This window comes from Burkholderia sp. Bp9004 (genome assembly GCF_003858025.1).
GTDB lineage: Bacteria > Pseudomonadota > Gammaproteobacteria > Burkholderiales > Burkholderiaceae > Burkholderia > Burkholderia diffusa.
On record NZ_QTQD01000002.1, the window covers coordinates 336604 to 392806 of the forward strand.

At 68.5% G+C, this 56203-nt stretch carries 49 protein-coding genes and 2 pseudogenes (2 of these 51 running past the window's edge); 25 read left to right on the forward strand and 26 right to left on the reverse strand.

Annotated elements, in window-relative coordinates:
* The 5 genes in view from DIE08_RS03800 to cobC are tightly spaced (at most 52 nt apart) and all read left to right on the forward strand, a layout consistent with a single transcriptional unit that may run on beyond the window.
* Nucleotides 1-280: the 3' portion of an iron ABC transporter permease gene (locus tag DIE08_RS03800; protein WP_124901039.1), read on the forward strand. Its footprint begins 719 nt before the window's first position; only the last 280 of its 999 coding nucleotides appear in the window; its start codon lies beyond the left edge, outside the window; its stop codon occupies nt 278-280.
* Nucleotides 277-1089: an ABC transporter ATP-binding protein gene (locus DIE08_RS03805; protein WP_059603794.1), complete on the forward strand. Its 813-nt coding sequence runs from the start codon at nt 277-279 to the stop codon at nt 1087-1089. The genes DIE08_RS03800 and DIE08_RS03805 overlap by 4 nt, the downstream gene beginning before the upstream one ends.
* Nucleotides 1090-1141: 52 nt before the next feature.
* The gene (gene cobT, locus DIE08_RS03810; protein ID WP_124901040.1) at nt 1142-2197 is read left to right on the forward strand and encodes a nicotinate-nucleotide--dimethylbenzimidazole phosphoribosyltransferase; all 1056 of its coding nucleotides are present in this window, start codon (nt 1142-1144) and stop codon (nt 2195-2197) included.
* On the forward strand, nt 2187-2963 hold the full coding sequence (locus DIE08_RS03815; protein WP_124901041.1) for an adenosylcobinamide-GDP ribazoletransferase: 777 nt from the start codon (nt 2187-2189) through the stop codon (nt 2961-2963). The genes cobT and DIE08_RS03815 overlap by 11 nt, the downstream gene beginning before the upstream one ends.
* The gene (gene cobC / locus DIE08_RS03820) at nt 2948-3532 is read left to right on the forward strand and encodes an alpha-ribazole phosphatase (protein ID WP_124621607.1); all 585 of its coding nucleotides are present in this window, start codon (nt 2948-2950) and stop codon (nt 3530-3532) included. Before DIE08_RS03815 ends, cobC begins: the two co-directional genes overlap by 16 nt.
* A gap of 47 nt (nt 3533-3579) precedes the next feature.
* Here cobC and DIE08_RS03825 read toward each other — a convergent pair whose 3' ends face one another.
* Genes DIE08_RS03825 through cobU form a run of 4 tightly spaced genes read right to left on the reverse strand, consistent with a single transcriptional unit; the run spans nt 3580 to nt 7004 of the window.
* Nucleotides 3580-4497, reverse strand: a complete 918-nt coding sequence (locus tag DIE08_RS03825; protein ID WP_124901042.1) for a cobalamin-binding protein — start codon at nt 4495-4497, stop codon at nt 3580-3582.
* A complete protein-coding gene (cobD, locus tag DIE08_RS03830; RefSeq protein WP_124901043.1) occupies nt 4494-5513 on the reverse strand; it encodes a threonine-phosphate decarboxylase CobD in 1020 nt (339 codons plus the stop codon). The genes DIE08_RS03825 and cobD overlap by 4 nt, the downstream gene beginning before the upstream one ends.
* Nucleotides 5506-6450, reverse strand: coding sequence for an adenosylcobinamide-phosphate synthase CbiB (gene cbiB, locus DIE08_RS03835; RefSeq protein ID WP_124621612.1), 945 nt, complete (start codon nt 6448-6450; stop codon nt 5506-5508). The genes cobD and cbiB overlap by 8 nt, the downstream gene beginning before the upstream one ends.
* Nucleotides 6444-7004, reverse strand: coding sequence for a bifunctional adenosylcobinamide kinase/adenosylcobinamide-phosphate guanylyltransferase (gene cobU, locus DIE08_RS03840; RefSeq protein WP_124901044.1), 561 nt, complete (start codon nt 7002-7004; stop codon nt 6444-6446). Before cobU ends, cbiB begins: the two co-directional genes overlap by 7 nt.
* A 75-nt stretch (nt 7005-7079) precedes the next feature.
* Here cobU and DIE08_RS03845 point away from each other — a divergent pair, with 75 nt between their 5' ends.
* The 4 genes from DIE08_RS03845 to DIE08_RS03855 all read left to right on the forward strand — a co-directional run bounded on the left by DIE08_RS03845 (nt 7080) and on the right by DIE08_RS03855 (nt 10171).
* Nucleotides 7080-8585 carry a cobyric acid synthase gene (locus DIE08_RS03845; RefSeq protein WP_124901045.1) on the forward strand — a complete coding sequence of 502 codons (1506 nt, stop codon included), beginning with the start codon at nt 7080-7082 and terminating at the stop codon, nt 8583-8585.
* 81 nt (nt 8586-8666) lie between these two features.
* Nucleotides 8667-8807, forward strand: a complete 141-nt coding sequence (locus tag DIE08_RS35485; RefSeq protein ID WP_170296487.1) for a hypothetical protein — start codon at nt 8667-8669, stop codon at nt 8805-8807.
* A 163-nt stretch (nt 8808-8970) separates the two neighbouring features.
* Nucleotides 8971-9384, forward strand: coding sequence for a DoxX family protein (locus DIE08_RS03850; RefSeq protein WP_124901046.1), 414 nt, complete (start codon nt 8971-8973; stop codon nt 9382-9384).
* A 127-nt stretch (nt 9385-9511) separates the two neighbouring features.
* A complete protein-coding gene (locus DIE08_RS03855) occupies nt 9512-10171 on the forward strand; it encodes a ParA family protein (RefSeq protein ID WP_059603772.1) in 660 nt (219 codons plus the stop codon).
* Between the two features lie 188 nt (nt 10172-10359).
* On the opposite strand, the gene panD is transcribed toward DIE08_RS03855, so the two are convergent.
* The 4 genes from panD to DIE08_RS03875 form a co-directional block, all read right to left on the reverse strand.
* Complete coding sequence (gene panD, locus DIE08_RS03860) at nt 10360-10746, reverse strand: aspartate 1-decarboxylase (protein WP_006484038.1); 387 nt, start codon at nt 10744-10746, stop codon at nt 10360-10362.
* 41 nt (nt 10747-10787) lie between these two features.
* Nucleotides 10788-11627: a pantoate--beta-alanine ligase gene (gene panC / locus DIE08_RS03865; RefSeq protein ID WP_124901047.1), complete on the reverse strand. Its 840-nt coding sequence runs from the start codon at nt 11625-11627 to the stop codon at nt 10788-10790.
* Between the two features lie 258 nt (nt 11628-11885).
* On the reverse strand, nt 11886-12758 hold the full coding sequence (locus DIE08_RS03870; protein ID WP_059527573.1) for a ScpA family protein: 873 nt from the start codon (nt 12756-12758) through the stop codon (nt 11886-11888).
* Nucleotides 12759-12762: 4 nt separating this feature from the next.
* Nucleotides 12763-12951, reverse strand: coding sequence for a DUF3460 family protein (locus DIE08_RS03875; protein WP_044849219.1), 189 nt, complete (start codon nt 12949-12951; stop codon nt 12763-12765).
* A 254-nt stretch (nt 12952-13205) separates the two neighbouring features.
* Here DIE08_RS03875 and DIE08_RS03880 point away from each other — a divergent pair, with 254 nt between their 5' ends.
* Nucleotides 13206-15032: an autotransporter assembly complex family protein gene (locus DIE08_RS03880; RefSeq protein WP_124901048.1), complete on the forward strand. Its 1827-nt coding sequence runs from the start codon at nt 13206-13208 to the stop codon at nt 15030-15032.
* A 28-nt stretch (nt 15033-15060) separates the two neighbouring features.
* A complete protein-coding gene (locus DIE08_RS03885) occupies nt 15061-19107 on the forward strand; it encodes a translocation/assembly module TamB domain-containing protein (protein WP_124901049.1) in 4047 nt (1348 codons plus the stop codon).
* A 118-nt stretch (nt 19108-19225) separates the two neighbouring features.
* Here the strand turns inward: DIE08_RS03885 and metG are convergent, their stop codons facing one another.
* Both metG and DIE08_RS03900 read right to left on the reverse strand, forming a co-directional pair.
* Nucleotides 19226-21382, reverse strand: coding sequence for a methionine--tRNA ligase (metG, locus tag DIE08_RS03890; protein ID WP_124901050.1), 2157 nt, complete (start codon nt 21380-21382; stop codon nt 19226-19228).
* 368 nt (nt 21383-21750) lie between these two features.
* Entirely contained in the window at nt 21751-22392 is a 642-nt protein-coding gene (locus DIE08_RS03900; RefSeq protein ID WP_059603759.1) for an OmpA family protein, read from the reverse strand.
* A 352-nt stretch (nt 22393-22744) separates the two neighbouring features.
* On the opposite strand from DIE08_RS03900, the gene apbC reads away from it, so the two are divergent.
* From apbC to DIE08_RS03925, 5 genes are all read left to right on the forward strand, one after another.
* Nucleotides 22745-23836 carry an iron-sulfur cluster carrier protein ApbC gene (gene apbC, locus DIE08_RS03905; RefSeq protein WP_124901051.1) on the forward strand — a complete coding sequence of 364 codons (1092 nt, stop codon included), beginning with the start codon at nt 22745-22747 and terminating at the stop codon, nt 23834-23836.
* A 133-nt stretch (nt 23837-23969) separates the two neighbouring features.
* The gene (gene sodC, locus DIE08_RS03910) at nt 23970-24506 is read left to right on the forward strand and encodes a superoxide dismutase [Cu-Zn] (protein ID WP_124621629.1); all 537 of its coding nucleotides are present in this window, start codon (nt 23970-23972) and stop codon (nt 24504-24506) included.
* A 112-nt stretch (nt 24507-24618) separates the two neighbouring features.
* Nucleotides 24619-25188 carry a dCTP deaminase gene (dcd, locus tag DIE08_RS03915; RefSeq protein ID WP_006398615.1) on the forward strand — a complete coding sequence of 190 codons (570 nt, stop codon included), beginning with the start codon at nt 24619-24621 and terminating at the stop codon, nt 25186-25188.
* Between the two features lie 81 nt (nt 25189-25269).
* A complete protein-coding gene (locus DIE08_RS03920; RefSeq protein ID WP_059603751.1) occupies nt 25270-27549 on the forward strand; it encodes an arginine/lysine/ornithine decarboxylase in 2280 nt (759 codons plus the stop codon).
* Entirely contained in the window at nt 27549-28391 is an 843-nt protein-coding gene (locus DIE08_RS03925; protein WP_124621631.1) for a lysozyme inhibitor LprI family protein, read from the forward strand. The genes DIE08_RS03920 and DIE08_RS03925 overlap by 1 nt, the downstream gene beginning before the upstream one ends.
* An 89-nt stretch (nt 28392-28480) precedes the next feature.
* Here the strand turns inward: DIE08_RS03925 and DIE08_RS03930 are convergent, their stop codons facing one another.
* The 4 genes and pseudogenes from DIE08_RS03930 to DIE08_RS03945 all read right to left on the reverse strand — a co-directional run bounded on the left by DIE08_RS03930 (nt 28481) and on the right by DIE08_RS03945 (nt 31866).
* The gene (locus DIE08_RS03930) at nt 28481-29164 is read right to left on the reverse strand and encodes an HAD family phosphatase (RefSeq protein WP_124901052.1); all 684 of its coding nucleotides are present in this window, start codon (nt 29162-29164) and stop codon (nt 28481-28483) included.
* A gap of 94 nt (nt 29165-29258) precedes the next feature.
* Nucleotides 29259-30668: an argininosuccinate lyase gene (argH, locus tag DIE08_RS03935; RefSeq protein WP_124621635.1), complete on the reverse strand. Its 1410-nt coding sequence runs from the start codon at nt 30666-30668 to the stop codon at nt 29259-29261.
* Between the two features lie 111 nt (nt 30669-30779).
* Nucleotides 30780-31013, reverse strand: a pseudogene (locus tag DIE08_RS03940) (FimD/PapC C-terminal domain-containing protein); the annotation flags it as partial.
* Nucleotides 31014-31056: 43 nt separating this feature from the next.
* Nucleotides 31057-31866, reverse strand: coding sequence for a helix-turn-helix transcriptional regulator (locus tag DIE08_RS03945; protein ID WP_124901053.1), 810 nt, complete (start codon nt 31864-31866; stop codon nt 31057-31059).
* Nucleotides 31867-32048: 182 nt separating this feature from the next.
* On the opposite strand from DIE08_RS03945, the gene DIE08_RS03955 reads away from it, so the two are divergent.
* Nucleotides 32049-32801, forward strand: coding sequence for a class I SAM-dependent methyltransferase (locus tag DIE08_RS03955; RefSeq protein WP_124901054.1), 753 nt, complete (start codon nt 32049-32051; stop codon nt 32799-32801).
* Nucleotides 32802-32949: 148 nt separating this feature from the next.
* On the opposite strand, the gene ppc is transcribed toward DIE08_RS03955, so the two are convergent.
* Nucleotides 32950-35964, reverse strand: a complete 3015-nt coding sequence (ppc, locus tag DIE08_RS03960) for a phosphoenolpyruvate carboxylase (protein ID WP_124901055.1) — start codon at nt 35962-35964, stop codon at nt 32950-32952.
* A 219-nt stretch (nt 35965-36183) separates the two neighbouring features.
* On the opposite strand from ppc, the gene hemC reads away from it, so the two are divergent.
* The 3 genes from hemC to DIE08_RS03975 are packed head-to-tail and all read left to right on the forward strand — an operon-like array spanning nt 36184 to nt 40336.
* A complete protein-coding gene (gene hemC, locus DIE08_RS03965; RefSeq protein WP_059680466.1) occupies nt 36184-37170 on the forward strand; it encodes a hydroxymethylbilane synthase in 987 nt (328 codons plus the stop codon).
* Nucleotides 37170-39146, forward strand: a complete 1977-nt coding sequence (gene hemDX / locus DIE08_RS03970) for a fused uroporphyrinogen-III synthase HemD/membrane protein HemX (protein ID WP_124901056.1) — start codon at nt 37170-37172, stop codon at nt 39144-39146. Before hemC ends, hemDX begins: the two co-directional genes overlap by 1 nt.
* 2 nt (nt 39147-39148) lie before the next feature.
* On the forward strand, nt 39149-40336 hold the full coding sequence (locus tag DIE08_RS03975; protein WP_124901057.1) for a heme biosynthesis protein HemY: 1188 nt from the start codon (nt 39149-39151) through the stop codon (nt 40334-40336).
* Between the two features lie 105 nt (nt 40337-40441).
* On the opposite strand, the gene DIE08_RS03980 is transcribed toward DIE08_RS03975, so the two are convergent.
* From DIE08_RS03980 to DIE08_RS03990, 3 genes are all read right to left on the reverse strand, one after another.
* Nucleotides 40442-41746, reverse strand: a complete 1305-nt coding sequence (locus DIE08_RS03980) for an MFS transporter (RefSeq protein WP_059603727.1) — start codon at nt 41744-41746, stop codon at nt 40442-40444.
* A gap of 128 nt (nt 41747-41874) precedes the next feature.
* Nucleotides 41875-42633: an SDR family oxidoreductase gene (locus tag DIE08_RS03985; protein ID WP_124901058.1), complete on the reverse strand. Its 759-nt coding sequence runs from the start codon at nt 42631-42633 to the stop codon at nt 41875-41877.
* A 75-nt stretch (nt 42634-42708) separates the two neighbouring features.
* Nucleotides 42709-44148, reverse strand: a complete 1440-nt coding sequence (locus tag DIE08_RS03990; RefSeq protein WP_124901059.1) for an aldehyde dehydrogenase family protein — start codon at nt 44146-44148, stop codon at nt 42709-42711.
* 408 nt (nt 44149-44556) lie between these two features.
* Between DIE08_RS03990 and ppa the strand changes: the two genes are divergently transcribed.
* On the forward strand, nt 44557-45084 hold the full coding sequence (ppa, locus tag DIE08_RS03995; protein WP_011885693.1) for an inorganic diphosphatase: 528 nt from the start codon (nt 44557-44559) through the stop codon (nt 45082-45084).
* A gap of 56 nt (nt 45085-45140) precedes the next feature.
* On the opposite strand, the gene DIE08_RS04000 is transcribed toward ppa, so the two are convergent.
* Nucleotides 45141-46025 carry a GIY-YIG nuclease family protein gene (locus tag DIE08_RS04000; RefSeq protein ID WP_124901060.1) on the reverse strand — a complete coding sequence of 295 codons (885 nt, stop codon included), beginning with the start codon at nt 46023-46025 and terminating at the stop codon, nt 45141-45143.
* An 80-nt stretch (nt 46026-46105) separates the two neighbouring features.
* On the opposite strand from DIE08_RS04000, the pseudogene DIE08_RS04005 reads away from it, so the two are divergent.
* Nucleotides 46106-46312: pseudogene (locus DIE08_RS04005) on the forward strand (fibronectin type III-like domain-contianing protein); the annotation flags it as partial.
* 39 nt (nt 46313-46351) lie between these two features.
* Here the strand turns inward: DIE08_RS04005 and DIE08_RS04010 are convergent.
* A complete protein-coding gene (locus DIE08_RS04010) occupies nt 46352-47533 on the reverse strand; it encodes a GNAT family N-acetyltransferase (protein ID WP_124621654.1) in 1182 nt (393 codons plus the stop codon).
* 109 nt (nt 47534-47642) lie between these two features.
* Here DIE08_RS04010 and DIE08_RS04015 point away from each other — a divergent pair, with 109 nt between their 5' ends.
* Entirely contained in the window at nt 47643-49364 is a 1722-nt protein-coding gene (locus DIE08_RS04015; RefSeq protein WP_124621656.1) for an NAD+ synthase, read from the forward strand.
* 83 nt (nt 49365-49447) lie between these two features.
* Nucleotides 49448-49786 carry a P-II family nitrogen regulator gene (locus DIE08_RS04020; protein ID WP_006398637.1) on the forward strand — a complete coding sequence of 113 codons (339 nt, stop codon included), beginning with the start codon at nt 49448-49450 and terminating at the stop codon, nt 49784-49786.
* A gap of 141 nt (nt 49787-49927) precedes the next feature.
* Here the strand turns inward: DIE08_RS04020 and DIE08_RS04025 are convergent, their stop codons facing one another.
* Both DIE08_RS04025 and DIE08_RS04030 read right to left on the reverse strand, forming a co-directional pair.
* Nucleotides 49928-51007: a porin gene (locus DIE08_RS04025; RefSeq protein WP_059603994.1), complete on the reverse strand. Its 1080-nt coding sequence runs from the start codon at nt 51005-51007 to the stop codon at nt 49928-49930.
* Nucleotides 51008-51581: 574 nt separating this feature from the next.
* Nucleotides 51582-52508, reverse strand: coding sequence for a LysR family transcriptional regulator (locus tag DIE08_RS04030; protein ID WP_124901061.1), 927 nt, complete (start codon nt 52506-52508; stop codon nt 51582-51584).
* A gap of 136 nt (nt 52509-52644) precedes the next feature.
* Between DIE08_RS04030 and DIE08_RS04035 the strand changes: the two genes are divergently transcribed.
* Nucleotides 52645-53142, forward strand: a complete 498-nt coding sequence (locus tag DIE08_RS04035) for a GNAT family N-acetyltransferase (protein WP_059603708.1) — start codon at nt 52645-52647, stop codon at nt 53140-53142.
* Nucleotides 53143-53196: 54 nt separating this feature from the next.
* Here the strand turns inward: DIE08_RS04035 and DIE08_RS04040 are convergent, their stop codons facing one another.
* The 4 genes from DIE08_RS04040 to DIE08_RS04055 form a co-directional block, all read right to left on the reverse strand.
* Nucleotides 53197-53976, reverse strand: a complete 780-nt coding sequence (locus DIE08_RS04040; protein ID WP_124901062.1) for an ABC transporter ATP-binding protein — start codon at nt 53974-53976, stop codon at nt 53197-53199.
* A gap of 18 nt (nt 53977-53994) precedes the next feature.
* The gene (locus tag DIE08_RS04045) at nt 53995-54708 is read right to left on the reverse strand and encodes an ABC transporter permease (RefSeq protein ID WP_124621664.1); all 714 of its coding nucleotides are present in this window, start codon (nt 54706-54708) and stop codon (nt 53995-53997) included.
* Nucleotides 54705-55394 carry an ABC transporter permease gene (locus DIE08_RS04050; RefSeq protein WP_059603702.1) on the reverse strand — a complete coding sequence of 230 codons (690 nt, stop codon included), beginning with the start codon at nt 55392-55394 and terminating at the stop codon, nt 54705-54707. Before DIE08_RS04050 ends, DIE08_RS04045 begins: the two co-directional genes overlap by 4 nt.
* Before the next feature lie 228 nt (nt 55395-55622).
* Nucleotides 55623-56203: the 3' portion of an ABC transporter substrate-binding protein gene (locus DIE08_RS04055; protein ID WP_059603989.1), read on the reverse strand. 196 nt of this gene lie beyond the right edge of the window; the window shows 581 of its 777 coding nt (coding positions 197-777); its start codon lies beyond the right edge, outside the window; its stop codon occupies nt 55623-55625.

The window sequence follows — 56203 nt, forward strand, 5'->3', positions numbered from 1 at the left end:
CTACCTCGTCGCGTCGCTGGCCGCGGCGGCCGCGGTGACGACGGCCGGCACGATCGGCTTCGTCGGCCTCGTCGTGCCGCATGGGTTGCGGCTCGCATTCGGAAACGACCAGCGCATGCTGCTGCCCGCCGCGATGCTCGCGGGCGGCGGCGGCGTGATGGCCGCCGACCTGCTCGCGCGCACGGCGATCGCACCCGCGCAATTGCCGGTCGGCGTGATGACCGCGTTGATCGGCGTGCCGGTGTTCCTGTGGATGTTGCTGAGGAGACCGATGCGATGACGCACGCCGCACCGCACACTGCCGGCGACATGACCTACGCAGCGATCGATCTCACGCTGAAGGCCGGCGAACGGACGCTGCTCGACGGCTTCACGCAGGCGTTCCGTTCCGGCGAGATCTGGTGCGTCGCGGGGCCGAACGGCGCGGGCAAGACGACGCTGCTCGCGACGCTCGCGGGCCTGCAGCGACCGGCCGGCGGCCACGTCGAGATCGACGGCCGGCCGCTCGCCGCATGGCCGCCCGAACAGCTCGCACGGCGCCGCGCACTGATGCCGCAGCAATTGCACGATGCGTTCAGCGCGACGGTATTCGACACGGTGCTGCTCAACCGCTTCCCGTATCTCGGCGGCTGGGGATGGGAGCGCGACGGCGACCGCGCGGCCGCGCGCGACGCGCTCGCGACGTTCGGGCTGACCGCACTCGCGTCGCGCGACGTGCTGTCGCTGTCGGGCGGCGAGCGGCAGCGCGTCGCGCTGGCCGCGACGCTGTGCCAGGACGCGCCGCTGATGCTGCTCGACGAACCGCTCGCCCATCTTGACCTGCATCACCAGATCGACGGCCTGACCGCGCTGAGCGCATGGCTCGACGGGGGCCCGCGCACTGTACTGTTCTCATGCCACGACCTGAATCTCGCGCGGCGTTTCGCGACGCACGCGTTGTTGCTCGACGGCCGCGGCCATGCGTGGGCGGGCCCCGTGCACGATGTACTGACGCCGGCGCGCGCGAGCGACGCGTTCGGCTACCCGCTCGTGCTGATCCGCGAGAACGGCCGCGACGCGCTGCTGCCTGCGTGGCCCGAGCGACGATGAACTTCATTCTTTCGATGCGCGGCACCGGCCGCGCCAACAAGGCAACCTTCCGATGACGAATCCGACCGACTTCCCGCCCGCAATCGCGCCGCTCGACGACACGCTGCGAAAGCGCCTGCAGCATGTGATCGATCACAAGACCAAGCCGCCCGGCAGCCTCGGCCAGCTCGAGGCTCTCGCGCTGCAGATCGGCCTGATCCAGTGCACCGAGAAGCCGCATGTACAGCGTCCGGTGACGATCGTGTTCGCCGGCGACCACGGGATCGCGGCCGAGGGCGTGAGCCCGTATCCGCAGGCGGTCACCGCGCAGATGGTCGCGAACTTCCTGGCCGGCGGCGCGGCGATCAATGCGTTCTCGGGCGTCGCGCAGAGCGTGCTCGAGATCGTCGATGCGGGCGTCGCGTCGCCGCTGCCGGTGTCCGACCGGCTCGTGTCGCTGCCCGTCGCGCACGGCACGCGCAACTTCGCGGTTGAACCGGCGATGACGCCCGACGAAGCGAAGACGGCGCTCGCCGCCGGTGCGGCGCGCGTGCGCCTGCACGCCTCGCTAGGCACGAACGTGATCGGCTTCGGCGAAATGGGGATCGCGAACACGTCGTCGGCCGCATGCCTGATGAGCCGTCTGCTCGACGTGCCGATCGACGCGTGCGTCGGGCGCGGCACGGGCCTCGACGACCAGGGGCTCGCGCACAAGCGCGCGGTGCTCGGCCGCGCGCTCGTCCGGCATTCGCACGCGATCGCGCCGCTCGATGTGCTCGCGACGTTCGGCGGTTTCGAGATCGCGATGATGACGGGCGCGTATCTCGCGGCCGCGAGCGAGCGGATGACGATCCTCGTCGACGGCTTCATCGCGACGGCCGCGCTGCTGGTCGCCGAGCGCATCGCGCCCGGCGTGCGCGACTACTGCGTGTTCTCGCATGCGTCGCACGAGGCCGGGCACCGGCGCATGCTCGAGCATTTCGGCGCGAAGCCGCTGCTCGCGCTCGACCTGCGCCTCGGCGAAGGCACGGGCGCCGCGCTCGCGCTGCCGCTGGTGCGCGCGGCGGTCGCGTTCCTCACCGAGATGGCGAGCTTCGAATCCGCGGGCGTAGACAATCGTGACGCCTGAGCGCGCGAGCGGTGTACGCGCCGAACTGCGCTATTTCTTCGTCGCGCTCGGCTATTTCACGCGCGTGCCGGTGCCGCGCGCGATCGGCTACGCAGCCGGCGATCTCGATCAGGCGGCACGTTACTTTCCGCTGGTCGGCGCGTGCGTCGGCGCGTGGGGCGCGCTCGTTTATCTCGCGACACTGCGCGTGTTGCCCGCGTCGATCGCGGTCGGCCTGTCGATGGCCGCGACGCTGCTCGCGACCGGCGCGTTCCACGAGGATGGCCTGGCCGACAGCTGCGATGCGTTCGGCGGCGGCTATGCGCGAGACGACGTGCTGCGCATCATGCACGATTCGCGCATCGGCACGTTCGGCGCGGTCGCGCTCGTGATCGCGCTCGGCCTGAAATGGCAGGCGCTCGCGACCATGCCGCCGCTGCGCGCCGCGTGGACGATGATCGCCGCGCATGCGGCGAGCCGCGCGGGGGCCGTGAGCCTGCTGATGTCGCTCGACTATGTCCGGCCGGAAGGCAAGGCGAAACCGGTCGCGCAACGCATGGGCGCACGCGCCGCCTGGATCGCGGCCGCATTCGGGCTGCCGTGGCTGTTCTGGCCGGACTGGCGCGCGGGTCTCGCGGCTCTCGTCGCGCTCGTGCTCGTGCGCGCATGGGCGGCCCGCTATTTCGTGAAGCGGATCGGCGGTTATACGGGCGACTGCCTCGGCTTCGCGCAGCAGTTGAGCGAGCTGGCGATTTATCTCGTGGTGCTCGGATGGATCTCGTACTGATTCGCCATCCGGCCGTCGATGTCGAACCGGGCGTTTGCTACGGACGCAGCGACGTGCCGCTCGCCGCATCGGCCGAGGCGGGGGCGCGGGCCGTGCGCGAGCGTCTGGCGGCGCTCGGGGCGCCGTTGCCCGAGCAGGTCTGGACGAGCCCGCTGACACGGTGCACGTCGGTCGCCGAGCGGCTCGCACAGACGTTCGACGTGCCGCTGCGGCGCGATGCCGGCTGGCAGGAAATGGACTTCGGCGCGTGGGAGCTGCGGCGCTGGGACGATATCGACCGCGCGGCGCTCGATGCATGGGCGGCCGACCTGATGCATGCGTGCGCGCATGGCGGCGAAAGCGTCGCACGGTTCGCCGCGCGCGTCGCACGGATCGCGGACGCGGTCGCGCGGACCGACGCGCAGCAATGGGCGCTCACGCATGCAGGCGTGATTCGCGCATTCGCGTCGCATGCGTTGCGCGTGCCGCTCGATACGCTGCTGTCGCGACCGGTGCCGACGGGCGGCGTCGTCTGGTTGCGGACGGAGGATGCTGCGCGCACATGGGAAGTCGTCCACTGGGACGAATAGGCGAGCGCTTGCTCGTCTGACGCGCGCAAGGGCATCGAGGCCCGAAGTCAGCGCGCCGGCCGCCGCGCCCGTGCGGCGTCGAGATCCTCGCACAGTGCGGCCGCGCCTTGCGCGATGCGCGGCGACGGGCGGGTCAGCAAATCGCCGTCGATCGCGAACAGGTTGTTGCGCGCCACGGCCGTCAGCGCAGGCCACGCACGCCAGCGCGCGAGGCTCGGCAGCGGTGCGTCCGAACGTGTCGCGCCGGCACTCGTCGTCACGATCGCTTCCGGATTCGCCGCAAGCACGGCCTCGTCGGTGACGGTCGGCGCGAGCGGCTTCAGCGCCGCGAACACGTTGCGACCACCGCACAGCGTGATGACTTCGTTGAACAGATGCGCGCCGTTGAGCGTCGTCAGCGGGCGATCCCATACCTGGAAGAACATCGTGACGGGCGGGCGTGCCGCGTAACGCGCGCGCAGCGCGGCGATATCGTACGAGAACGATGCCGCGGCCGCGTCGGCGACCGGTTCCGTGCCGAGCAGCGTGCCGAGCCGGCGCAGCGACGTGGCCACGTCGTCGAGATGTTTCGGTTCACTGAAGAACAGCGGAATGTGGAGTGCACGCAGCGCGTCGGTTTGCCGCTCGGCGTTGCCGTGTCGCCAGACGACGATCAGGTCGGGCTTCAGCGCGGCGATTCGCTCGAGGTCGAGCGCCTTGTTGTCGCCGACGCGCGGCACGGCTTGCGCGGCGGGCGGGTAGTCGCTGTACGTGACCGTGCCGACCAGTTTCGCACCGCCGCCGGCCGCGTAGACCAGCTCGGTCGCATGCGGCGCGAGGCTGATCACGCGTTGCGCCGGCGCGGGCAGCGCGACCGTATTACCGGCATCGTCGCGGGTCGTCACGTCCGCGTGAGCGAAGGGCGCGTGCGCGAGCGCGACCAGCGACGCGAGGGCCGGCAACCGGCGGAACAGGCAGGCGTTCATGCGGATGCCTGTGACACCGTCGGGACGCACTGCGAGAGTGCGTCGGCGACGCGCCGCCATTCGGCTTCGTTGCCCGGCAAGCCGACGCGCACGCTCGACGGTCGTGCAAAGTACCGCGTCCAGATCCCGTGTGCGGCGAGCGCCGCGTGCAGCGCGGCGGCGCGCGGATCGTCGGTCCAGCTGAACAGCGGCGTCGCGTGCACCGCGAAGCCGTGCGTGCGCAGTAGCGCGGCGAGGCGCTGGCCGTCGGCCGCGAGCCGCGCGCGCGCGGCGGCCTGCCATGCGCGGTCGGCGAAGGCGGCGGCGACCGCGTGACGCGCGGGGCCGCTCACGGTCCATGCGCCGAGCATGTCGCGCAGCGCGGCGACCCGCTCGGGACCGGCGAGCACGAAGCCGGCTCGAATGCCGGCGAGTCCGAAGAACTTGCCGACCGAGCGCAGCACGACGAGGCCCGGACGATCGGTGAACTGCGCGAGCGATGGCGTGGCGCCCGTATCCGCGAATGCCTCGTCGACGATCAGCGTGCCGCCGCGTGCCGACAGCTGAGCATGCCAGCCGAGCAACCGTTCGGCCGGAACGAATTCTGCGGTCGGATTATTCGGATTCCCGACGATGACGTGGCGTAGCGTTGCGGGCAGCACGTCCGCGTCGATGTCGAGCGGGACGACGCGATGGCCGTGGCGCGCGAATGCAGGTGCGTATTCGCCGTACGCGAGCGCAGCGACGCCGGCGTCGCCAGTCGGCAGCAGCGCGGGCAACGCGCGGATCGCGGCCTGGCTGCCGGCGACCGGCAGCACGTGCGCGGCATTGGGTGCGCCGTAGTAGCCGGCCGCGCATGCGGCGAGCGTATCGCCGTCGTCGGGCAGCCGGCGCCATGCGTCGGCCGGGACCGGCGGCACCGGATAGCCGACGGGATTGATGCCGGTCGACAGGTCGAGCCAGGCGTCGTACGGAATGCCGTGGCGGCGCGCGGCTTCGTGCAGGTTGCCGCCGTGCGGGATGCGTGCGTCAGACATGATGGGTAGCGAGAATGAGTGCGCCGCTCGCGACGAGCAGCGCGAGCCACAGCGCGAGCGTGCGCGTGACGAGCGACAGCGCGGCGACGACGTGCACGGCCGTCGCCGGCGCGCCGGTGCCGAGCGCGGGACGGTCTTCGATTTCGCCATGATAGACGGCCGGGCCGCCGAGCTGCACGTTCAGGCTGCCGGCGCCGGCAGCCATCACGGGGCCTGCGTTCGGGCTGTCCCAGTGGCGCGCCTGGGTGCGCCAGCAGCGCCACGCGGCGGCCGTGTCGCCGAGCAGCGCGTAGCTCGCGGCGGTGAGGCGCGCGGGAATCCAGTTGAGCGCGTCGTCGAGGCGCGCGGCGGCCCAGCCGAACGTCAGGAAGCGCGGTGTGCGGTAGCCCCACATCGCGTCGAGCGTGTTCGCGAGCCGGAACAGCAGCGCGCCGGGGCCGCCCGCGACGACGAACCAGAAGAGTGCGCCGAAGATCGCGTCGTTGCCGTTCTCGAGCGCCGATTCGACGGCCGCGCGCGACAGTGCGCCTTCGTCGGCTTCGCTCGTGTCGCGCGAGACGATGCGTGCGGTCAGCGCGCGCGCGGCGTCGAGGTCGTGCCGCAGCAGCGCGGCGGCGATCGGTGCGACATGGTCGGCGAGGCTTTTCGCGCCGAGCGCGAACCACAGCAGCGCGACGTGCAGCGCGGCCGCGAGCGGCCAGGGCAGCACGGCCGCGAGCCATGCGGCGACGGCCACCGGCGGCACCACCGCCGCGAGCCATGCGGCGACGCCGACCATGCGGCCGCGCCGGCCCGTGTTCAGCGCGCCTTCGATGCGCGCGGCGAGCCGGCCGAACGCGACGAGCGGATGCCAGCCGGCCGGTTCGCCGACGATGCGATCGACGATCGCGGCCGCGACCGCGAGCATCGCGACGACCGGCAGCGACAGCATCAGCATGACGGCGCTCCGGCCTTGAGTTCGAGCGGCAGCCCGGCGACCAGCAGTGTCACGCGCGTCGCGAGCGCGGCGATGCGCTGGTTCAGGCGCCCGAGTTCGTCGACGTAGCGGCGCGTGACCGACCCGAGCGGCACGACGCCAAGCCCGATTTCGTTGCTGACGATAATCACCTTCGCGCGCGCACCGCACAACGCGTGCTCGAGCCGCTCGACCTGCGCCGCATACTGCGCATCGTCGAGCGGTTCGCCGTCGAGCGGGCACAGCAGGTTCGTGAGCCACAGCGTCAGGCAGTCGACGAGCAGGCACGCGCGCGGATCGTCGAGCCGCGCGAGCGTGCCGGCGAGGTCGACGGGTGCGTCGGCGAAGCCCCAGTCGGCCGGCCGGCGCGCGCGGTGATGCGCGATGCGCCGTTCGAATTCGGCATCGGCGGCCGTCGCGGCCGCGGTCGCGATATAGGTGACGGGGCGGCCGCTGTCGGCGGCGAGCCGCTCGGCGTGCGCGCTCTTGCCCGAGCGCGCGCCGCCGAGGACGAAGGTGAGGTCGTGCGGAATCATCGCGTGATTGTAACGGCGCACGCGTGGCGGCGCGGGCGATAATGCGGCCTTTGCTTCGCCACGACCTTGCATACGATGAACGCACCCGAACCGCAGCCGCGCGGCACGTTGATGATCCAGGGCACGACGTCCGACGCGGGCAAGAGCACGCTCGTCGCGGGCCTGTGCCGCCTCGCGCGTCGCGCGGGCGCGCGCGTCGCGCCGTTCAAGCCGCAGAACATGGCGCTGAACAGCGCGGTGACGGCCGATGGCGGCGAGATCGGCCGCGCGCAGGCGTTGCAGGCGCTCGCCGCGGGTGTCTTGCCACATACCGATTTCAACCCGGTGCTGCTGAAGCCGACGAGCGATCGCGGCGCGCAGGTGATCATCCACGGCAAGGCGCGCATGAACCTCGATGCGCGTGCGTACCACGACTACAAGCCGGTTGCGTTCGACGCGGTGCTCGAGTCGTACGCGCGGCTGCGTGCCGGCTACGACACGGTGCTCGTCGAAGGCGCGGGCAGCCCGGCCGAAATCAACCTGCGCGAAGGCGATATCGCGAACATGGGCTTCGCCGAACGCGTGGACTGCCCGGTCGTGCTGGTGGCCGACATCGACCGCGGCGGCGTGTTCGCGCACCTGGTCGGCACGCTCGCGTGCCTGTCGGACAGCGAGCGCGCGCGCGTGCGCGGCTTCGTGATCAACCGCTTTCGCGGCGACATCAAGCTGCTCGAACCGGGCCTCGACTGGCTGCGCGCGCAGACGGGCAAGCCGGTGTTCGGCGTGCTCCCGTACCTGCACGGGTTGATGCTCGACGCGGAAGACATGCTGCCATCGCAGGCGCGCAGCGCCGCCGCCTTGCGCGGCGACGCCGGCGTGCTGCGCGTGGTGGTGCCCGCGCTGCCGCGGATCAGCAACCATACCGATTTCGATCCGCTGCGCGCGCATCCGCAGGTCGAGTTCACGTACTGGAAGAGCGGCCCGGCGCCCGATGCCGACCTGCTGATCCTGCCCGGCTCGAAAAACGTGCAGCGCGATCTCGCGTGGTTGCGCGACGCGGGCTGGGACGCGCTGATCCGCCGGCACCTGCGCTATGGCGGCAAGGTGATCGGCATCTGCGGCGGCATGCAGATGCTCGGCCGCACACTGGACGATCCGCTCGGCCTCGAAGGCGCGCCCGGCAGCATGCCGGGGCTCGGGCTGCTCGACTTCGACACGACGCTGCAGCCGGACAAGACGCTGAAGAACGTGACCGGGCATCTCGCGCTGCCCGGCGCGGCCGCCGTGCACGGCTATGAGATCCATATGGGCGACACGCGCGGCCCTGCGCTCGCGTCGCCCGCGCTGGAACTGGCGGCGGGCGACGCACCGGGCGGCGTGCGCACGGACGGCGCACGGTCGGCCGACGGGCAGATCCTCGCGACCTACGTGCACGGGCTGTTCGACGCGCCCGACGCGTGTGCGGCACTCCTCGCGTGGGCGGGGCTCGACGGGGCGGCGCACATCGACTACCCGGCGCTGCGCGAGGCGTCGCTGGAGCGGCTGGCCGATTCGTTCGCCGAGCATCTCGACCTGCGCGCGCTGTACGCGGAGTTCCGCTGACGCAGGGCGTGCCTGGCCTGGCATTTTGCGGCGGAGCGTGTACAACTCAGATGGGCGGAGGTCCGCCGAAGGAGCGCGACGATGAAGGCTCGATGGTGGTTGGGCATGCTGCTCGCGGCGCTGCTGGGCGCGTCGGCGGTGGCGCATGCGTGCGACTCGTACGCGCCGGGCGGCGGCCCGGCCGGTTCGGGTGACGCCGCGCAAGGCAAAAGCGGCGGCTGACGTTAGTAGCCAGTACGGGCAGCGGGGCACGATCGGTCGTGCCCCTTTTTACGACGCAATTCGTTCCTGCGGGGAATCAGTTAAAGCCGTATCGCGTGTTTATTGGTCGAATTGATTCGAATAGAGTGCGATCCATTCTCATCCACTCATGAAGGAATTCGCCATGACCTCGCATCGCCTGAACGATCTCGGCGCGACGCTGCTGCGCGTCGCACTCGGTGTGCTGTACCTCGCGCACGTCGCGCAGAAGGTGTTCGTCTTCACGCTGCCCGGCACCGCGCAGTTCTTCGCGTCGATCGGCCTGCCGGGCTGGCTCGCGTATGTGACGACGTTCGTCGAACTGGCCGGCGGCCTTGCGCTGCTCGCGGGCTTCCGCGTGCGTATCGCCGCGCTGGCGCTGCTGCCGTTCATGCTCGGCGCGGTGTCCGCGCATCTGCCCAACGGCTGGAGCTTCGCGTCGCCGAACGGCGGCTGGGAATATCCGGCGTTCTGGGCCGTCACGCTGGCCGTGCAGGCGCTGCTGGGCGGCGGCGCGTTCGCGCTCGGCGCACCGCGTGCCGCGGCGCGAACCGCTTGAAAGGGGGCGCGCATCGGCGCAACCCGTTCCGGTGACACCCCGTTTGCCGATATCATCGCTCCCTGTATCCGCAATCGAGCGGCGCCTGCCAGGCGGCAGGTGCCGCGCGGCTTTTTCGGGGGAATTCATGACGGTCATCGTGGTGGCAAATCCGAAGGGCGGCGTGGGGAAAAGCACGCTGTCCACCAATCTTGCCGGCTATTTCGCGGCGCAGGGCGCATGGGTCGCGCTCGCCGATCTGGATCGGCAGCAGTCCGCGCATGCGTGGCTCGACCTGCGGCCGGCCGGCCTGCCGGCGATCGAGGCGTGGAGTCTCGATCCGGACGCGCCGTCGAAGCCGCCGCGCGGCCTCGAATATGCGGTGATCGACACGCCGGCCGGCCTGCACGGCAACCGGCTGAACGTCGCGCTGCAGCTCGCCGACAAGGTGATCGTGCCGCTGCAGCCGTCGATGTTCGATATTCTCGCGACCCAGCAGTTTCTGGAGCGCCTCGCCGGCGAAAAGGCCGTGCGCAAGGGCAGCGTCGAGGTCGGGATCGTCGGGATGCGGGTGGACGCGCGCACGCGCTCGTCCGACCAATTGCACCGTTTCGTCGAAGGGCTCGGGCTGCCGGTGCTCGGCTACGTGCGCGACACGCAGAACTACGTGCAGATCGCCGCGCACGGCCTGACGCTGTGGGACGTCGCGAAAAGCCGCGTCGAGAAGGATCTCGAACAGTGGCGGCCGATCGTCGAATGGGCCGAGCGTCGCGCGCCGAAAGCGGAGAAGGTCGCCAAGGCGTCTTGATCGCCGATGGCCGAATACCGGCGAGGCCAGGTGCAGCAGGGTGAATGAAGAAGGGCCTGATCCGGCATCGTGACGGATCAGGCCCTTTCTCTTCCTGCATATGCGACTGCGCGGCGCCCGCCGTCACGGCGCGTGGGCGCGCCGAGGCAGCGATCCGGCGCGTCGCGACACGCCGGCCGCGGCGTGGATCAGGTCCAGTTCTGCGTCGGCACGTGATCGCGGTGGCCCTTGATCTTGTTGCCTTCGTCGATGAACACGAGCTTCGGCTTCCAGCCGGCCTGCAGCTCGGCTTCATCGACCATCGCGAACGCCGCGATGATCACGAGGTCGCCGAGTTGCGCGCGGCGAGCGGCCGAGCCGTTCAGCGAAATCATCCCGCTGCCGCGCTCGCCCTTGATCGCGTACGTCGAGAAGCGCTCGCCGTTGTTGATGTTCCAGATGTCGATCCGTTCGTTTTCGATGAGGCCCGCCGCTTCGAGCAGGTCTTCGTCGATCGCGCACGAGCCTTCGTAATGCAGCTCGCAGTGCGTGACGGCCGCGCGGTGGATCTTCGATTTGAGCATATGGCGCTGCATGGTATCTCCGTGATGCGTGAGAGGCGAGGGCGGGCGGCCCGTCAGATTTCCAGGTTGTCGATCAGGCGCGTCGCGCCGAGTTTCGCGGCCGCGAGCACGACGAGCGGCTCGCCGGCTTCGAGTTCGGCGGCGCTCGGCGCGATCAGGTTCGCGCGGCGGCGGATCGAGATGTAGTCGGGCGCCCAGCCGCGCTCGGCCAGGTGCGCGCGCGCGGTCTGCTCGAGCCTGCCGAGGTCGCGTTCGCCGCCGAGCACGCTGTCGCGCACGCGCTGCAGCGTCTTCGCGAGTTCGGGCGCTTCCTTGCGCTCGTCGGTCGTCAGGTAGCGGTTGCGCGACGACAGCGCGAGGCCGTCCTCGTCACGCACGGTCTCGGCCGCGACGATGTCGACGGGCAGCGCAAGCTGCTGGCACATCCGGCGCACGATCATCAACTGCTGGTAGTCCTTCTTGCCGAACACGGCGACGCGCGGCTGCACGCACGACATCAGCTTCGTGACGACCGTGCACACGCCGGCGAAGAAGCCCGGGCGAAACTCGCCCTCGAGAATCCCGCCGAGATCGTCGGGCGGCAGCACGCGGTACTCCTGCGGCTCCGGATACATGTCGCGCTCGGTCGGCGCGAACAGCACGTAGACGTTTTCCTTCTGCAGCTTCTCGATGTCGTCCTGGAGCGTGCGCGGATATTTGTCGAAATCCTCGTTCGGGCCGAACTGCAGCCGGTTGACGAAGATGCTCGCCACGACCGGGTCGCCGTGCTGACGCGCGAGGCGCATCAGCGACAGGTGACCTTCGTGCAGGTTGCCCATCGTCGGCACGAACGCCGTGCGGTTCTGTCCGCGCAACTGGTCGCGCAGTTCCTGGATCGAGCTGATGACTTTCATGATCGGGTAGCGGGTTCCTCGCGCAGGCGCGCGTTGGCGCCGCAACAGCGGCGTCGGGGTCGAAGCGGAGAACGCCGGCGCGCGGGCGGCGCATCGGGCGTCGGCGGATTGTAGAGGATTTGGCCGCCGGGCGCATCGAAAAAAGTACGATCGTTCACTTTTTGATCGGGCGCACCGCGAGCGAGCCGCGCCGGCGGGCCCGGCGGCAGGATGCGGTGCATTTCGGTGTGCGGGGTGGCGCGGGCGCAGCGGCGCGCCTTACGCGGGCAGGTACGCGAGGCGCACGTAGATCGGCGCGAACGGTTCGGCCTGCGTGATCTCGACGAGCGATTCGCGCGCGAGTTCGAGCATCGCGATGAAGTTCACGACGACGACCGGCACGCCGCGCGACGTGTCGAACAGGTCGGCGAACTCCATGAAGCGTGCGTTTTGCAGCCGGCGCAGGATCAGGCTCATATGTTCGCGCACCGACAACTCCTCGCGGGAGATCTTGTGGTGCTGGACGAGCTTCGCGCGCTTGAGCACGTCGGCCCATGCGGCGCGCAGGTCGTCCGAATCGACGTCCGGAAAGCGCGGCGTGATGCTCTGCTCGATGTAGACCTCGGCGCGCAGGAAGTCGCGGCCGAGCTGCGGCAGCTGGTCGAGGCGTTGCGCGGCGAGCTTCATCTGCTCGTATTCGAGCAGGCGGCGCACGAGTTCCGCGCGCGGATCCTCGGCTTCCTCGCCGGTATCGGCCTTCTTGACCGGCAGCAGCATTCGCGACTTGATCTCGATCAGCATCGCGGCCATCAGCAGGTATTCGGCCGCCAGCTCGAGGTTCGACGTGCGGATCTGGTCGACGTAGCCCAGATATTGCGCGGTGACCTGCGCCATCGGGATGTCGAGCACGTTGAAGTTCTGCTTGCGGATCAGGTACAGCAGCAGGTCGAGCGGGCCTTCGAACGTCTCGAGGAACACCTCGAGCGCATCGGGCGGGATGTAGAGATCCTGCGGCAGCTTGAAGAGCGGCTCGCCGTACAGACGTGCGAACGCCGCGACACCGTCAACCGTGTCGGGCGTCGAATCGGCGCCCGCGGGCGCGGCAATCGCGTCGTCCTGCCGGGCGGCGCTGGCCTCGTCGGCGGCGCTCACGTCGTCAGAAGTTCTGGTAGTAGACGTAGGACGTTTGCTTCACGCGCGATTCCTGCTGCTCGGCGCGCTCGTCGAGGTCGATCGGCTGCTTGTCCCACAACAGCGAACGGCCCTTGCGCTGCTCTTCTTCGAGCGTCGGCTTCTGTTGCTTGAGCTGGTTCAGGAATTGCGTGACGTCGGACTGGTACGGCATGGCTTGGCTTTCCGTTTCGGGCGGCGCACGACGCGCCGGGTTCGCGATGGCGGGATTTTACCGCATCGCGGGGAACAGCCGGCGGCAATCGCGCGTCGAATCCGCTGGCCGACACCCGCGGCCCGACCGGCCGGGCCCGCGCGCGCTTCGTTGCGTCCCGGCGTCAAAGCGGTGCCCGTGCGGGCAGAGCCGCCGCCCTGTGGTCAAATACGGGGTTTTCCACACAATCACGACAACCGAGGACGAGGTCATATTTGGCGGGTCAGGTGAACCAGCAGGCACATACGGCGCATGAGGCGAGCCCGCGCGCGGCGCGTCACCGCGGTCGTCGCGCGCGGCGCGGCGCCGGTGCGGCGGCCCGGGCAGCCCTCGTGGGCTGTCTCGCCGCGTTCGTGGTGCTGCCGGCTTACGCGAAGTACGACGTCGATATCGACGCGCCGCGCGCGATCCGCAAGCTCCTCGAGGCCCATCTCGACATCGCGCGCTTCGCCAAGCGCGACGACATCAGCGACGACCAGTTCGACTTCCTCGTGACCGCCACGCCGCAGCAGGTGCGCGACCTGACCGCGACGGCCGGCTATTTCTCGCCGGTCGTGCGCACCGACGTGCGCACGCGCGACGGCAAGCGCGACGTGCGCGTCGCCGTCGATCCGGGGCCGCAGACCGTCGTGTCGACGGTCGACCTGGCATTCAAGGGCCCGGTCGGCACCGAGGATCCGAAGCAGGAGGCCGCGACCCGCTTCGCGTTCTCGCTGAAGCCGGGCGACCCGTTCACGCAGTCCGACTGGGACGGCGCGAAGGGGGCGGCGCTCAGGCAGTTGCAGTCGCGCCGCTACCTGGGCGCGAAGATCGCGTCGTCGGAGGCGCGCGTCGATCCACGCACGCAGCGCGCGACGCTGGCCGTCACGTTCGACAGCGGCCCGACGTTTACAATCGGCAAGGTCGACGTCGACGGCGTGCGCCGCTATCCGGAAAAGATCGTCACGAACGTCAATCCGCTGTCGGAAGGCGAGATCTACGACGTGCAGCGGATCACCGAGCTGCAGCGGCAGTTGCAGAACACGCCGTACTACGCGAGCGTCGCGATCGACGTCGGCGACGATACGGCGAAGCCCGAGCGCACGCCCGTGCACGTGAAGGTCAGCGAGTTTCCGTACAACAACATCCGCGGCGGCGTCGGCTATGCGACCGATACGGGCCCGCACGTGCAGGGCTCCTACACGTATCTCGACACATTCGGCGCCGCGTGGCCGCTCACCGTGTCGGGCCGGCTCGACCAGATCCAGCAGTACGGCCAGGTCCAGCTGTCGATGCCGCCGGGCGAGAAAGGATGGACCAACAGCGTGCTCGCGTCGTACACGAACACCAACGTGTCGGACACGCGCATCTACAGCGCGCGGGTCGGCGTGCAGCGGACACGCACCGGCCAGTTCATCGACTACGCGTACTCGCTGATGTTCTACCAGGACCGGCTCGACCAGAACGGCGCCGGCCCGACCACGAGCCGCGCGCTGGTGCCGCAATGGGCATGGACGCGCCGCAACGTCGACGATCCGCTGTTCCCGCGCTCGGGCAACCTGATTCACGCGGAGGCCGGCTTCGCGATCAAGGGCGTGCTGACCGATCAGACCTTCATCCGCGGTTACGCGCGCGGCCAGCAGTACCTGCCGATCGGCAAGCGCGACCTGTTCGTGTTCCGCGCGGAGCTCGGCGGCGTGTTCACGAGCGGCAGCTCGAGCGGCGTGCCGGCGTCGCTGCTGTTTCGCGCGGGCGGCTCGAATTCGGTGCGCGGCTATGGCTACCAGAGCATCGGCAACAGCGTCGACGGCTCCGTCCTGCCGACCAAGTACCTGATGACGGGCACCGCCGAATACCAGCACTGGTTCAACCGCGACTGGGGCGCCGCGACCTTCTTCGACATCGGCACCGCGACCGATGCGTGGGGCGAGCGCGTGTTCTACCCGGGCGTCGGCATCGGCGCGCGCTGGCGCAGCCCGGTCGGCCCGATCAACGTCGACGTCGCGTACGGACTGCGCAACCACAGCGTGCGCCCGTACCTGACGCTCGGCATCGCTTTCTGACCTTGTTGCACGAGCCACGACGAACCGCATGACGAAGGATCCGAACGACACGCCGCCGCCCAACGATCCGGACTCGCCCGAGCGCGCGCCGGACGCGCCGCCGCGCCGCGTGCGTGGGGGCCGGATCGCCGCGTGGGCGCTCGTGACGGTCGTGCTGCTCGTCGTGCTGGCGGCCGGGCTCGTGCTGGCCGCGGCGACGACCGAGCGCGGCACGCGGCTCGCGTGGCAGACGGCCGTGCGCGTGCTGGGCGGCCGGCTGGCGGGCACGCTCGACGGCGGTTCGCTCGCAACCGGCGTGCGCGTGCGCGGCTTCGCGTGGACGAGCCCCGGCGGCGCCGGCACCGAAGTGCGGATCGACCGGCTCGACGGCCGCTGGGCGCTCACCCGCGCGCCGTGGCGGTTGTCCGTTGACTACCTTCGCGCGGGCACGATCGATGTACGGATCGCGCCGGGTCCGTCGACGCCGGCCGCGACGCCGCAGGACCTGAGCCTGCCGCTGCAGTTGCGGATCGACGACCTGCGCGTCGATCACCTGGCGATTCACGAAGGTGGGTCGACGACCCAGCTCGACCATCTCGCGTTGAACGGCCGCAGCGACGGCCGTCACCATGAACTCGCGCTCGACGGCGTCGACACACCGTACGGCGCGCTGACCGCCCGCGCGAAGCTCGACGGCGTGAAGCCGTTCGCGCTGACGGGCAACGCGACCTACGTGGGCAAGCTCGCGAACGAACCGGTCAACGCGAGCGCGAACGTATCGGGTTCGCTCGAAGCGCTCGTCGCCGACGTCGCCGCGAGCGGGATGAAGCTGAACGGGCGCGCGCACGTCGAGGCCGCGCCGTTCGGCGCGGTGCCGCTCACGCGTGCATCGCTCGCGTTCGATCACGTGAACCCGCAGGCGATCGCGCCGGGCGCGCCGGCCGCCGATCTCGCGGTGCGCGCGGAGCTGGCGCCCGTGACCGCGCCGGCCGGCGCCGCACCGGCGAAGGGTTTCGCGGTGACCGGCCCGGTGTCGATCGTCAACGCGAAGCCCGGCACGCTCGGCGAGCACCTGCTGCCCGTCGTCGACGCCCATGCGACCGTCAATCTCGACGCGCACGCGCAGCGGATCGACGGCCTCGCGCTGAAACTGATCCGCGACGGCAGCGTGACCGGCAACGGCACGCTGACGGGCGGCAAGGGCCGCTTCGACCTGAAGGTCGCGAACCTCGACCTCAATGCGTTCGTCGCCGAATTGCGGCCGATGCGCCTCGGCGGCCCGCTCGGCGTGACGCTCGCCGGCGACGTGACGACCGTCGACTTCAACCTGAACGATCCGAAGCTTGCGCTCGGCGCACGTGCGAAGGTCGCGCTGACGCGGCAGCAGACGGTGCTGACCGATGCGCGCGTGACGGCGGGCAAGGGCCGTATCGACCTGACCGGCGTGTTCCGTCACGACGCGCATTCGAGCTACGACGCGAAGGCGACGCTGACCGCGTTCGATCCGCTGCTGCTCGCCGCGATGCGCGCGCCGGGCGCGGGCGGCGGCAAGCCGGCCGCCAGAACGGCGAAGGCAGCAGCGAAGGCGCCGGCCAGGCGCGGCGAGACGCGCGTATCGGGCACGCTGACGGCCTCCGGCGCGTTCGAGCCACAGGTGTCGACGAAGGCGACCTTCAAGCTCGGCGACAGCCTCTACGACGGCGTGCCCCTGACCGGCGCCGGCGTCGTGCAGCTCGTCGGCGCGCGGATCCTGCCGAGCAACGCGAACCTGACGATCGCGGGCAACCACGTCGACCTGCGCGGCAGTTTCGGCGCGCCGGGCGACCGGCTGCGCTTCGTCGTCGACGCGCCCGAGCTCGACCGGCTCGGCTTCGGCGTGCAGGGCCTCGTGCAGGCGCAGGGCGAGCTGACCGGCAGCTTCGCGCATCCGAACGTGACGGCCACCTACAAGGCCCAGCACGTCGTGCTCGGTTCGAACCGGATCGGTGCCGCGCAGGGGCGCGCCGACATCCGCGACGGCGCGCACGGTGCGCTCGTATTCACGGCCGACGCGACCGACATCGCGCTCGGCTCGCTGCAATTGAAATCGCTACGCGCGAATCTCGACGGCACGCGCGCGAAGCATACGCTCGACGCGTCGGCGCTCGGGACGGCCGGCGGCCGCGTGATCGACTTGACGTTCGCGGCGAACGGCGGCGTGGTCGAGAATCGCGACGGGATGCGCTGGGACGGCACCGTCACGCGCCTCGCGAACCGCGGCACGCCGGCGGTGGCGCTGCAGTCGCCGCTCGCCGTGTCGGCCGGCGCCGGCCGCGTGACGCTCGGCGCGACGCGGCTCACGCTCGAAGGCGCCGCGATCGACCTGAAGTCGTTCGTGTTCGATCACGGCCAGATGCGCTCGGCGGGCACCGTGCGCGGCGCGTCGGTCGCGCGCTTCCTCGAGATCCGCCAGGAGCTGACGGGCCAGCGGTCGCCGGTGCGCACCGACGTCGTGCTCGATGCCGACTGGGATTTCTCGCTCGGCGCGAACGCGACGGGCTACGTGCAGGTGAAGCGGCGCGGCGGCGACGTGACGATCGAGACCGGGCGCGGCATCGCGTCGCTCGGGCTGACCGACCTGTCGGCGCGCGCGAGCTTTGCGCCGGGCAACCGGCTCAACGTGGTGGCGCTGGCGAAGGCGAACCGGGTCGGCACGCTCGACGCGAACGTCACCGTGCCGTTCGCGCTGCGCGACGGCGTGTTCGGCGTCGTCGACGACGGCCCGCTGGCGGGCCGCATCGACGCCGACATCCCGTCGCTGAAGGCGACCGGCAACCTGTTCGGGCCGAGCTACCTGCTCGGCGGGCGCGCGGCGCTGAAGCTGACGATCGCTGGCACGCCGGTGAAGCCGAACGTGTCGGGCATGCTGACGGGCGACGATCTGTCCGCGACGCTCGTCGACCAGGGCGTGCAGCTGAAGGACGGCATCGTGCGCGTGAAGCTCGCGGAGAACCTCGTCGAATTCCAGCAGGTCGAGTTCCATGGCGGCGACGGCACGCTGCGCGCGATCGGCCGTGTGCGTCTCGACGGCGAGGCGCCGGACCTGACCGCGAGCATCGTCGCCGACAAACTCGAACTGTTCGCGGCGCCGGACCGCAAGCTGTCGCTGTCCGGCAAGGCGACCGTCGCGAACGACGGGCCGCGCGGCGCGCTGTCGATCGACGGCAAGTTCGTCGTCGACCGTGCGCTGTTCGACCTGCCGGAAGACGCGGCGCCGCACTTGTCCGACGATGTCGTCGTGGTGCGACCGGACGGGACCGTGCGCGGCGAGACGCCGACCGGCACGGCGGTCGCGAAGCCGCAGAAGGTCGAGGACAAGCCGGCGCCGTCGCTCGCGCCGCGCGCGAACATCGACATCGGCCTCGGCAACAACTTCCGCTTCAAGGGACACGGCGCGGATCTCGGGCTGCGCGGCACGATCACCGTGATGAGCGCGCCTGGCGTGCCACTGCGCGCGATCGGCAACGTGCGCGTGACCGAAGGGTCGACGTATACGTCGTTCGGCCGCAAGCTCGCGGTCGAGAACGGCTTCTTCACGTTCAACGGCCCCGTGTCGAATCCGGGCGTGAACATCCTCGCGATGCGGCGCAACCAGGAGGTCGAGGCCGGGGTGCAGGTCACCGGCACGATCCAGGCTTTGACGGTCAAGCTGGTGTCGGAACCCAACGTCACCGACAACGAAAAGCTGTCGTGGCTGCTGTTCGGGCACGGCACCGACCAGGGCAACAACGTCGGCCAGCAGGGCACGATGACGGCGGCGCTCGCGCTGCTCGGCAGCGTGACCGGCAAGCGCGTCGCGCAGACCTTCGGCCTCGACGAATTCTCGATCGGCCGCAGCGACGTCGGTCTGACCGATCCGCAGGTCATCCAGGTCTCGAAGGCGATCAACGAGCGTTTCGTGCTCGGCTTCGAGCAGGGCCTGCAGTCGGCGAGCAACGCGTTCAAGGCGACGATCAACCTGACGCGCTTCTGGTCCGTGTCTGCATACGGCGGCACGTTCCAGGGCGTCGACCTGAACTACACGCGGCGCTTCGATCGCTGGTTCAGCCGGCGGTGACGGCACGCGCTTCGACGCGCATCGGAATCGTCGTCGCGACTCGCACCGTCGTCGCGCATGAAAAAAGCCCCGCACGCATCGTGCGGGGCTTTCGTGCGCAACGGGCGGCGCGTGCTGCTTACTTCACGCGCATGCCGGGCTTCGCGCCGCTGTGCGGCTCGAGGATGTAGAGGCCCGGCTCGGCCTTCTCGTCGGCGGCCGACGCGGCGAGCACCATCCCTTCGGACAGCCCGAACTTCATCTTGCGCGGCGCGAGGTTCGCGACCATCACCGTCAGCTTGCCGACGAGCTGCTCGGGCTGGTACGCGGACTTGATGCCCGAGAACACGTTGCGGGTCTTTTCCTCGCCGATGTCGAGCGTGAGCTGCAGCAGCTTGTCCGAGCCTTCAACGGCCTGGCACGCGACGATCTTCGCGATGCGCAGGTCGACCTTCGCGAAATCGTCGATCGAGATCGGACCGTCGTCGGCGCCGTTCGCGGCGGCGGCCTTCGCGTTCGCCTTGGCGTTCTTGCCTTCCTTCGCGGCGTTGGCCGCGCTTGCGGCAGCCGCGCCGGTGGCCTCGGCCTGCAGCGAATCGCGGTTCGCGGCGAGCAGCGCGTCGATCTGCTTCGGATCGACGCGCGTCATCAGGTGCTGGTACGCCTTGATCGGCTGCGCGGACGACAGCGGTTTCGCGGCATCGGCCCACGTGAGCGGCGCGATCCCGAAGAAGGTCTCGACGGCTTCGGCCACGCGCGGCATCACCGGCTTCAGCGCGAGCGACAGCAGGCGGAATGCCTCGAGGCTCACGCTGCAGGTTTCGTGCAGCGCGACCGCGTTGGCCGGATCCTTCGCGAGTTCCCACGGCTTCGCGCCGTCGACGTATGCGTTCACTTCGTCAGCGAGTTCCATCGTCTGGCGCAGCGCGCGGCTGTATTCGCGCGCTTCGTAGTGCGCGGCGATCGCGGGAATCGCATCGCGCAGCTTCGCGACGAGCGGATGGTTCATCGCGCTGTCCTGCACGCGGCCGTCGAAGCGCTTGAGCAGGAAGCCGGCCGCGCGGCTCGCGATGTTCACGTACTTGCCGACGAGATCGCTGTTCACGCGCGCCTGGAAATCATCGAGGTTCAGGTCGATGTCTTCCATCGTCGCGTTCAGCTTCGCGGCGAAGTAGTAGCGCAGCCATTCCGGGTTCAGGCCGGTGTCGATGTAGCTCTGCGCGGTGATGAACGTGCCGCGCGACTTCGACATCTTCGCGCCGTCGACCGTCAGGAAGCCGTGCGCGAACACGTTGGTCGGCGTGCGATGGCCCGAGAACTCGAGCATCGCCGGCCAGAACAGCGTGTGGAAATACAGGATGTCCTTGCCGATGAAGTGGTACTGCTCGGCGGTCGAGCCCGACCGGATCCACGCGTCGAAGTCGATACCCTTGCGGTCGCACAGGTTCTTGAAGCTCGCGTAATAACCGACCGGCGCGTCCAGCCACACGTAGAAGTACTTGCCGGGTGCACCCGGGATCTCGAAGCCGAAGTACGGCGCGTCGCGCGAGATGTCCCAGTCGGCGAGGCGGGCTTCGCCGGCGTCGCCGAGCCATTCGCGCATCTTGTTGGTGGCTTCGGGCTGAGCGAGGCCGCTGACCCATTCGCGCAGGAACGACTCGCAGCGCGGGTCCGACAGGCGGAAGAAATAGTGCGTCGACGTCTTGCGCACCGGCGTCGCACCGGACACGACCGAATACGGATTCAGCAGTTCGGTCGGCAGATAGGTCGAACCGCACACTTCGCAGTTGTCGCCGTACTGGTCCTTCGCGTGGCACTTCGGGCATTCGCCCTTGATGAAGCGGTCCGGCAGGAACATTTCCTTGACCGGGTCGTACGCCTGCTCGATCTCGCGCTCGGCGATCAGGTCGTTTTCCTTCAGCGCGAGGTAGATCTTCTCGCTCAGCACGCGGTTCTCGTCCGAGTCGGTCGAGTAGAAGTTGTCGAACGACACGCCGAAGCTGTCGAAATCGCGCTTGTGCTCGGTCCACACGCGGTCGATCAACTGCTTCGGCGTCAGGCCTTCCTTCTCCGCGCGCAGCATGACCGGCGTGCCGTGCGTGTCGTCGGCGCCGATGTAGTAGACCTCGTGGCCGTGCATTCGAAGCGTCCGCACCCAGATGTCGGTCTGGATGTACTCGACCAGGTGGCCGATGTGGATCTGGCCATTGGCATAGGGCAGTGCGGACGTAACGAGGATCTGGCGGCTGCCTTGCGGCGCCGCAGCCTGCACGGAAGTGAGGTCGGATGCGGACATAGGGTCTGTAGAAGAACGGCGGAAACGACGGAAACTGCGATTCTAGCAGGGGCGCGGGCAGGTCAGCCGGCGCGGGCGCCATGGCGCGGACGCAGGACGGGGCGGGGCCGCCGTGGCGGCTTGCCCGGTGGCGCAATGCTGCGGCGCAGCATACGAATTCCGGGCAAAAAAAACCGGGGCGGATTCGGCCCCGGAGCAACAACGACAAGAGGAGAATGGTGACGCGCCGGCTGCGCCAGCCGCGTACCGTAAAGACAGACCGCGGGCCGCGACAGAAGTTCGAAATTTTTTTCGATTCGTTACGGATCCCGCTGGAAGCCTTGAGCGGCGGGGGCGCGCGCCCCCGTTTCCTCCTCTCGCGGCGATGCTTACTGCTGTGCTGCGCGCAGGTAGATCTCGACGCGGCGGTTTTGCGCACGGCCGGCTTCGGTCGCGTTGTCCGCGATCGGGTTCGACGGGCCCATGCCTTGTGCCGACAGGCGGCCGCCGGCGACGCCGCGCTGCACCAGTGCGTTCACGACGCTCTGTGCGCGGTTCTGCGACAGCGTCTGGTTCAGCTGTGCCGAGCCCGTGCTGTCCGTGTAGCCGACGATCGATGCCGTCACTTGCGGGTTCTGGTTCAGCGTCGTGGCCAGGTCGTTCAGCAGCGGCGTGAAGGCCGGCGTGATCGCGTACTGGTTCGTCGCGAACGTCACCGAGCTCGGCACGTTCAGCTTCAGCGAGCCGTCCGGCTGCTCGGTCACCTGCGTGCCCGTCTTGGCTGCCGACGGCGCGAGCTTGTTCTTGATCGCTTGCCAGTTGTAACCCGTCACGCCGCCGACCAGTGCGCCGACGCCCGCGCCGATCGCCGCGCCCTTGCCGCCACCGGCCAGCGCGCCGATGCCCGCGCCCAGCGCCGCACCCGTGCCGGTGCCGACGGCCGTATTGCTGCCTTGCTGCGTGGCGCAGCCTGCCAGCAGCGCGCCGGCGAGTGCGAAGACGGACAGGCGAGTCGCGATTTTCATGTTCATCTTGGATTCCTCTCTTGGTTGAACGAGTCGACAACGACGACAAACAACAGTTACGGCTCCCTGCACGGCCGCCCGAAAAAGGAAGGGCAGGCCCGTGCCGCGGCAGCCGCCGAGGCGGCCGCATGCCCTGTTCGTCAGCGGGGCTGTTCCGGACAGGGCGACGCATCAGCCTCTACAATATAGGCGGTTAGTGGCCGATTTGGCCCCATAGCATGCCGCACGCGAAGATTGCTCCGACGCGCGCGTTCGCGCAATGGCGTGCAACAGATTCTTTCACTTTTCCCGATTTTCGCAGCGTTATTTGATATTTCTTGACGTTTGCGCGCGAGAAAAACGTTTTCACGGAGTTTCAATGAGCATTGACCGGGCACAAGTCGACGCCGCACTGGCGGCTGTCGTCGACCCCAATACCGGCCGTCCGTACGCGGCGAACAAGGGCGTGCGCAACGTCGCGATCGACGGCGAGGCCGTGGCGGTGGACGTGGTGCTCGGCTATCCCGCGCGTAGCCAGCACGACGAGGTGCGCGCGCGCATTGCCGATGCGCTGAAGGCCGTGCCGGGCGTGCACGACGCGCGCGTCGCCGTGTCGCAGGAGATCGTCGCGCACACGGTGCAGCGTGGCGTGAAGCTGCTGCCGAACGTGAAGAACATCGTCGCGGTCGCATCGGGCAAGGGCGGCGTCGGCAAGAGCACGACGGCCGTGAACCTCGCGCTCGCGCTCGCCGCGGAAGGCGCGTCGGTCGGCATTCTCGACGCCGACATCTACGGTCCGTCGCTGCCGACGATGCTCGGGATTCACGGCCAGCGCCCCGAGTCGCCGGACAACCAGTCGATGAATCCGCTGGTCGGCCATGGGCTGCAGGCGAACTCGATCGGCTTCCTGATCGAGGAAGACAACCCGATGGTGTGGCGCGGTCCGATGGCGACGTCGGCGCTCGAGCAGCTGCTGCGGCAGACCAACTGGCGCGAGCTCGACTACCTGATCGTCGACATGCCGCCGGGCACGGGCGACATCCAGCTCACGCTCGCGCAGCGCGTGCCGGTGACGGGCGCCGTGATCGTGACGACGCCGCAGGACATCGCGCTGCTCGACGCGAAGAAGGGCCTGAAGATGTTCGAGAAGGTCGGGATTCCGATCCTCGGTATCGTCGAGAACATGAGCATCCACGTCTGCTCGAACTGCGGCCACGAAGAGCACATCTTCGGCGCGGGCGGTGCCGAGCGGATGGCCCGGGATTACGGTGTGAACGTGCTCGGCAGCCTGCCGCTCGACATCGCGATCCGCGAGCGCGCCGACAGCGGCACGCCGACGGTCGTGGCCGAACCGGACGGCGCGCTGGCGCGGCGCTACCGCGATATCGCGCGCGGGGTCGCGCTGGCGATCGCCGAGCGCGCGCGCGATATGACGTCGAAGTTCCCGTCGATCGTTGTTCAAAATACGTAAAACCCTTGCGGGGCGGGGCCTCACGCTGTTTACGGCGCCGCGAGGCGCGGTATCATGGCGACTTTTCCCGGGTCCCTTTACCCGCCCGGCATGGCCGCCGTGTCGAACGGCCGCCAGCCGGCATGAGGATCGAATGAACCAACGACATCACGGCGTGCACGCCGGCCGCGCGCGGCGCGCGCTGCTGGCCGCCGCCGCGCTGGGCCTGCTGGCCGGCTGTACCTCTTTTTCCTCGTCGCACGAAAAGCGCGCCGACGCGCAACTGCAGCCGACCGTCGGCTCGCAGGCACGCGGTGCGGTGACGTTCGTCGAACGCCCGGACGGCGTCCAGGTCACGTACAACCTGGCCGGCCTGCCGCCGAACAGCGATCACGCGCTGCAGGTGCACGAGCGCGGCGACTGCAACGCGGGCGACGGCTCGAGCGCCGGCCAGGTGTTCGCGCCGGCAGCCGACCGGCTGCGCGCGGGTGCGCGCGTCGCCGGCGATCTCGGCAACATCCATGCGGATGCGAACGGCGTGGCGGCGGGTTTCATCGTCGCGCCCGATCTGGCCCTCGACGGTGTGCGCTCCGCGCTGAATCGCGCGGCGCTGGTGCACCGCGACCCGAGCGACCCGGCGTTTCCGCAGCACGGCGCGGGGCCGGCGCTCGCGTGTGGCGTGATCCGATGACGGACGCCGCATGCGCCGGCCGATGATCGCGTAAAATGTGCGCCTTTCCCGGCCGCGGCCTCGCGGGTCCGGCCCTCACCGACTGTCACGCAGCGTTTCCAGGCGCCCTGTTATGAGCATCAAGTCCGACAAGTGGATTCGGCGCATGGCCGAAGAACACAAGATGATCGAGCCGTTCGTGCCCGATCAGGTTCGCGCGTCCGAGGACGGTCGCAGGATCGTCAGCTACGGCACGTCGAGCTACGGCTACGACATTCGCTGCGCGGACGAATTCAAGATCTTCACGAACATCAATTCGACGATCGTCGATCCGAAGAACTTCGACGAGGGTTCGTTTGTCGATTTCAAGGGCGACGTGTGCATCATCCCGCCGAATTCGTTCGCGCTGGCCCGCACCGTCGAATATTTCCGCATCCCGCGCACCGTGCTCACCGTCTGCCTCGGCAAGTCGACGTACGCGCGCTGCGGGATCATCGTCAACGTGACGCCGTTCGAACCCGAGTGGGAAGGCTACGTCACGCTGGAATTCTCGAATACCACGCCGCTGCCCGCGAAGATCTACGCGAACGAAGGTGTCGCGCAGGTGCTGTTCTTCGAAAGCGACGAAGTGTGCGACGTGTCGTACGCCGATCGCGGCGGCAAGTATCAGGGTCAGCGCGGTGTCACGCTGCCGAAAACCTGATCTGGTTGCATAACGTCTCACCAGTTTCCGGGTGACCGCTGCGCGTGACGCGCCGCGGTCGTTCTTTTTGGAGAATCGCCCATGAAGTTTCGTTTCCCCGTCGTCATCATCGACGAAGATTTCCGCTCCGAGAACATCTCGGGCTCCGGCATCCGGGCGTTGGCCGAAGCGATCGAGAAGGAGGGCGTCGAAGTCCTCGGCCTCACGAGCTACGGCGATCTGACGTCGTTCGCGCAGCAATCGAGCCGCGCGTCGTGCTTCATCCTGTCGATCGACGACGACGAACTCATGCTCGGCGAAACGGGCCCGGACGGCGAGCTGCCCGAGCTCGCGACCGCGATCATCGAGCTGCGCGCGTTCGTCACCGAAGTGCGCCGCCGCAACGCGGACATCCCGATCTTCCTGTACGGCGAAACGCGCACGTCGCGCCACTTGCCGAACGACATCCTGCGCGAACTGCATGGCTTCATCCACATGTTCGAGGACACGCCGGAGTTCGTCGCGCGCCACATCATCCGCGAGGCGAAGGTCTATCTCGACTCGCTCGCGCCGCCGTTCTTCAAGGAGCTGGTGAAGTATGCGGACGAAGGCTCGTACTCGTGGCACTGCCCGGGCCACTCGGGTGGCGTCGCGTTCCTGAAGAACCCGCTCGGCCAGATGTTCCACCAGTTCTTCGGCGAGAACATGCTGCGCGCCGACGTCTGCAACGCGGTCGACGAACTCGGCCAGCTGCTCGATCACACGGGCCCGGTCGCGGCGTCCGAGCGCAACGCGGCGCGCATCTTCAGCGCGGACCACCTGTTCTTCGTGACCAACGGCACGTCGACGTCGAACAAGATCGTCTGGCATGCGACGGTCGCGCCCGGCGACATCGTGCTGGTCGACCGCAACTGCCACAAGTCGATCCTGCACGCGATCACGATGACGGGCGCGATTCCGGTGTTCCTCACGCCGACGCGCAATCACTTCGGCATCATCGGGCCGATCCCGCGCGACGAATTCAAGCCGGAGAACATCCGCAAGAAGATCGAGGCGAACCCGTTCGCGCGCGAGGCGCTGCGCGAGAACCCGGACATGAAGCCGCGGATCCTGACGATCACGCAGAGCACGTACGACGGCGTTGTCTACAACGTCGAGATGATCAAGGACCTGCTCGGCGACCTGCTCGACACGCTGCACTTCGACGAAGCGTGGCTGCCGCACGCGACGTTCCACGACTTCTACCGCGACATGCACGCGATCGGCGACGGCCGTCCGCGCACGGGCGCGCTCGTGTTCGCGACGCACTCGACGCACAAGCTGCTCGCGGGCATCTCGCAGGCGTCGCAGATCGTCGTGCAGGATTCGGAGAACCGCACGTTCGACAAGCACCGCTTCAACGAGGCGTACCTGATGCACACGTCGACGAGCCCGCAGTACGCGATCATCGCGTCGTGCGACGTCGCGGCCGCGATGATGGAACCGCCGGGCGGCACCGCGCTCGTCGAGGAATCGATCGCCGAGGCGATCGACTTCCGCCGCGCGATGCGCAAGGTCGACGCCGAATATGGCGACGACTGGTTCTTCAGCGTGTGGGGGCCGGACAACCTGTCGGCAGAAGGCATCGGCTCGCGCGAGGACTGGATGCTGAAGCCGAACGACCACTGGCACGGCTTCGGCCCGCTGGCGGAAGGCTTCAACATGCTCGACCCGATCAAGGCGACGATCATCACGCCGGGGCTCGATGTCGACGGCGAGTTCGGCGAGACGGGCATTCCGGCCGCGATCGTCACGAAGTATCTGGCCGAGCACGGGATCATCGTCGAGAAGACCGGCCTGTACTCGTTCTTCATCATGTTCACGATCGGCATCACGAAGGGCCGCTGGAACTCGATGGTGACCGAGCTGCAGCAGTTCAAGGACGACTACGACAACAACCAGCCGCTGTGGCGCGTGCTGCCGGAATTCGTCGCGCAGCATCCGCGCTACGAGCGTGTCGGCCTGCGCGACCTGTGCACGCAGATCCACGACGTGTACCGCGCGAACGACATCGCGCGCCTGACGACGGAAATGTACCTGTCGGACATGGAGCCGGCGATGAAGCCGTCGGACGCGTTCGCGAAGCTCGCGCACCGCAAGATCGACCGCGTGCCGCTCGACGAGCTCGAAGGCCGCGTGACGAGCATCCTGCTCACGCCGTACCCGCCGGGCATCCCGCTGCTGATTCCGGGCGAGCGCTTCAACAAGACGATCGTGAACTACCTGCGGTTCGCGCGCGACTTCAACGAGCGCTTCCCGGGCTTCCACACCGACATCCACGGCCTCGTCGCGGAAGAGGTGAACGGCCGCGTCGAGTACTTCGTCGATTGCGTGCGCGACTGATGGCGACGCAGGGACGAATCCGGACGATGCGTGCGGCGTTGGCCGCGCTCGTCGTCTGGGCGGCAGGGGCGGCCGGGCTGGCGGGCGTGGGTGTCGCACACGCGGAAGTCGCGGCGGCCGATCCGATCGACGTCGCGATGCGGCAGTGTCTCGCGCGGCGCGACCGGTCGTCGACGGCCGGCCAGATCCAGTGCATGGGCGAAGCGCAGCAGCAGTGGCAGGCGGTGATGGACGGCGCGTACCAGCGCCTGTCGAACAATGCGCCGGCCAACGTGAAGCGCGGCTGGCAGGACAGCCAGCGCCACTGGGTCACGTGGCGCAAGGATGAAGTTCATCTGCTGAAAGCCGTGTACGACACGACGCGCGGCACCGCGTACGCGATGTCGAGCGCCGACATGCAGTTGCAGCCCGTGCGCGATCGCGCATTGGCGCTGCGCGCGGCGGCCGACCGCTATGCGCTGCCGCCTGCCGCCGTGCCGGTGGCGGCCACGAGCGGTGCGCAAGGCGACCCCCAGGGCGGTGCGGGCACGGCGCCGGGCACAGCCGCGCCAGCCGGCGGCAAGCCGGCGAACGCGCCGCGCGATTCGGCGATAAGCCGCGTGCGGCCGTGTGTGCAGGATGCCGCGTGCGAGCACGCGCTGTTCGATTTGAACCGCTATTACCAGAAGCTGCGTCGCAAGATGCCCGCGCATTCGGCCGCGACACTCGTGCGCGCGCAGCGCGCGTGGGTCGCGTTCAGCGATGCGACGGCGCCGCTCGTCGGCGAGGACGGACGCGTCGATCTGATCGGCGCGCGCATCGCGACGATGAAGCGGCTGTCGGAGACGGCCGGCAACAACTGACGATCGCCGCGACGCCGGTCATTCGGCGCGGCAACGGAAAACGGGCACCCGAGGGTGCCCGTCTGCATATGGCGTGCCGCGAGCGGCGCCTACCCGCGCTGCTGCGTGTCCAGGCGGCCGAACCACGACGGCACGAACGCGACCGCATCGTCGAGCGACTCGAGCACGTGCAGGCTCAGCGCGACGATCTCGGGCGTCGGTGCCTTCAGGTCGGGCACGGTGACGACCGATGCGCCCGCGCCGGCGGCCGATTGCGCGCCGAAGTCGCTGTCCTCGAACGCGACGCACGCGTGCGCCGGCACGCCGAGGCGTTCGGCCGCGAGCCGGTACACTGCCGGGTCGGGTTTGCCGCGCGCGACTTCGTCGCCGCCCGCGATCGCGTGGAAGAACGGCAGCACGCCGACCGCGTCGAGCCGCGCACGGATCACGTCGCGCGCGGACGACGATGCAACCGCGCACGGAATGCCGGCCTGCGCGAGCGTCTCGAGCAGCGTCAGTGCGCCGGACTTCAGCGGAAATTTCGGGTGAGGTTCGGGCGCGGCGAGCCGTTCGCGCACGAGGGTGCGCACGGCGTCGAACGTGTCGGTGTCGCCGATCAGCCGCGCGAGAATGACCTGGCCCTCGGCGAACGAGCGGCCGACGATCTGCAGGTAGTCGATCTCGGTCAGCACGACGCCGTGCGCGGTCGACACGTCGATCCACGTGTTCATGATGGTCCGCTCGGAATCGACGAGCAGGCCGTCCATGTCGAAGAGCGCGGCGGAGAAGGTCATCGGCGGTATCCGGGAAGCGGGAAGGGCGTCGGGCGGCACGACGGCCGCCCGAGTGAAAGACGGACGCCGAAGGCGCCCGTCCGGGCCGGCAGGCTTACTTGTCGAGCGCGGCGCGAGCGGCCTTGACCGCCGCACGCACTTGATCGGGCGCGGTGCCGCCCGGATGGTTGCGGCTCGCGACCGAACCTTCGAGCGTCAGGTAGCCGAACACGTCGTCGCCGATCAGGTGCGCGACGTTCGGCAGTTCCTGCTTCATTTCGTCGAGCGAGAGGTCGGCGAGGTCGATTCCGCGATCGTCGCAGATCTTCACCGCGTGCGCGACGGCTTCGTGCGCGTCGCGGAACGGCAGCCCGCGCTTCACGAGATAGTCGGCGAGGTCGGTGGCGGTCGAGAAGCCCTGCAGCGCGGCCGCGCGCATCGCGTCCGGCTTCACCGTGATGCCGGCGACCATCTCGGCGAAGATCCGCAGCGTGTCGGCGACCGTGTCGACCGTGTCGAACAGCGGTTCCTTGTCTTCCTGGTTGTCCTTGTTGTACGCAAGCGGCTGGCCCTTCATCAGCGTGAGGAGCGCCATCAAGTGGCCGTTCACGCGGCCCGTCTTGCCGCGTGCGAGCTCGGGCACGTCCGGGTTCTTCTTCTGCGGCATGATCGAGCTGCCGGTGCAGAAGCGGTCGGCGATGTCGATGAAGCCGACGCGCGGGCTCATCCACAGCACGAGCTCTTCGGAGAAGCGCGACACGTGCGTCATCACGAGCGCGGATGCCGCCGTGAATTCGATCGCGAAGTCGCGATCCGACACCGCGTCGAGCGAGTTCGCGCAGATGCCGTCGAAGCCGAGCGTCTTCGCCACGGCATGACGGTCGATCGGGTAGCTGGTGCCGGCGAGCGCGGCCGCGCCGAGCGGCAGGCGGTTCACGCGGGTGCGGCAGTCGCGCATGCGCTCGGCGTCGCGCGTGAACATCTCGACGTACGCGAGCAGGTGATGGCCGAACGTGACCGGCTGCGCGACCTGCAGGTGCGTGAAGCCCGGCATGATCGTGTCCGCATTCTTTTCAGCGAGGTCGATCAGCGCGCCGCGCAGGTCGTTCAGGAGGCCGCCGATGCGGTCGATCTCGCCGCGCAGCCACAGACGGATGTCGGTCGCGACCTGATCGTTGCGCGAGCGGCCCGTGTGCAGGCGCTTGCCGGCGTCACCGATCAGCGCGGTCAGGCGCGCCTCGATGTTCAGGTGGACGTCCTCGAGATCCAGCTGCCATTCGAATTCGCCGCGTTCGATCTCGCCCTTGATCTGCGTCATCCCGCGTTCGATCGCGGCGAGGTCGTCGGCGCTGATGATCTTCTGCGCCGCGAGCATGCTCGCGTGCGCGAGCGAGCCGGCGATGTCGACGAGCGCGAGGCGCTTGTCGAAAAACACCGACGACGTGTAGCGCTTGACCAGCTCCGACATCGGTTCCGAGAAGCGGGCCGACCAGGCCTCGCCCTTTTTGTGCAGTTGGGACGTCATGGCGATTCTTCGAAGGGGAGTTGGGCGGCGTGCGCCGCCGAGGGAATCCCGCAATTCTAGCATTCGCGGGGCTGGCGGCCGGCGCGCGCGTCGGCCGCGAACGGGCGCGGATTACCGGGGGCCGTAGGTCAGCGGTCCGATCCGCGGCAGCGTGCCGTCGTCCGGGCGCCGGTACGCGAATTCGACGGCGCAGTCGCGGCCGCCGCCCGAGATTTCGAGGTGATTGTTCTGGACGAGGCCGTCGACGAAGGTCAGGCCGTCGTAGCCGACGATCGTGCGCTGGCCGCTTTCGACGTGGCGAACGTCGAGGCCGGGCGGCAGCGGCGTGCCGTCCGTCGCGCGCAGCGTCTGCGCATCGATCACCGCGACGATCAGCTTCTAAGCCGCTTCAATCGCGCACGAGCACGACCAGCTTCAGGTCTTCGCGGTGTGCGGGCTTCAGCGTGATCTGCTGGTACACGAGCCGGCCGTCGACCGGATGGTCGAACTCGCGCAGGCCGCCTTCGCGCTCGAACACGTCCTGCGACGCCCAATACTGCGCGAACGCATCGCTGCCGGCCATCAGCGCGTCGATCAGCGCGCGGGTCGGCGCATCGGCGAGGTGGCGGATCGAGTCGGCGCGGAATTCGGCCGCGAGCCGGCGCGCGCGGGTTTCCCAGTCGACGATCAACGTGCGTGCGGCCGGCGCCATGAACGTGAAGCGCAGCAGGTTGCGGTCGTGCTCGCCGTCGAGCCAGCCCGTGAACAGCGCGGCGGCCGGCGCGTTCCATGCGAGCGCGTTCCATTGCCGGTCGAGCACATATGCAGGCGTGGCGATCGCGGCGACGGTCGCCGCGAGCGTGGGCGGCAGGTCGCCAGCCGCGACGTCGGGCTCGGCCGGATCGCGCTGCGCGGCCAGTTCGAACAGGTATGCGCGTTCGGCCTTCGACAGTTGCAGCGCGACGGCGATCCGCGCGAGCGCATCGGCCGACGCCGACACCGGGCGGCCCTGCTCGATCCACGTGTACCAGGTCGGGCTGACGCCGCACAGCTGCGCGACTTCCTCGCGCCGCAGCCCCGGCGTGCGGCGGCGCGGGCCGGGCGGCAGGCCGACGGCCTGAGGCGACAGCCGTTCGCGGTGCGCGCGGATGAATTCGCCGAGGGCGCGGGCGGGCGTGGCGTCGAGCGGCGGGGTGGGGGCGGAGGACGGCTGGTTCATGCGGAAACGGCTGAAACGACAAAAAGGGGCGCGCGACGCGCGGCGTAGATCGGGCCGGAAATCAGGCAGGTGTAACAAATACCAGAATAACTGCTTAACTTGTACTGGTACAAGCGCGGCCCTATTGTAGCGATTCGCGCGCTGGCAGGCAGCGGGCGTCCCACCCAACGAAGGAGCGAACGATGAAACACCACGACCAGGTCGCCGACGCATTCGGCACGACGGCCGCCGCCTACCTGACGAGCACGGTCCACGCGACGGGCGCCGATCTGCAGGCACTGGCAGACGCCGTGCGCGCGACGCCCGACGCCGCGGTGCTCGATCTCGGTTGCGGTGCGGGCCATGCGAGCTTTGCGGTCGCGCCGCACGTGCGCGACGTGGTCGCCTACGATCTCGCGGCGCCGATGCTCGCGACCGTCGCCGCCGCCGCGCGCGAGCGCGGGCTCGCGAACGTCCGCACGCAGCAGGGGCCGGCCGAACGGCTGCCGTTCGAAGCCGGCACTTTCGACTGGGTAATCAGCCGGATGAGCGCGCACCACTGGCACGACGTACGCGCGGCGCTTGCCGAGGTGCGTCGCGTGCTGAAGCCGGGCGGCCGCGTGCTGATGATCGATATCGCGGGCAACGATCATCCGCTGCTCGACACGTATCTGCAGGCCGCCGAAGTGCTGCGCGACGCGTCGCACGTGCGCGACTACCGTGCCGACGAATGGCTCGCGATGTTTCGCGGCGCCGGGTTCGACGCACACGTGCAGAGCCGCTGGCGCCTGCCGATCGATTTCGACACATGGGTCGAGCGCATCCGCACGCCGGCCGACAGCGTCGCGGGCATCCGCGCGCTGTGGGCGCATGCGCCAGACGAGGTGCGCGGCTACTACGCAGTGCAGCCGGACGGGTCGTTCGAGCACGATGCGCTGCTGATCGACGCGCAATGAGCGTATGGGGCGACACGGCAGCCTCCGCCGTCGTGCCGTTCCATGCGAAAAAGCCGCGATACGCGTGGTTGCGTATCGCGGCTTTCGTTTTGCGGCGCGCGTTTTGCAACGCCGGCGCGGCGCGGAGCAGGCCCGCGCCGCGCACGGATCAGCCCGTATTGCGCAGGCCGGCCGCGATCCCGTTGATGGTCAGGTGAATCCCGCGGCGCAGCCGCGCGTTCGTGTCGCCCGCGCGGTGACGCTTGATCAGCTCGACCTGCAGGTGGTTCAGCGGATCGAGATACGGGAAGCGGTTCTTGATCGAGCGCGCGAGCAGCGGGTTGGTCGCGAGGCGGCCAGCGTGCCCGGTGATTTCCGCGAGCGCCTGCGACGTGCGCTCCCATTCCGCGACGATCCGCTCGAACACGTGCTTGCGCAGCTTGCGGTCGGCGACCAGCTGCGCATAGCGCGACGCGACCGCGAGATCGGTCTTCGCAAGCACCATGTCCATGTTCGACAGCAGGTTCGCGAAGAACGGCCAGGTCTTGTTCATCTTCTTGAGCAGCGTCAGGCGCTTGGTGCGTTCGGCCGCGTCCGGCGCGCCGTCGAGATACGCGCTCACCGCGCTGCCGAAGCCGTACCAGCCCGTCAGCAGCAGTCGGCACTGGCCCCACGAGAAGCCCCACGGAATCGCACGCAGGTCTTCGATCCTGCGATTCTTCGGATCCTGCAGCTTGCGCGAGGCCGGGCGGCTGCCGATGTTCAGCTCGGCGATCTCGGTGATCGGCGTCGACGAGAAGAAGTAGTCGGTGAAGCCGGGCGTTTCATAGACGAGCGCACGATACGACGCCATCGCGGCGTCGGACAGCGTCTGCATCGCGGCTTCGAACGCGGGCAGCTGCGCGGGCGCGTTCGATTGCGGCAGCAGCGACGCCTCGAGCGTCGCGGCGACCACGGTCTCCAGATTGCGCCGGCCGATCTCGGGGTTCGCGAACTTGCTCGCGATCACCTCGCCCTGTTCCGTCAGGCGGATCTGGCCGTTCACGGTGCCCGGCGGCTGCGACAGGATCGCCTGGTAGGTCGGGCCGCCTCCGCGGCCGACCGTGCCGCCGCGGCCGTGGAACAGCCGCAGCGTGATCTTGCGTTCGCGGAACAGGTCGACGAGCGCGAGCTCCGCACGATACAGCTCCCAGTTCGATGTCAGGAAGCCGCCGTCCTTGTTGCTGTCCGAGTAGCCGAGCATCACTTCCTGCTCGGCACCCTGGTGCGCGATCAGCGCGTCGATGCCCGGCAGTGCGAAGTATTCGCGCATGATGCGCGCAGCGTCGCGCAGGTCCGGGATCGTCTCGAACAGCGGAATCACCATCAGGCCGTTGCGCGCGCTGTCGTGAGCGGCGCCGAATGCGCCTTCGAGCAGCCCGGTTTCCTTCTGCAGCAGCAGGACTTCGACGAGGTCGCTGACCGTCTCGGTGTGCGAAATGATGTAGTTGCGTACCGCACGCGGGCCGAACTGCGCACGCACCTCGCGTGCCTTCTCGAACACGCCCAGCTCGCTTTGCGCGAGCGCCGAGTATTCGATGTACGGCGAGCGCAGCGGGCGCGGATCGGCCAGCGCGGCAAGCAGCGCGATCAGCTTGTCGTCCTCGGAGAGCGACGCGTAATCCGCATGCACGCCGGCACGCGCGAACAGCTCGGCGACCACGGCTTCGTGGATGTCGGAGCTCTGGCGCAGGTCGATGCTCGCGAGATGGAATCCGAACACTTCGGCCGCGCGCACGAGCGGTGCGAGGCGCGGCGCGGCGAGCGACGTGCCGTGGTGTTCGTCGAGCGAGGCGGTCAGCACCTTGAGGTCGGCGACGAAGGCTTCGGAATCGGCGTAGGGCACCGCGCGCACCGGCGGCGCGCCGCGGCCGGCGCTGCGCACCGGCACCGTGCCTTCGCCCAGTCGTACGCGCGCGCTTGCGGCGAGCCGTGTGTAGATGCCGATCAGCGCACGGCGATACGGTTCGTCGACACGGTGCGGCGACTGGTCGGGCGACGCGGCCGCGAGCGCTTTCACGGCGTCGTTCGCGCCGACCAGCAGGTTCGACACCGACAGCTCGGCGCCGAGCTTGTGCACCTGTTCCAGATAGTGTTCGAGAATCACCGCGGACTGGCGGTTGATCGCTTCTTCGAGCGTCGGGGCGGTCACGTTCGGGTTGCCATCGCGGTCACCGCCGATCCAGCTGCCCATCTGGAAGAATGCGGGCACGCGCGCGGACAGGCCGTGCTCGGCGAGCGCGGCCTCGATGTCGCCATACAGCGCGGGCAGTTCGTCAAGGAACGTCGCGCGGTAGTACGACAGCGCGTTCTCGATCTCGTCGCCGACCGTCAGGCGCGCGTCGCGCAGCATGCGGGTCTGCCACAGCGCAGTCACGCGTGCGCGCAGCATCGATTCGTTGTACGAGCGTTCGCGCGCCGTCAGCGGCTGGTCGCGCTCGGCGAGCAGGCGCGCGATGTCGTGCTGCGCGTCGAGGATGCTCTTGCGCTGCACTTCGGTCGGATGCGCGGTCAGCACCGGCACGATCAGCGCATCGTCGAAGAAGCGCTGCAGCAGGCGCTTCGACGCGTTGCCGGTCGTCTTCAGCTGCTCGAGCGCGTACGCGACGGTGCCGGGCTGTGCCGCGGATCCGGCCAGCGCGTGGATGCGGCGGCGGCGGTTGTGGTGGCGGTCTTCCGCGATGTTCGCGAGATGCGAGAAATAACTGAACGCGCGCACGACGCTCACCGTCTGCTCCGGCGTCAGCTTGCGCAGCTTCTTTTCCAGCGTTTGTGCCGCCTCGCTGTCGTCCTCGCGGCGAAACTTCACCGCCGTCTGGCGAATGGTCTCGACGACGTCGAACACGGTGTCGCCTTCCTGTTCGCGCACGACGTCGCCGAGCAGGCGGCCGAGGTAGCGGATGTCCTCGAACAGCGGACCGTCCTTGTCCTCGCGCGTGCGGGCGCCGGGCTTCGCCGTGCCGGCCTTGCGGGCAGCCGGGCCGGCGGCCGTGGTCGCGCGTTTTGTCTGACGTATCGGGTCTTTCGGTTTCGTTGCCGGTTTCGCACGGCCGTTCGCGGCGGTGGCGATGGAGCCCGTCTGGGCGTCGGAGGAGGGCAAGGCAGCATTGCGGCGCGCCGTACGCGCCGATCCGGAAGACTTCACGATGGGTTTCCTTGGGAAAGCTCGAGTCAAAAAGGGACTGCGGGGACAACGGAAACTACGGGAACTGCGGTCAAGCAACCAGCTACGTGCGGCACATCCGCGCATCGGTGTCGCCGCCGGCGCCGAAGCGCGGCGGGCGCAGGCGCCGGGCCCGGGCGGGCCGGGGCGTGCGTGCTACCATTGTTCGATCTTCAATCCCGTCCTTCGATTGTTCCTGCAATGAATTCCGAGATCTCTTCGGCACAATCCCCCGTGACGCTGACGATTGCCTCGCGCGAGAGCCGCCTGGCGATGTGGCAAGCCGAACATGTGCGTGATGCGCTGCGCAAATTATATCCAGCTTGTGACGTGAAAATCCTCGGGATGACGACCCGTGGCGATCAGATTCTCGATCGTACGCTGTCGAAGGTCGGCGGCAAGGGCCTGTTCGTGAAGGAGCTGGAGAATGCGCTCGCCGACGGTCGCGCCGACCTGGCCGTGCATTCGCTGAAGGATGTGCCGATGGCGCTTCCCGACGGCTTCGCGCTCGCCGCGATCATGGAGCGCGAGGATCCGCGCGACGCGTTCGTGTCGAACGACTACGCGTCGCTCGACGCGCTGCCTGCCGGCGCGGTCGTCGGCACGTCGAGCCTGCGCCGAGAGGCGATGCTGCGTGCGCGTTATCCGCACCTGAACGTGCTGCCGCTACGCGGCAACCTCGACACGCGCCTGTCGAAGCTCGATCGCGGCGACTATGCGGCGATCATTCTCGCGGCCGCGGGCCTGAAGCGCCTTGGCCTCGAAGCGCGAATCCGCGCGCTTATCGGCGTCGAGGACAGCCCGCCGGCCGCCGGCCAGGGCGCGCTCGGCATCGAAATTGCCGCGCGTCGCACGGACGTGGCCGGATGGCTCGCGCCGCTGCACGACCCGCGGACCGCGCTCGCGGTCGAGGCCGAGCGGATGGTGTCGCGCGCGCTCGGCGGCAGCTGCGAGGTGCCGCTCGCCGCCCACGCGGTGTGGCGCGCGGGCGAGTTGTACCTGACGGGCCGCGTGTCGACGACCGACGGACAGCGCGTGCTGACCGCCGAGGAGTGCGGTGCCGTCATGACCGTCGCCGATGCGGTCGCGCTCGGCCGCGCGGTGTCCGACGAGCTCGAGGCGCAAGGCGCGCGCGACATCGTCAACGCACTGCTCGCCGGCTCGCAGGCCGGCAAGGGCGACGCCTGATGGCGGGCGGCGCGCGCGGGTTCACCGCCGTCCTGACGCGCCCGGACGGCCAGTCGGCCGCGCTTGCGGCCCAACTGGCCGAGGCCGGTTGCGACGTGCTCGAATTCCCGCTGATCGACATCGCGCCGGTCGACGATCCGGTGCCGCTCGACGCCGCGTTCGCGGCGCTTGGGCGTTACGCGCTCGTGATCTTCGTGTCGCCGAACGCGATCGACCGCGCGCTCGCGCAGTACGGGGCGATCTGGCCGAATGCGCTGCCGGTCGGTGTCGTCGGCCCCGGCAGCGTCGCGGCGCTCGCGCGCCACGGCATCGCGGCGCCCGCGCATCGCGTGATCGCGCCGCAGGCGCTCGCCGATGACGGCGTCCCGCATTACGATTCGGAACACCTGTTCGCGAGCATCGAGGCCGCGTTCGGCGGCGCGCAAGCGCTCGCCGGCCAGCACGTGCTGATCGTGCGCGGCGACGGCGGTCGCGAATGGCTCGCCGAGCGGCTGCGCGAAGCCGGCGCGGAGGTCACGCTGGTCGCCGCGTACCGGCGCGTCGTGCCCGAGCCGCGCATCGGCGCGTGGGAGCGCGTGCATGCGCTGCTCGCCGGCGCGCCGCACGCGTGGCTCGTCACGAGCTCGGAGGGCGTGCGCAACCTGCACGAACTCGCGCGCACGCATCTGAATGACGCCGAGATCGAGGCGCTGAAGCATGCGCCGCTCGTGACGCCGCACCCGCGCATCGAGCAGACCGCGCGCGCACTGGGTTTTGATAGGATTACGCTGACCGGCGCGGGCGATGAGCGCATCGTCCGCGCGTTTCGAACGATGGCCGACGAGGCCGTCCAACCGGCGACAGCCGCACCGGTGACTAAACGCATGACAGATACCAACGATTCCAAAGGCGTCGCTTCCCAGCCGGCCGCTGCATCCGCACCGCCGTCCAGTCCTCCTTATCTCGCGTCCGAGCCGCATGCGCGCCGCGGTGGCAGCGCGGCGCTGTGGTTCGTCGTCGTCGTGCTCGGCTGCGCGGCGGGTGTGGGCGGCTATGCGCTGAACCGCAAGGTCGACCGGCTCGACGATTCGTTCGTCGCGCGCCAGAAGGCGCTCGATGCGCAGACGGCCGAGACCCGTACGAAGACGGAGCAGGCGCTCGCGAGCACGCATCAGGTCGACACGCAGCTCGCGCAGCTCGACGGCAAGCTCGCCGACGCGCAGAGCGCGCAGCAGGCGCTGCAGCAGCAATACCAGGACCTGTCGCGCAACCGCGACGCCTGGATGCTCGAGGAAGTCGACCAGATGCTGTCGAGCGCGAGCCAGCAACTGCAGCTGACGGGGAACACGCAACTCGCGCTGATCGCGCTGCAGAATGCCGATGCGCGCCTCGCGACGTCCCAGAGCGCGCAGGCCGTCACGGTGCGCAAGGCGCTCGCGCAGGACATCGAGAAGCTGAAAGCCGCACCGTCGGCCGACCTCACGGGCCTCGCGATCAAGCTCGACGACGCGATCGCGAAGATCGACGCGCTGCCGCTGTCGGGCGAGGCGATCGTCCCGCACGCGGCGCCGAAGGCCGTGCCGGCCGATACCGCGTCGTCGGCTGCTGCCGTGGCCGGCGAGCCGCGCTGGAAGGTGTGGTGGCATGACTTCTCGGCGGGGCTCGGCCAGCAGCTGAAGGGCCTCGTGCAGGTGCGCCGGATCGACAACGCCGACGCGATGCTCGCATCGCCCGACCAGGGCTACTTCGTACGCGAGAACGTGAAGCTGCGCCTGCTCACCGCGCGGCTGTCGCTGCTCGCGCGCAATGACGGCGCGATGAAGGCCGACCTGCATGCGGCGCAGGCCTCGCTCGGCAAGTATTTCGACCAGGCATCGAGGGACACGCAAACCGTCGAGGATCTGCTCAAGCAGGTCGACGGCGCATCGCTGACGGTTGCCGTGCCGAACCTGAACACGAGCCTGAACGCCGTTCAGCAGTTCAAGAGTCGGGGGTAACGATGACGCTTCGAGGAATCGTCTGGCTCGCGATCCTGTTCGCGATCGCCGCGGCACTCGCCACCGTCGGCCGTTTCGACGCGGGGCAGGTGCTGCTCGTCTATCCGCCGTACCGGGTCGACGTGTCGCTGAACCTGTTCGTGATCTCCATCGTCGTGTTGTTCATCGTCGTGTACGCGCTGCTGCGTATCGTGCGCAACATCTGGCGCATGCCGCAGCGGGTCGCCGCATATCGTGCGCGTTCGCGCAACGAGAAGGCTCAGGCGTCGCTGCGCGATGCGATCGCGAACCTGTACGCGGGCCGCTTCTCGCGCGCCGAGAAGGCCGCGCGCGACGCGCTCGCGGTCGATGCGAACCAGGGCGCCGCAAGTCTCGTCGCGGCGACCGCCGCGCACCGGATGCACGAGTACACGCGCCGCGACGACTGGCTGTCGAAGGTCGACGCGCCGGAATGGCAGGATGCGCGGCTGCTCGCCGCCGCCGACATGCGCGCGGATGCACGCGATGCCGATGGTGCGCTCGCCGCGCTGGCCGACCTGCAGGCGGGCGGCAAGCGCATCCATGCGCAGCAGGTCGCCCTGCGCGCGCAGCAGCAGTTGAAGAACTGGGCCGAGGTGCTGAAGCTCGCGAAGGCGCTCGAGAAGCGCGAGGCGCTGCATCCGGCTGCGGCCGTGCGGCTGCGCCAGCAGGCGGCGGAGAATCTGCTGCGCGAACGCCGGCATGACCCGGACGCGCTGCTCGAGGTGTGGCAGTCGCTGTCGCCGCTCGAGCGCCAGTCGCCGCGCCTGGCCGATCTCGCGGCCGACCTGCTGGTGACGCTCGAGCGCCGCACCGAAGCGCGCCGCATCGTCGAGGACGCGCTTGCGCACAACTGGGATGCGCGCCTGCTGCGCCGCTATCCGGATACGGCCGGCGGCGATGCGTTGCCGCTGATCCAGAAGGCCGAAGGGTGGAAGAAGGATCACCCGGACGATGCCGACCTGCTGTTCGCGCTCGGCCGTCTCTGCCAGCAGCAGCAGCTGTGGGGCAAGGCGCAGTCGTTCCTCGAAGCCGCGTTGAAGCAGGCCGACAACGAGGCGCTGAAGGTGCGTGCGCACCGCGCGCTCGCACGCCTGTTCGAGCATCTTGGCGAAACCGACAAGGCGGCGAAGCACTACCGCGAAAGCGCGCTCGCGATCACCGTGGTCTGACGCGGCGGCGCTTGCCCGCCGCGCGTAAAAAAGCCCCGAACGCCAACCGGCCTTCGGGGCTTTTTCATGCATTGCCCTGCGGCAGGCACGTCGTCACGTGCCGCGTCACTTGTCGACGAGCCGCTTCGGCACCGACAGCGCGAGCAGCCCGCCGAGCACGAGGAACCCGGCGAGCATGTACATGCCTGCGTCGTTGGCGCCCGTCGCCTGCTTGAGCCAGCCCATCAAGTACGGGCTCAGGAAGCCCGCGAGGTTGCCGATCGAGTTGATCATCGCGATGCCCGCTGCGGCTGCCGCACCGCCGAGGAACGCGGTCGGCAGGCTCCAGAACAGCGGCAGCGTCGTCAGGATGCCCATCGTCGCGAGCGTGAGGCCGAGCATCGCGAGCGCCGTCTGGTGCGCCCATATCACCGACAGCACGAGCCCGAGCGCGCCGAACGCGGCCGGAATCGCAAGGTGCCAGCGTCGTTCGCGCCGCTTGTCCGCGCTGCGCGCGATCAGAATCATCGCGACCACCGCCGCCGCATACGGAACCGCCGACAGCAGGCCGATCATGAAGGTGTCGGTCACGCCGGTCGCCTTGATGATCGTCGGCAGCCAGAAGCCGACGCCGTACAGTCCCATCACGAACGAGAAGTAGATGAGCGCCATCAGCCATACGCGCGGGCTCGCCATTACCGCGCCGAGCGGCAGGTCTTCCTTGGTCGCTTCCTCCGCGTCGACGTTGCGCGCGAGCAGCGCCTTTTCGTCGTCGGTGAGCCATTTGGCCTTCGCGATCCGGTCGTCGAGCGCGAAGAATACGAGCACGCCGGCCAGCACCGACGGGATCCCTTCAAGCAGGAACAGCCATTGCCAGCCGTGCCAGCCGCTCACGCCGTTGAACGCCTTCAGGATGAAGCCGGAGAGCGGCCCGCCGATCACGCCGGACAAGGCGACTGCCGTCATGAAGAACGTCGTCATCCGGCCGCGTCGGTGCGCGGGATACCAGTAGGTGAGGTACAGGATCACGCCGGGGAAGAAGCCGGCTTCGGCGACGCCGAGCAGGAAGCGCATCACGTAGAACATCGCGGGCGTCGTGACGAACATCGTCAGGATCGAGATCACGCCCCACGTCGCCATGATGCGCGCGATCCAGACGCGCGCGCCGACCTTGTGCAGGATGATGTTGCTCGGCACTTCGAACAGGAAGTAGCCGAAGAAGAAGATCCCGGCGCCGAGCCCGTAGACCGTGTCGCTGAGATTCAGGTCGCTCGCCATCTGCAGCTTCGCGAAGCCGACGTTCACGCGGTCGAGATACGCGACCACGTAGCACAGCAGCAGGAGCGGCGTGAGCCGCCAGGACACCTTGCGGTAGGTTGCTTCCTCGAATGCGCCGGACGAGCCCGGCAGCGACTGCGTCGATGTTGCCATGTTGTCTCCAGTTCTTGTCGTTGTCCGGAGCCGGCGCGTCGGCGCCCGATCCGGTCGTGCGAAGCAATGATGACGCTTGGATGCGGCGCCGGCCGGCGATGCCGGTGCGCGCAATTACGGCGGTGCGGCTAGATGCAGCGCCCGCCGTCGACTTCAAGGCAGACGCCGGTGATGAACTCGGCTTCGTCGGACGCGAGGTACAGCGCCGCGTTCGCGATGTCCTGCGGCGTCGAGAAGCGGCCGAGCGGAATCGTCGCCAGGAACCGGCGGCGATTCTCCGGTGTGTCCTCGCAGCCCATGAACTCGGTCATCAGGCCCGTTTCGCCGAGCACCGGGTTGATGCAGTTCACGCGGATCCGGTCGGCGCCGAGCTCGGCCGCGAGCGACTTGCTCGCGGTGATCATCGCGCCCTTCGTGCTGTTGTACCAGACGAGGCCCGGGCGCGGCCGCACGCCGGCCGTCGACGCGACGTTCACGAACACGCCGCCGCCCTGGGCGCGGAAATACGGCACGAACGTCTGCACGCTCCAGAACAGGCTCTTCATGTTGACGGCATACACGCGGTCGAACTCGGCTTCCGTCACGTCGAGGACCGGCTTGTTGCGGTGCGTGGTGCCGGCGTTGTTCACGACGATCTGCACCGAATGGAAATCGTCGAGCGCGGCCTGGAGCAGTGCGCGCCAGTCGGTGTCCTTCGACACGTCGCCCGCGACCGCGATCGCCTTGCCGCCCGCCAGCGCGATCTCGCTCGCGACGCGCTCGGCCGCCGCGCCGTTCAGGTCGTTGACGACGACGTTCGCGCCTTCCCGTGCATAGGTCTTCGCGATTCCCTCGCCGAAGCCTGAACCGCCGCCCGTGACGATGGCCGTCTTGCCGCTCAGCCGCATGATGTGTCTCCTGTGTTGGAATCGTGCGTGGTATTTCGGTGCGCGGCCGGTCGTGGCCGGCCGCGTGTGTCTGGTTCAGCCGTGCCGGATCGCGATCGTCTTCAGCGCGGTGAAGCCGTATAGCGCCTCGAAGCCTTTCTCGCGACCATGCCCCGAGTGGCCGACGCCGCCGAACGGCAGCTCGACGCCGCCGCCCGCTCCGTAGTTGTTGACGAATACCTGCCCCGCGCGCAGGCGGCGCGCGAGACGCAGCTGGCGTGCGCCGTCGCGGGTCCAGATGCCCGCGACGAGGCCGTACTGCGTGCCGTTCGCGAGCGCAATCGCTTCGTCTTCGTCGACGAAACGCATTGCGGCGAGCACCGGGCCGAACACTTCCTCCTGCGCGAGGCGGTGCGACGGCGGCACGTCGCGCAGCAGCGCGGGGGCCTGGTAGAAGCCGCTTTCGGGCGCCTCGGCGACGACCTGGCCGTGCGCGGCCATCGGAATGCCGTCGTGCTGCGCGTCGGAGAGGAAATCCCACACGCGCTGTTGCTGCTTCGCGTTGATCAGCGGGCCGCAGTCGAGATCCGCGCGGCTCGGGCCGACCCGCAGCCCGTTGAAGGCGGTGGCGAGCCGTTCGACGAGCGGCTCGTAGACCGCGCGCTCGATCAGCACGCGGCTGCCGGCCGAGCAGGTCTGCCCGCCGTTCTGCACGATCGCCGACACGAGCACGGGCAGCGCCGCGTCGAGATCGGCGTCGGCGAACACGATCTGCGGCGACTTGCCGCCGAGCTCGAGCGTGACGGGGACATGGTTCTCCGCGGCCATCTGCGTGACCAGCTTGCCGGTCGCGGGCGAGCCGGTGAACGAGATGTGGTCGATGCCGGGATGGCGCGCAAGCGCGGCGCCCGCTTCATGGCCGTACCCGGTGACGACGTTCAGCGCACCGGAGGGCAGCCCGGCTTCGGCGGCCAGCTCGGCCACGCGCAGCACGGACAGGCACGCATCCTCGGCCGGCTTCACGACGCATGCGTTGCCGGCCGCGAGCGCCGCGCCGACGCTGCGCCCGAAGATCTGCATCGGGTAGTTCCACGGCACGATGTGGCCGGTGACGCCGTGCGGCTCGCGCACCGTCAGCACCGTGTATCCGGCCTGATAGGGGAGGGTCTCGCCGTGCAGCTTGTCGGCGGCGCCCGCGTAGAACTCGAAGTAGCGTGCGAGCGCGGCGGCGTCGGCACGCGCCTGCTTCAACGGCTTGCCGGTGTCGCGCGCCTCGATCGCGGCGAGTTCCTCGAGGTGGTCGGCGACGCGCGCGGACAGCCGCATCAGCACGCGGCCGCGCTCGGCGGCGCTCGCCGCGCCCCACGGGCCCGAGAACGCGTCGCGGGCCGCCGCGACCGCGCGCTCGATGTCGGGCGCGGTGCCGCGCGCGATCGTTGCGAATGGCTGGCCGTCGGATGGGTCGACGACCGGAATCGTCTCCAGTTGCGCGGGCAACGTCCATTCGCCCGCGATGAAGTGCTTCGCCTCTTCCATGCCTGCTCCTGTCGACCCGAGTTAGCGCTTTAGCGCTTACTCGGGTCCCATGCTTCGCGGTCGACCCAAGTTAGCCCTTTAGCGCTTACTCGGGTCCCATGCTTCGCGGTCGATCCGAGTTAGCGCTTCAGTACTTACTCGGGTCCCATGCTTCGCGGTCGATCGGACTTGGCGTTTCAGCGCTTGGTCCGGTCCCATGCAAATCTGTCGGTGCTTCAGCGGTTCCCGGATTCCATGAACGTCGCCCGTGGTTCGGCGGCCGGACATCCGGAACGATTATCGCGCCGATCGTCATCCGGACGCCACCGGTCGATTGGCTATAATGGCGCATTCCCTGCGGGGACGCCCGCGGCGGTGCATCGGCCGCGGCGCCCTGTCCTGAATTCCCATCGACCAACAGAGAGCGCTATGAGCTTCAATCATGTTCCGGCCGGCAAGGACCTGCCGCACGATTTCAACGTGATCATCGAGATCCCCGCGCAAAGCGATCCGGTGAAGTACGAGGCGGACAAGGAGCTGGGTCTCCTCGTCGTCGACCGCTTCATCGGCACGGGCATGCGCTACCCGGTGAACTACGGCTACATCCCGCAGACGCTGTCGGGCGACGGCGATCCGGTCGACGTGCTGGTGATCACGCCGTTCCCGCTGCTGGCCGGCTCGATCGTGCGTTCGCGCGTGCTCGGCATGCTGCAGATGACCGACGAGTCGGGCGTCGACGCTAAGCTCGTCGCCGTGCCGCACGACAAGGTCTGCCCGATGACGGCGAACCTGAAGTCGATCGACGACGTGCCCGAGTACCTGAAGGACCAGATCAAGCACTTCTTCGAGCAATACAAGGCGCTCGAGAAGGGCAAGTGGGTGAAGGTCGAAGGCTGGGCCGGCATCGACGCCGCGCACAAGGAAATCGCCGACGGCGCCGCGAACTACAAGAAGTAAGCCGGCAGGCCGGCCTCGCGGCCGGTTCGTTCGGAACGCAAGCCGCGCGTGTCTCCTCAGGAGGCCGCGCGGTTTTGTTTTGCGCGCGGGATGGCGTGTGCGAGGGTTTTCTTGCGCGCCGCAGCGGGCTGGGCGCCCGCACTTGCCGCAGTCTTCGCACGTTTCGCTTCCGTTGCGCGGCGTGCGGGGGCAACGGGGGCAACGGGGGCAACGGGGGGCGCGACGGCCTCGATGATTTCGGCGGCGCCCCTCCTTGCCGACGAACGCCCGCGCGCCGGGGCGGAAGCAGGGGCGGCGCGTCCGTCCGCGGCGGGCTTGCCGCCGGTTGCCGCCGCTTTCCGTTTCGGCGATGCGTTCGTGACCGGCTTGCCCCGTTTTGCCGGTGTGCCGCGCGAGGCGGTCTTTTTCCCTTCCGTATCGTCGGCGATCCTGGCACGTTTCAAGGCGACCGGCGAGGCTTTTGCCGACGTTGGTGCCGTTGCGGCTCGTGCGTGCTTCGGGGTTTTCGCGGCCCCGGGCATTTTTCCGGTAGTTCCGCTCTTCGCGGCTTTATCGCGAGCCTCTTTGGTTTCGGCCAGCTCGTTCGCAATGTCGGCGCGCTTCACCTTCTTCCTTCCGCGTGTGCCGTCCTGCGGCTCGGCGGCGTCGACGTTTCCGTCGAGCGACATCCCGGCCGGCAATACCGATTCGAGCGTCCTGATCCCGGCCGCCAGCTCGCGTTTCTGCGCGGCCGTGAGCCGCTTCACCCAGTACTCGGCGCGCGATGCAATCGAACGGTCGGGTAGCGGGAACGATGCGAGCACGGCGCGCGGCTTGCGCGAGCGCGTATAGCGCGCGCCCTTGCCGGACGCATGCTCGTCGAAGCGCGCGGCGACGTCGGTCGTGATACCCGTGTAGACGCTGTCATCGGCGCACTCGATCAGATACAGAAACCAGGACATGGGAAGGCGGCGGGATGCGAAGCCGTCAGTGTCTCAGAAATGGCGTGCGTCAACGCCACCGATCGCCGTGACCGTCGCGCAAGCGGCTCGTCGGCTGGATGAAGATTGCGCTGCAGCCGGGCGAGGCGCGCACCGTCAGCATCGCGGTGCCGGCGCAGCGCTTCGCGGTCCGGGATGCGAATGCGCACGCGTGGCGGATCGGTGCAGGCCGTTACGGGCTGTCGGCGGCCGCGTCGTCGCGCGACCCGCGAGCGGTGTCGCAGACGGTGACGCACGTCGCGCACTGAAGAGGACGGGCAGATGGTCGCTGTGCCGGTGTGCCGATGCTACCCGGCGCCCCGCCGAAACGGATCGTGTTCGCGCAGCTCGTCGACGTACGCGTGGATATGCTCGGTCTCGCGTTCGAGAAAGCGCGCGACCGCATCGGAGAACGCCGGATGCGCGAGCCAGTGCGCGGAATGCGTGACGGTCGGCAGGAAGCCGCGCGCGAGCTTGTGCTCGCCCTGCGCACCGCCCTCGAACGTGTCGAGCCCGGCCTCGATGCAGAACTCGAGCAACTGGTAGTAGGCAGTTTCGAAATGCAGGCAGGGCACGTGTTCGAGCGCGCCCCAGTAGCGGCCGTACAGCGTGCCGCCGATGCCGTTCGCGCCGCGCCGGTACACGGCGAGCGAGCTCGCGATCGGCTTGCCGTCGGCCTCGGCGATCACGAGCAGCAGGTTCTCCGGCATCGTCGCGCCGATCGCGCGGAAGAAGTCGAGGTTCAGGTACGGGCTCGAATAGTGCTCGCGGTAGGTCTGCCGGTAGCAGCGCGTGAAGAAGCGCCAGTCGGCGTCGGTGATCTGCTCGCCGGTGAGCCGCCGGAACGTGACACCGGCATCGCGCACCTTGCGCCGTTCCGCGCGGATGTTCTTGCGCTTCTTCTGCTCGAGCGTGCCGAGGAAGTCGTCGAAGTCGCGATAGCCGTCGTTGAGCCAGTGGAACTGCACGCCTTCGCGCAGCATCATCCCCATCGACTCGAGCAGCCGCGCTTCGTCGCCGGTCGGGAACAGCACGTGCAGCGACGACACGTCGCTCTGCTCGGCGAACGCCAGCAGCGTGGCCGCGAGCCGGCGGCGTGCGTCGTCGTCGGCGGCGAGCAGGCGCGTGCCCTGCACGGGCGTGAACGGCACCGCGCACAGCAGCTTCGGGTAATAGGGCAGGTCGTTGCGCTGGTACGCGTCGGCCCACGCCCAGTCGAACACGTATTCTCCGTACGAATGCTGTTTCGCGTAGACGGGGGCGGCGGCCGCGAGCCGGCCCGTGCGCGCGTCGGTCAACGTGACGAAGTGCGGCGACCAGCCGGTGTCGTCGACCGCGCAGCGCGCGACGTGCAGCGCGTCGAGGAATTCGTGGCGCAGGAACGGCGTCGGCTGCGCGTCGCGCTCGAGCAGCGCGTTCCATTCGTCGGCCGGCACCTCCGCGGGGGACGACAGGATGCCCGTGCGATAATCGATGCGTTCGTGTTTCAAGCGTGAATCCGTACTGTTGGATGCCGCCGGATGCGTGCCGCCGTGGCCCGCGTCCGGGACGATTTCGTCAGCCGTTCAGGGCGCGCCACCGGGCTGCGCCAATCCCGTCATGAAGACCCGACTCGCTCTCGCCCAGATCAACGTCACCGTCGGCGATTTCGCCGGCAACGTCGCGCGGATCGTCGCTGCCGCCCGCGCCGCGCACAACGATGGTGCGCACCTGATGATCGCGCCCGAACTCGCGCTGTCCGGCTACCCGCCGGAAGACCTGCTGCTGCGGCCCGCGTTCTACACGGCGGCGGCCGCCGCGCTCGACACGCTCGCCGATGCGCTGCGCGCGTTCGACGGGCTCGCGGTGCTGGTCGGCCATCCGTTGCGGAGCGCAGGCGGCGATGCGTCGGGCGGCGATCCGCACGCGCCAGCCGTCGATGGTAATGCAAACCGCCCGATCGAGCGCGGCGTGCCGCCGACCGACACCTACAACGCGGTGTCGCTGATCGTCGGCGGCGAGATCGTCGGTACGTACCGCAAGCAGGATCTGCCGAACGCAGACGTATTCGACGAGAAGCGCTACTTCGCGACGGACACCGAGCCGCTCGTGTTCGAGCTCAACGGCGTCAGATACGGCGTGATCATCTGCGAGGACGCCTGGCATGCGTCGGCCGCACAGATCGCGAAGGCTGCGGGCGCGCAGGTGCTGCTGATCCCGAACGGTTCCCCGTACCACATGAACAAGGAAGCGCTGCGCATCGACATCCTGCGCGCGCGGATCCGCGAAACCGGGCTGCCGATGGTGTACGTGAACCTCGTCGGGGGCCAGGACGAGCTCGTGTTCGACGGCGGCTCGTTCGTGCTCGACGCGCAGGGCGCGCTCGTCGCGAAGATGCCGCAGTTCGACGAAGGGCACGCGATCGTCGAATTCGACGGGCCGCGCCCGCTGCCCGGCGCGATCGCGCCCGAGCTGCCGGTCGACGCGCAGGTCTATCGCGCGCTCGTGACCGGCGTGCGCGACTACATCGGCAAGAATGGTTTTCCCGGTGTGCTGATCGGGCTGTCGGGCGGCGTCGATTCGGCGCTGGTGCTCGCGGTCGCCTGCGACGCGCTCGGGCCGGAGCGCGTGCGCGCGGTGATGATGCCGTCGCGCTACACGGCCGACATCTCGACCACCGACGCGGCGGAGATGGCGCGGCGCGTCGGCGTGCGTTACGACGAGATCGCGATCGCACCGATGTTCGACGCGTTCCGTGCGGCGCTCGCGGGCGAATTCGCGGGCCGCGCGGAGGACGCGACGGAAGAGAACATCCAGGCGCGCATCCGCGGCACGCTGCTGATGGCGCTGTCGAACAAGTTCGGCTCGATCGTGTTGACGACCGGCAACAAGAGCGAGATGGCGGTCGGCTACTGCACGCTGTACGGCGACATGGCCGGCGGCTTCGCGGTGATCAAGGACATCGCGAAAACGCTGGTCTACCGGCTGTGCCGCTATCGCAACGCAACGACAGACTACGAACTGCGCGACGTGATTCCCGAGCGGATCCTGACGCGCGCGCCGTCGGCCGAGCTGCGCGAGAACCAGACGGACCAGGACAGCCTGCCGCCGTACGACGTGCTCGACGCGATCATGCGGATGTACATGGAGGAGGACCGGCCGCTTGCGGAGATCGTCGCGGCCGGCTATGCGGAGGCCGACGTCGCGCGCGTGACGCGGCTCATCAAGATCAACGAATACAAGCGCCGCCAGGCGCCGATCGGTATTCGCGTCACGCATCGCGCATTCGGGCGCGACTGGCGCTATCCGATCACGTCACGCTTTACCGAACGTCTCGACTGAGCCGTGCTGGGCCGTACGCGGCCGGCCGGCTTACAATCGGGATCGCGATTTTGCATCCAAACGAGCATTGAGGGACAACCATCATGAAACGCATCACCGCCATCATCAAGCCGTTCAAGCTGGACGAAGTCCGCGAAGCGCTCGCCGAAGTGGGCCTCACCGGCCTGACCGTGACGGAAGTGAAAGGCTTTGGCCGCCAGAAAGGGCACACCGAGCTGTATCGCGGCGCCGAATACGTGGTCGACTTCCTGCCGAAGATGAAGATCGAGGTGGTCGTCGCGGAAGCGCAGGTCGACCAGGTGATCGATGCGGTGATCGGCGCGGCGCGCACGGGCAAGATCGGCGACGGCAAGATCTTCGTGTCGGACGTCGAGCGCGTGATCCGCATCCGCACCGGCGAAGAGAACGAAGCGGCGGTCTGAGCGCCGCATCGGGCCGTGGATCGCTCGATCCCGGCTCGCCAATAAAAAACGGTGCGGATACCCGGGTGGGTACCGCACCGATACGCGCCTCTCGCAGCAGCGTGGAAAGTGTTGTCGAATCGTTCTCTGGACGGCGCCTGATCAGAACAGGTGCTGGATGCCGGCGTAGACGCCGGTCTGGCTGCCGCCCGGATGCGGGTTGCCCGTCGAGACGGCCGTGCCGGCGCCGTTCGCGTTCAGGCCGAAGTTGGCCGTCGAGCTGTTGCGCACCGTCGCGACCTGCACGTCGAACAGCGTGCGCTTCGAAATGTTGTACGAGCCGCCGACCGTGTAGATGTTCGCGTTGCCGCCGCCGTGGTTGGCGTTCACGTGGTACACGGCCGCGATCAGCGCTGCCGCCGGCGTTGCCTGCCACGTCACGCCACCCCAGACCTGCTGGGTGCCGGTGATGCCGTTGTTGACGGCCGGGCCGCCGCTGCCGTCCGCGTGCGACGACTGGTAGGCCGCCTGCACCTTGAACTGGCCGAGGAACACGTTCACGCCCGCGAAGTATTCACGCGAGTAATTGAACACGTCCGAGAAGCGGCCGTTGCTGTCGCGCGTTTCGTCGTAGATGCCGCGCAACTGGAACAGCGAGTTCGTGTAGGTAACCTGCGCGCCGGCTGCACGACCCGGCTGGCCGGCCGTCGTGTTGCCGTTGAAGCTGGTCGAGTTCGAGAACGCGAACTGGCCGTAGAAGTCGAAGCCGTAGAACTGCGGCGACTGGTACGACACGTTGTTGCTGGTCTTGTTCCAGTTGCGGCCGCGCACGAGCGATGCCGACGACCAGCTCGACTGGCCCAGCGGATCGAAGTCCCACACGCCGTTGGCGATCGCGAGTTCGCGACCCAGCAGCAGCGTACCGTAGCGGTCGTTCGAGATGCCGACGGTCGCGAAACGATCCCAGATCGAGCCGCTGAAGCCGCCCGTCATCGTGTTGAACGCGCCTTCGAGGTGGAACAGGACTTTGTTGCCGCCACCGATGTCCTCGCTGCCCTTCAAGCCCCACAGGCTCGTGCCCCAGTCGCCGCTTTCCGCGCGCACTTGGTGGCCGTTTTGCAGGCCGTTCAAGTACTCGATGCCGGCATCCAGACGGCCATACAGCGTGACGCTGCTCTGCGCGTGCGCCGTAACCACCCCAGCAGCCATCAGCGCGGCCGCGACCAAAGCTTTCTTCATCATCTCCTCCATACCCTGTCAAAAAGTCAACCCAGACTGCACGAGATGCCCGGAGCAGCGAGCGCCGGGCAAAAGCGAAAAGCGGGATAACCAGGGAGACCTCGTGCAGGGCCGGTAAGCGCGGCACGCGGGCAAGCGGACGGAAAACCGTTGAGCGGTCCCGCGCGGCCGGGTCGGCTTGCGGGGTCTCCTTGTTGTGTCGTGAAGCTAAACTACATTTCACGAACTTCGTTTTGCTACTTTGGTTACTAATTTAGCAAAAATACAATTTTGTGGCGACGGAAATCGTTGTTTGACTAACACGTGTCGCCAATTTGCCATGCAACACGGTGCGCGGCGGGCATCGCGGAGCCTGTCGATTACCGGAAAACCCTTGTCCGGCAAGGCAGACATGGATTCCGCGGCGATGGGTCAAGGATTGCCACTATTGACGTTGCCGGAGCGCGAGCGTAAGCGCGGAAGCGACAAAATTGGTAAGTATTTCGTAATAAGTAGGCGGCGGCCTGCTGCCGCCGGCGTGATGCCGGAAACGGTTGGGCGGCAGGGTGGCAGCGCCCGTCGTACAAGCGTTTCCGACTCAACCGTGCTCGGGCCGTGCGGCGAGCAATTGCGCGCGAAGCCATCGGTGCGCGTCGCTGCGCGCGTGCTTCGCGTGCGAGTAGACCTTCACCGTGTAGCGCGGGATCTCGAACGGCGCGGGGAAGATGCGGATCGGCGCCGCGTGGCGCAGCGCCTGCGCGGCACGGTTCGGCACCGTCATCAGGAGTGCCGATTCCGCGATCACGAACGGTGCGGCCAGCACGCTCGGCAACTGCACGGCGACCTGCCGTGCGAGGCCGAGCCGGTCGAGCACGTAGTCGATGACGCCGCGCGACTCGTTCCACGGCGTGACGACCACGTGGCGTGCCGCGAGGTACTGGTCGAGCGTCAGTCGCCGGTGGATGTCCGGATGCGTGGCGCTCGCGATCACGACGTAGTCGTCCGAGACCCAGTCGAAATCCTCGATACCCGGCGCGTCGGCGGCCGACTCCTCGTGATAGCCGAGCGCGAAGTCGATCCGGCCGGCCGCGAGTTCGTCGATCGAAATCTTGCGGTCGGAGTGGACGACGCGGATCCGCAGCCGCGGCGCGACCTGCTCGATGCGCGCGAGCAACGCCGGCAGCACGGCGAATGCCGTGTAGTCGCTCGCGGCGAACACGAACGTGCGGTCACTTTGCGCGGGATCGAAGCGGCGTGCGCGGGCGAGCCCCCTCGACATCGTGTCGAGCGCATCGCCGGCCCAGGTGGCGATGTCGTCGGCGCGCACGGTCGGCTGCATCTCGTTGCCGAGCCGCACGAACAGCGCATCGCCGATCGCGTCGCGCAGCCGGGCGAGCGCGTGGCTCAGCGCGGACGGGCTCATCGCCAGCTCGTGCGCGGCCTCGGCGACCGACCGGTGGCGGTACAGCGCGTCGAACGCGAGCAGCAGGTTCAGGTCGAGACGGCGCAGGTCGGGATGCATCATGTTCATGTATGGATGAAGAAACTGCACTTCCTGCAGTTGAGCCGTGAACGTAGCATGTCGATCTGTCCGACGCCAGGCGCGCTTGCGCGGGTGCCGCATTCCGTTTTCAGTCCGGGCCGAAGGAGGGCTCCCCACCGTGCAAATCGACATTCGTTCCGCCACCGTCGCCGACGTGCCGCAAATCCTGCGTTTCATCACCGAGCTGGCCATCTACGAGAAGGCGGAGCATGAAGTGGTCGCGACGCCCGCGTCGCTCGAGCGCAGCCTGTTCGGCGAAGGGTCGCCCGCGCGCGCGCTGATTTGCGAGGTCGACGGCGAACCGGCCGGCTTCGCCGTGTATTTCTTCTCGTATTCGACCTGGCTCGCCCGGCAGGGGCTCTATCTCGAGGATCTGTACGTGTCGCCGCGCTTTCGCGGCGCGGGTGCCGGGCTGCGGCTGCTGAAGGCGCTCGCGCGCATCGCCGTGGACACCGGATGCGGGCGCTTCGAATGGAGCGTGCTCGACTGGAACGAGCCGGCGATCCGTTTCTACGAGAGCGTCGGCGCCGCGCCGCAGAGCGAATGGGTGCGTTACCGGCTCGCGGGCGATGAACTGCGCGCGTTCGCCGACAGCGAACCGGTGAGCGCCGCGTAAACGCAAAACGGGCGCCGCGCGGCGAACCGCGAGCGCCCGTTCGCGTGTCGCGCGTTACTTGAGGCTACCCGACAGGAACCCGCGCAGGCGTTCGCTCTTCGGGTTGCCGAACACCTCGGACGGCACGCCTTCTTCCTCGACGCGCCCCTGGTGGAGGAACATCACGTGATTCGACACGTTGCGCGCGAAGCCCATCTCGTGCGTGACGACGATCATCGTGCGGCCTTCCTCGGCCAGCTTCTGCATCACCTTCAGCACTTCACCGACCAGTTCCGGGTCGAGCGCCGACGTGGGCTCGTCGAACAGCATGACGTCCGGATGCATCGCCAGCGCGCGCGCGATCGCGACACGCTGCTGCTGCCCGCCCGACAGGTGCGACGGATACTGCTTCTCGACGCGCGGCGCGAGGCCGACCTTTTCGAGATACTCGCGCGCACGGTCTTCGGCTTCCTTCTTCGGGATGCCGAGCACGTTGACGGGCGCTTCCATCACGTTCTCGATCACGTTCATGTGCGACCAGAGATTGAAATGCTGGAACACCATCGACAGCTTGGTGCGCACGCGCTGCAGCTGCTTCGAATCGGCCGCGCGCAGCGCGCCCGTCTTGTCCGGCGTGGTGCGCACTTCCTCGCCGTCGACGATGATGCGGCCCGCGTTCGGCTGCTCGAGGAAGTTGATACAGCGCAGCATCGTGCTCTTGCCGGAACCGGACGAGCCGATCACGCTGATCACGTCGCCCGAGTTCGCTTTCAGCGACACGCCCTTGAGCACCTCGTTGTCGCCGTACCGCTTGTGCAGATCGTCGACGAAAAGCTTCTGAGTCTGGGAATTCATCAATAGTCCTGCGAAAACTTACTTGCCTTGCGGGCGCAGATACGCGAGCCAGCGACGCTCGGCCTGGCGGAACAGCCACACGAGCGTGAACGAGATCACGAGATAGAGCAGGGCGGCGATGCCGAAGGCATGGAACGACATGTAGGTCGCCGAGTTCACGTCGCGCGCGATCTTCAGGATGTCCGGCACGGTCGCGGTGAACGCGACGGTGGTCGCGTGCAGCATCAGGATCACTTCGTTGCTGTACAGCGGCAGCGCGCGGCGCAGCGCCGACGGCAGGATCACGCGGCGATACATCGTGAACGGCGTCATCCCGTATGCGCGCGCGGCTTCGATCTCGCCGTATGACGTCGCCTTGATCGCGCCCGCGAAGATCTCGGTGGTGTACGCGCAGGTGTTCAGCGTGAACGCGAGCAGTGTGCAGTGCATCCCGTCGCGGAAGAACGCGTCGAGTAGCGGCGTGCCGCGCACGACCTGCAGGCTGTAGAGGCCGGTGTAGCAGAGCAGCAATTGCACGTACAGCGGTGTGCCGCGGAACACGTACGTGTAGAGCCACACGGCGCTCGACAGCCACTTCCTTTTCGACACGCGGGCCACCGCGAGCGGCACCGACAGGCAGAAGCCGAGGCCGATCGACACGACCAGCAGCCACAGCGTGATTGCGACGCCGGTGATCCGGAAGCCGTCGGTGTAGAGGTAGTTGCGCCAGTATTCTTGGATGAGTTCGATCATAGGTCAGCCTTGCGGACACCGGTCGAGTAGCGCTTTTCGAGCCACATCAGCACGAAGTTCGAGATCGTCGTGATGGCGAGGTAGACCGCTCCCGCGATCAGCGTGAAGAAGAAGAACCGCAGCGTGCCCTTGCCGGCGTCCTGCGACGCCTTCACGACGTCCGCGAGGCCGATGATCGACACCAGTGCGGTCGACTTCACGAGCACCTGCCAGTTGTTGCCGATGCCCGGCAGCGCGAAGCGCATCATCTGCGGGAACATGATCCGCGTGAACACCTGCCAGTTGGTCATCCCGTATGCGCTGCCGGCCTCGAGCTGGCCGCGCGGCACTGACAGGAACGCGCCCCGGAAGGTCTCGGTGAAGTACGCGCCGTAGATGAAGCCGAGCACGAGCACGCCGGCGAGGAACGGGTCGATGTCGATCTGGTCCCAGCCGAGTGCATCGGTCGCCATGTTCAGCCAGATCTGCAGGCTGTAGAACAGCAGCAGCATCAGCACGAGGTCGGGCACGCCGCGGATCAGCGTGGTGTAGACGGTGCCGGCGCCGTGCGTGAAGCGGTTGCGCGACAGCTTCGCGCCCGCGCCGAGCAGGCCCAGCAGGAACGAGAGCGCGAGCGAAAGCACCGCCAGTTTGACGGTTTGCCAGGTGCCTGCGAGGATCAGCGGGCCGTAGCCTTGTAGAAACATATGTGGTCCCTGGTGTGGTCCCGGACGGCGCACGCGGTGCGCCGCGAAAGACGCGCCCGCCAAGCTGCGCGGAACGCCCCGTGCGTATCATGTCCGTCCGCCCCCGGCAACGGTGCCGGGCCAGCCCGTCGCGGGGAGCGGCGGGCGAGGCGCGGGCGGCGCGTGGTTGACTGCCTGTACTGCCGGACGCGGGGCGCCCCCGCATCCGCTTCCCGTCATTGTCGGCGCTCAGCGAGCCGAGTAGACGCTGAACGAGAAATACTTGCGCGACAGCCGGTCGTACGTGCCGTCCTTGTGCATGTCGGCCAGCGCCTTGTTGATCTTGAGCTTCAGGTCCGTGTCTTCCTTGCGCAGGCCGATCGCGGTGCCGTCGCCGATCGTCTTCGGATCCTTCACTTCCGGACCGGCGAACGCGAAGCCCTTGCCGCGCGGCGTGCGCAGGAAGCCGTAGTCGGCCTGCAGTTCATCCTGCAGCGTCGCGTCGAGGCGGCCCGAGCCGAGATCGGCATAGACCTGGTCCTGGTTCTGGTAAGGAATGATCGTCACGCCTTGCGGTTCCCAGTACGCCTTCGCGTAGGATTCCTGCGTCGAACCTTGCTCGACGCCGACGTGCTTGCCCTTGAGCGACGCGACCGTCGGCAGCAGCGGCGAGCCGGCCTTCGCGATCATCCGCGCGGGTGCGTCGTACACCTTGTCGGAGAAGTCAATCTGCTCGCGACGCTTGTCCGTGACGGTCAGCGACGACACGATGACGTCGTACTTCTTCGCCTTCAGCGCGGGAATGATCCCGTCGAGATCCTGCGCGACCC

What these genes read in the sequence shown, in the direction of transcription:
- DIE08_RS03930 (WP_124901052.1), bottom strand. Translation starts at nt 29,164, where the DNA reads ATGACCTTCTCCGCCGCGCTCTTCGACATGGACGGCCTGCTCGTCGAT.
- apbC (WP_124901051.1), top strand. Translation starts at nt 22,745, where the DNA reads ATGAGCATTGACCGGGCACAAGTCGACGCCGCACTGGCGGCTGTCGTC.
- DIE08_RS03900 (WP_059603759.1), bottom strand. Translation starts at nt 22,392, where the DNA reads ATGAACATGAAAATCGCGACTCGCCTGTCCGTCTTCGCACTCGCCGGC.
- DIE08_RS04025 (WP_059603994.1), bottom strand. Translation starts at nt 51,007, where the DNA reads ATGATGAAGAAAGCTTTGGTCGCGGCCGCGCTGATGGCTGCTGGGGTG.
- DIE08_RS03875 (WP_044849219.1), bottom strand. Translation starts at nt 12,951, where the DNA reads ATGCCGTACCAGTCCGACGTCACGCAATTCCTGAACCAGCTCAAGCAA.
- hemDX (WP_124901056.1), top strand. Translation starts at nt 37,170, where the DNA reads ATGGCGGGCGGCGCGCGCGGGTTCACCGCCGTCCTGACGCGCCCGGAC.
- DIE08_RS03980 (WP_059603727.1), bottom strand. Translation starts at nt 41,746, where the DNA reads ATGGCAACATCGACGCAGTCGCTGCCGGGCTCGTCCGGCGCATTCGAG.
- panC (WP_124901047.1), bottom strand. Translation starts at nt 11,627, where the DNA reads ATGAAAGTCATCAGCTCGATCCAGGAACTGCGCGACCAGTTGCGCGGA.
- DIE08_RS03855 (WP_059603772.1), top strand. Translation starts at nt 9,512, where the DNA reads ATGACGGTCATCGTGGTGGCAAATCCGAAGGGCGGCGTGGGGAAAAGC.
- cbiB (WP_124621612.1), bottom strand. Translation starts at nt 6,450, where the DNA reads ATGCTGATGCTGTCGCTGCCGGTCGTCGCGATGCTCGCGGTCGCGGCC.
- DIE08_RS03885 (WP_124901049.1), top strand. Translation starts at nt 15,061, where the DNA reads ATGACGAAGGATCCGAACGACACGCCGCCGCCCAACGATCCGGACTCG.
- DIE08_RS35485 (WP_170296487.1), top strand. Translation starts at nt 8,667, where the DNA reads ATGAAGGCTCGATGGTGGTTGGGCATGCTGCTCGCGGCGCTGCTGGGC.
- metG (WP_124901050.1), bottom strand. Translation starts at nt 21,382, where the DNA reads ATGTCCGCATCCGACCTCACTTCCGTGCAGGCTGCGGCGCCGCAAGGC.
- DIE08_RS03975 (WP_124901057.1), top strand. Translation starts at nt 39,149, where the DNA reads ATGACGCTTCGAGGAATCGTCTGGCTCGCGATCCTGTTCGCGATCGCC.
- cobD (WP_124901043.1), bottom strand. Translation starts at nt 5,513, where the DNA reads ATGTCTGACGCACGCATCCCGCACGGCGGCAACCTGCACGAAGCCGCG.
- sodC (WP_124621629.1), top strand. Translation starts at nt 23,970, where the DNA reads ATGAACCAACGACATCACGGCGTGCACGCCGGCCGCGCGCGGCGCGCG.
- DIE08_RS03920 (WP_059603751.1), top strand. Translation starts at nt 25,270, where the DNA reads ATGAAGTTTCGTTTCCCCGTCGTCATCATCGACGAAGATTTCCGCTCC.
- DIE08_RS04020 (WP_006398637.1), top strand. Translation starts at nt 49,448, where the DNA reads ATGAAACGCATCACCGCCATCATCAAGCCGTTCAAGCTGGACGAAGTC.
- panD (WP_006484038.1), bottom strand. Translation starts at nt 10,746, where the DNA reads ATGCAGCGCCATATGCTCAAATCGAAGATCCACCGCGCGGCCGTCACG.
- DIE08_RS04000 (WP_124901060.1), bottom strand. Translation starts at nt 46,025, where the DNA reads ATGTCCTGGTTTCTGTATCTGATCGAGTGCGCCGATGACAGCGTCTAC.
- DIE08_RS03845 (WP_124901045.1), top strand. Translation starts at nt 7,080, where the DNA reads ATGAACGCACCCGAACCGCAGCCGCGCGGCACGTTGATGATCCAGGGC.
- DIE08_RS04050 (WP_059603702.1), bottom strand. Translation starts at nt 55,394, where the DNA reads ATGTTTCTACAAGGCTACGGCCCGCTGATCCTCGCAGGCACCTGGCAA.
- cobT (WP_124901040.1), top strand. Translation starts at nt 1,142, where the DNA reads ATGACGAATCCGACCGACTTCCCGCCCGCAATCGCGCCGCTCGACGAC.
- DIE08_RS03850 (WP_124901046.1), top strand. Translation starts at nt 8,971, where the DNA reads ATGACCTCGCATCGCCTGAACGATCTCGGCGCGACGCTGCTGCGCGTC.
- dcd (WP_006398615.1), top strand. Translation starts at nt 24,619, where the DNA reads ATGAGCATCAAGTCCGACAAGTGGATTCGGCGCATGGCCGAAGAACAC.
- DIE08_RS04015 (WP_124621656.1), top strand. Translation starts at nt 47,643, where the DNA reads ATGAAGACCCGACTCGCTCTCGCCCAGATCAACGTCACCGTCGGCGAT.
- DIE08_RS04045 (WP_124621664.1), bottom strand. Translation starts at nt 54,708, where the DNA reads ATGATCGAACTCATCCAAGAATACTGGCGCAACTACCTCTACACCGAC.
- DIE08_RS03985 (WP_124901058.1), bottom strand. Translation starts at nt 42,633, where the DNA reads ATGCGGCTGAGCGGCAAGACGGCCATCGTCACGGGCGGCGGTTCAGGC.
- DIE08_RS03925 (WP_124621631.1), top strand. Translation starts at nt 27,549, where the DNA reads ATGGCGACGCAGGGACGAATCCGGACGATGCGTGCGGCGTTGGCCGCG.
- DIE08_RS04030 (WP_124901061.1), bottom strand. Translation starts at nt 52,508, where the DNA reads ATGATGCATCCCGACCTGCGCCGTCTCGACCTGAACCTGCTGCTCGCG.
- hemC (WP_059680466.1), top strand. Translation starts at nt 36,184, where the DNA reads ATGAATTCCGAGATCTCTTCGGCACAATCCCCCGTGACGCTGACGATT.
- cobC (WP_124621607.1), top strand. Translation starts at nt 2,948, where the DNA reads ATGGATCTCGTACTGATTCGCCATCCGGCCGTCGATGTCGAACCGGGC.
- argH (WP_124621635.1), bottom strand. Translation starts at nt 30,668, where the DNA reads ATGACGTCCCAACTGCACAAAAAGGGCGAGGCCTGGTCGGCCCGCTTC.
- DIE08_RS03945 (WP_124901053.1), bottom strand. Translation starts at nt 31,866, where the DNA reads ATGAACCAGCCGTCCTCCGCCCCCACCCCGCCGCTCGACGCCACGCCC.
- DIE08_RS03955 (WP_124901054.1), top strand. Translation starts at nt 32,049, where the DNA reads ATGAAACACCACGACCAGGTCGCCGACGCATTCGGCACGACGGCCGCC.
- DIE08_RS03990 (WP_124901059.1), bottom strand. Translation starts at nt 44,148, where the DNA reads ATGGAAGAGGCGAAGCACTTCATCGCGGGCGAATGGACGTTGCCCGCG.
- DIE08_RS03825 (WP_124901042.1), bottom strand. Translation starts at nt 4,497, where the DNA reads ATGAACGCCTGCCTGTTCCGCCGGTTGCCGGCCCTCGCGTCGCTGGTC.
- DIE08_RS03805 (WP_059603794.1), top strand. Translation starts at nt 277, where the DNA reads ATGACGCACGCCGCACCGCACACTGCCGGCGACATGACCTACGCAGCG.
- cobU (WP_124901044.1), bottom strand. Translation starts at nt 7,004, where the DNA reads ATGATTCCGCACGACCTCACCTTCGTCCTCGGCGGCGCGCGCTCGGGC.
- ppa (WP_011885693.1), top strand. Translation starts at nt 44,557, where the DNA reads ATGAGCTTCAATCATGTTCCGGCCGGCAAGGACCTGCCGCACGATTTC.
- DIE08_RS04040 (WP_124901062.1), bottom strand. Translation starts at nt 53,976, where the DNA reads ATGAATTCCCAGACTCAGAAGCTTTTCGTCGACGATCTGCACAAGCGG.